Consider the following 57064-nt stretch of genomic DNA (forward strand, 5'->3'; position numbering starts at 1 on the left):
TACGACTTCGAGCCGATCGATACGACTTCGAGCCGATCGACAGCCAATATATTGAAGTTGCCAACGACCTGCGGGTGCGCACGCCTTACTCGAGGACGGTGATCCGTGAACTGCGTCAGGTGCCGTGGGCCCATTGGGATGAAACACTGCGGCTATGGCGGGTGCCCTTTCGATCCTATGAAGATCTGCGCAAACGGTGGCCGACCATCGAGGCCGCCGCTCAGCGCAATGAGCCCGAAGCGCGCAGAATCCGCCGCCTGACCTTGCGCGGCTCCGACGAAGAGCGCAAAGCGCGAATGCTGGCCCGCGAACGCCGTCTTCGGCGCTATCCGGTTCCCAGCGTCTTCCCGCCGCCACTGGATCACCCCGTCTCGACTGAGACTTACGGCATCGTCATGTTTACAGACATCTCGGGTGAACTCGCCACCCCCGACTTTTCCTCTTTCTACCCGCACCTGACTAAGAGCCTAATGGACTTCATATGGGCGTCGTGGAGGCTTCCCTCCTTGAAGGAACTCGTCTCCACCTGGCCCGTGCGTAGCGAGCCCGACCGAAGGCTGGGATGGTGGCTGCCGACGCTTGCGGAGCTAAGATCGGCCAGGAAACTCGCCCGTTCACGTCAGCGCAGAAGAGCGACCTCCTCCCGATAACACCTGGCCGATCCGGTTGAGCCAGTCGTTTCTTCGTTGTCAGGGGCATCAGACAGGTCGGGGCATGGTCGCTGGACTTGTCGACCCCGGCCCTGGCCAGCCTTGCAGCGAGTTGCGGACTGAGCAAGAAGTGAGTGGAGGCCTCGCCCGGAATCGAACCGGGGTGCAAGGATTTGCAGTCCTCTGCGTAACCACTCCGCCACGAGGCCGTCCGTTTGCTTAAAAGCGAGTGGTGGGCGGCGTTTAGAACGAATTCGATAAGGAAGCAAGGGGGCTCATTCCGAAATTGTGCCTTGCCGATTGAGAAACGCTGTTTCCCACAGCCCGTCCATCGGCTCCCCAACGCCAGGGCGGTGGGGGCGCCCCTCCCCGCCCTAAGCTGCTGGCATACCACGGCGAATTTCGCATCATTGCACCGCAGACAGCGAAGGCTGCACCGGGCCAGACGGGACGGCTCCGCTCCTCGAGGGTTCTCGCGCGGCGCCGGCTTTCATTCGCGCGGCAGCACCGTCCGCACCCTTATGATGAAGGCATGGAATTCGGCCATGTAGTTGCGCAGGAAGTCCGTGGTCGAATCCACCGTGACTTCACCGTCGTCGGTTATCAGTCCCGGCGTGAACTGGATGTAGGCTTCCGGCGCATTCATTTGCGGCGCATTGCAGAAGCTCAGGACGCTGCGAAGGCTTTGCTGAGCGACCGCCGTACCGATCGAGCCAGGCGACGTGCCGATGACCGCCGAGGCCTTTCGAGCAAAGGCGTTGGTGCCATATGGCCGGCTTGCCCAGTCAATCGCGTTCTTCAAGGCACCGGGGATCGACCGGTTGTACTCTGGCGTGACGAAAAGAATCGCATCCTTGCTGGTTATCGCGTCCTTGTATGCACGGGCAACCGGCGGATAGTTCGCATCGTAATCCGGGCTATACAGCGGCAGATCGCGGAACGAAATTTCTTCCAGTTCCAACTCCTTCGGTGCAAGCCGCACCAACGCCTTTGCGAGCTTGCGGTTGATCGACGTGCTGGAAAGACTCCCGACGAAATATCCGACATGGTAGGTGGTCATCGACTTGCTCCTTGGGCAGCCCCGACCAATCTACATATAGCCGAAGGGCGCAAAATCGAGGGCGCCGGCACCTGAATAGCAATCGTCCTTGCCAACTCCGCCGGCAGACTGGTCATCTGCGACCTATTGCAAGGTTCAAGTCCAGGGAGAAGCCGGCCGACCTACTCGCCGCGGCGCATCTTCCGCGTCGCCCACCAGACGGCAAGCTTGCGCCGCTGCCGGCGGATGAGGGGCGAATCGTGCGACAGAACGAGAAGCCCCAGCGGAATCATCCAGAAGCCTAGCACCGGCAGGAAGCCGAGCAGGCCGAGGAAGATCAGCAAGAACCCGACCAGCGTGCGCAGCATGCGCGACTGCGGCAGCCGCTGGCGGAACGGTCCGATGACGATCTCATGGGTTCGGTGATCGATGCCGAAGCGGGTCTTGGTCGTCTCTTTCGATTTCATCCGTGCAGGTCACAATTCCGTAATGCTGGATTTCCAGGGGGTTCAGCCTGTCATCTGGGCCTTTCTCCACAATCAATCAAGGAACTTGCGCTTTTTTCTCAAAAAGCGCTTGGCAAATCGGTCCAGCATTTGTATTACCCGCTCACTCCGCAGCGAGCGGATGATCCCTGGTAGCTCAGCGGTAGAGCATTCGACTGTTAATCGACAGGTCGCCGGTTCGAATCCGGCCCGGGGAGCCAGTTTCAGAGGGGCTGCGCGACAATCGCGCGGCCCCTTTATCGTTTCAGGCAGGTTTCCCAAGGCTTCGCCCGGCTCGCGCCGACCGGTTCGCGCGTGCGACCAGTGCCGCCATTGCGGCCACGGTCAAAATACCGATAATCCAGGCTTCGTTTCTTCCGCAACGCCAATGTCGCGAGGCCGTTATGATCACCCCTGCCCAATGCCGTGCCGGCCGAGCCCTGATCGACTGGACGAAGGATAAGCTTGCGGAAGCGGCGAACGTTTCGGCACGCACCATCTCGGATTTCGAGCGTGGCAAGAGGATCGCAAGCGAAGCCTCCCGCGAAGCGATCGAGAGGGCGTTCTTTGAGGGCGGCGTTTTGCTGGTCGGCGAAGACGAGGCCGGCGTTGGTGTGCGGCTGAAGTTCACGCGTCGGGAGGTCAAGGCCATCGACGTCCTGGAGAACGAGGGCGGACCGACCGGGGAAGACGATCAGCTGCCGCGATGATGTCGATGCCGCATCGTGCGCCTGTCATCGTCTGGTTCCGAAGGGATCTGCGATTGGCCGACAATCACGCTCTCGCTGCGGCGGTCTCGAGCGGCCACCCGGTGATTCCGCTGTTCATCCTTGAACAGGGGAACGACGGCGCCCTGCCCTACGGAGCGGCGCAGGCCTGGTGGTTGCATCACTCTCTTTCAGCGCTCGGCGGCAGCCTGGCGACGGCGGGCAGCCGGCTGGTGCTGCGCCGCGGCGCGGCGCTGGAGGTTCTGCAAGCGATCATGGCGGAGACCGGCGCATCTGCACTCTACTGGAACCGCCGGCACGACCCCGACGGCGTAAGGGTCGACAGTGCCGTCAAGGCGTGGGCCCGTGCGACCGGAGCGCAGGCCAGCAGCTTTGCCGGTCAGTTGCTGCACGACCCCTTGCGGCTGAGAACCGGCGGCGGCAGCCCTTATAAGGTGTTCACGCCGTTCTGGCGGGCGATGTCCACCGGCGGCGAGCCGGATACGCCGGTCGACGCACCATCGCATATCCCCGGCCCGGAGCAATTCCCGCAGAGCGAAAGGCTGGACGACTGGCGGCTGCTTCCGCAGAAGCCGGACTGGGCCAGCCGCTTCGGCGAGACCTGGACGCCGGGCGAGGCATCCGCACGGGAACACCTTGCAGCATTCGTTCGCGAACGACTTGGTCGATACGGTCAAGCGCGCGATTTTCCGGCGATCGACGGCACATCAAGGCTTTCGCCGCACCTCACCTTCGGCGAAATCTCGCCGGCGCAAGCCTGGCATGCGGCGCGGATCGCTTCGGACGGATCCGATGCCGAGGGTGTTGCCTCCTTCCGCAAGGAACTCGCGTGGCGCGATTTTTCCTATCACCTGCTGTTTCACAATCCGCAGCTTGCGAGCGACAATCTCGACCGTCGCTTCGACGCCTTCGATTGGCGCGACGACGCGCCGATGCTCGACGCCTGGACCCGCGGCCTGACCGGCTACCCGATCGTCGACGCCGGCATGCGCCAGCTCTGGACGCACGGCTACATGCACAACCGGGTGCGGATGATCGTGGCCTCCTTCCTCGTGAAAGACCTCATGATCGACTGGCGGAGCGGAATGTCCTGGTTCCGGGACACGCTGTTGGACGCCGATCCCGCCTCGAACGCGGCGAGTTGGCAGTGGGTGGCCGGGTGCGGGGCGGACGCCGCTCCGTTCTTTCGCATCTTCAACCCCACGCTCCAGGGCGAAAAGTTTGATCCCGAAGGCCTTTACATCAAGAGGCATGTTCCCGAACTTTCCCGCGTGCCGCCGAAATATATCCACTGCCCTTCCAAAGCACCCGCTTCGGTGCTGCAGGCGGCCGAGGTGCGGCTCGGCACCGACTACCCCGGCCCGATCGTCGATCATCGCCTGGCCCGAAGCCGGGCCTTGGATGCCTTCAACCGCATCAAGGCTTCCAGGACCTGAAGAAGTGACACGATCGGCTCGACTCGGCGCGAAAATATGCCTCTGGAACTCCGGGACAAGGAACGGATTTTCTTGCAAAGCATTGCTTGCGGTCCGAAAAGTCGCTGCCTAATCTAGATGCAAAATGCGAGGTTCGCAGGCCATGGCTATTCTCCCTTCGGTGTTGGACGCAATCGGCAATACGCCGCTGATCCGGCTGAAAGGCGCATCCGAAGCGACCGGTTGCACGATCCTCGGCAAGGCCGAATTCCTGAACCCGGGCCAGTCGGTCAAGGACCGCGCGGCGCTGTGGATCATCCGCGCGGCGGAGAAGGCCGGCCAACTGCGGCCGGGCGGAGTGATCGTCGAGGGCACCGCCGGAAACACCGGCATCGGTCTTGCGATGGTCGCCCAGGCGCTGGGCTACCGCACCGTGATCGTCATCCCGGAAACCCAGAGCCAGGAAAAGAAGGACGCGCTGAAACTGCTTGGCGCCGAACTCATCGAAGTGCCCGCCGTCCCTTACAAGAATCCGAACAACTACGTGAAGCTTTCCGGCCGGCTGGCGGAGGAACTTGCGAAGACGGAACCCAATGGGGCGATCTGGGCGAACCAGTTCGACAACGTCGCCAATCGCGAAGCGCACATCGAAACGACCGCTCCGGAGATCTGGCGCGACACCGACGGCAAGGTCGACGGTTTCATCTGTGCCGTCGGCTCCGGCGGCACGCTCGCCGGCGTGGCAGCCGGCCTGCGTGCGATGAACCCGAACATCAAAATCGGACTTGCCGATCCCGAGGGTGCAGCTCTCTATAACTACTATGCGCACGGCGAACTGAAGGCATCCGGCAGTTCCATCACCGAGGGGATCGGACAGGGCCGGATCACCGCCAACCTGGAGGGTTTCACCCCGGATTACTCCTACCAGATCCCCGATTCCGAAGCGGTCCCGCTCGTCTTCGACCTGATCGAGCACGAGGGCCTGTGCGTGGGCGGCTCGTCGGGCATCAACATCGCCGGTGCAATCCGGCTGGCGAAGGACCTCGGACCCGGGCACACGGTCGTGACGATCCTCTGCGACTATGGTAACCGGTACCAGTCCAAACTGTTCAATCCGGACTTCCTCGATTCGAAGGGCCTGCCCGCCCCGGCCTGGCTTAAGACGACATCGGCGATCAAAGTCCCCTATCAGGCCGTTGAATGATCCATGACCCAGCCCGTTGCCCCGCTCTTTCGTGACGATTTCTACCTTTCGACGACTGAGGCGGTGGTGACGGCGGTTCACGAAGACGGCGGCATCGAGCTCGACCAGACCTGCTTCTACGCAACGTCCGGCGGCCAGCCGGGGGATACCGGGTTCTTCGAGCGCGCCGACGGCAGCCGGATCGCGCTCGGCCCGACCGTCCACGGGGCGACGAAGGACATTATCATCCATCGGCCGCTGGAGGGCGCGCCGCTGCCGATCGTCGGCGAAAAGCTGGTGCTCCATATCGACTGGCCCCGCCGCTACCGGCTGATGCGCATGCACACCGCCTGCCACCTGCTTTCCGTCGTCTGCCCGTTCCCGATCACGGGTGCCGCGGTCGGCGAGGAGGAAAGCCGGGTCGATTTCGACATGACCGAAACGATAGACAGGGATGACGTCACGGCAAAGCTCATGGAACTGGTGGCTGCCAACCATCCGGTCTACGTGCAGTGGATCACCGACGCGGAGCTTGCCGCCAACCCGGGCATCGTGAAATCGAAGAACGTCCGCCCGCCGATGGGCATGGGGCGCGTCAGCCTCGTGTGCATCGGCGAAAACTCGGCGGTCGACAGCCAGCCCTGCGGCGGAACGCACGTCTCCGAAACGCAGGAAGTCGGCGCCATCCACATTTCGAAGATCGAGAAGAAGGGCAAGGAAAACCGGCGATTCCGAATCCAGTTCGGTTCGCCCACGTCCGCGGCCTGAGGAGGACCATCCGTGACCGCCGCCAGAAGCAAATACGTCGTCACCGCCGATTGGGTGCAAAAGCAGCTCGGCGCGCCGGAATTCAGGATCATCGACGCATCCTGGTATCTTCCGGCTCAGAACCGCAACGGTGCCGCCGAATATGCGGCCGGGCACATTCCCGGCGCCGTCTTCTACGACCAGGACGCCATCGCCGATCTCTCGACCGGGCTGCCGCACAGCATCCCCTCGCCCGAGGAATTCGCGATCGCCGTGGAGAAGCTCGGAATTTCCGATACCGACACCATCGTCGTCTACGACGGTCCCGGCATCTTCACCGCACCACGCGTATGGTGGCTGTTGCGGACCATGGGCGCGAAGAACGTTTACGTCATGGACGGCGGCCTCGACGGCTGGAAGAAGGAAGGTCGGCCGCTCGAGACCGATCTTCCGGAGCCGGCGCCAGGGCATTTTCGCCCCCACTTCAACCCCGCGGCAGTGACGTCTTTCGACGAGATGCACGACATCGTGTCGTCGGGCTCGCGCCAGATCGCCGACGCCCGCGGAACCGGACGCTTCACCGGGGAGGAAGCCGAACCGCGCGCGGGCATGCGCTCCGGACACATGCCGGGCGCACGCAGCATGCCATCGGGCATTTTCTCGGTCGACGGAAGGCTTAAGGACCTGGGTGCGCTCAAGACCACGTTCGACAGCGCCGGAATCGACTTGGACGCACCGGTCGTGACCACCTGCGGCTCGGGGATCACCGCAGCCATCATCACGCTCGCACTTCATTCCCTCGGCCATGAGAACAATACGCTCTATGACGGTTCTTGGTCGGAATGGGGCGGTCGGGCCGATACGCCGGTGGTGACCGGACGAGACTGACGCTATGGCATCCCGCAACCAGCCGGCACCGATCCCGGTCCACATCACCGAACTGCGCATGAGCGCCCCGCCGAAGCAAAGCCTGCCGGTGCCGGTCAATATCCAGACCGCCATCATGCGCGTGCCCGGAATCCCGACGGCGTTCTATCGCTTCCTCTACACCCAGGTCGGCCGCCGCTGGCACTGGGTGGAGCGGCTGAGGATGGACGACGAAGTCCTTGCTGAAATTCTCAACGACCGCCGCACCAATGTGACGGTGCTCTATGTCGACGGCGCGCCGGCCGGCTTCTTCGAGCTGTTCCAGCGCAACGCCGAGAGGACGGAGCTCGTGCATTTCGGTCTGTTCGAGCACGCACTCGGGCTCGGGCTCGGCAAGTGGTTCCTGCTCCAGACACTCTATGCGGCCTGGTCGACTGATCCGACGTCGCTCAGCGTTACCACGAACAACCTCGATCATCCCCGCGCGCTGCAGCTCTACCAGATGTTCGGCTTTTCCCCCGTCAGCACGCGCGAGGCGACAATCCTGCCGCTGTCCGATGCCGAACTGCTGGAGCTTGCCCGCGGCAGCTGATCACACGCGATCGCGAGTCCCCCCCGCGAAGTCCCGGGTCGATCAAACGCCCGCACCTTGCTTCATACTGCCGCGCCGCGAACGAAAGGCGGGATGCGGCCTTGCCGCGACTGGAAACGGCTGCGCGTTTAGGTCATATACGAACCCGACCACAGGCTCCGGGTAAGGCACCCCCGCACTGGAGCGCACGACATCAGGACGCATCGCTTCAGCATGATCAACCGCCATCCCAGCATAAGCGAATTGCTCGCCGGGCAAGCCGACGTCCTGCATTCGAAATGGCGTTTCAACATGCAGAAGCGCATTGTCGAGCTGAACCAGCAGCAATATGTCCTCTACCGGTTCCGCACGAAGCGGACGATGGAGCATTTCGAGCAGACGATCCAAAGACTAGATAGCGCCGGAATCGCCGTTCAATCCATCTGCGCGCGGACATCGTCTTTCGGAGAATATCTGCGCCACGGCCATTGGATCGCTCTTTCCTATCTGCCGGGACGCCACCTGTCCGGCAAGGCGAATCGCGACGGCCTCGTCTCTCTGGGGCAAACGATGGCGAAGCTGAATTCGCTCGAGGGACCGCCCCGGCGCGCGCTCTTTGAGCGAAAGCGACCGAAGCTGCCGCATGAGGCCTATCTCGCCGGCGAAACGCAACTGACTGACAAGCAAAAAACCTGGATCAGGGAGAGCATGAGCCGGCTGAGCGGACTGCCTGCCACGCAACTGACCCACGGCGACCTCTTCGGCAAGAACATCATCCAGAACGACGACCAATCCGTTGGCCTCATCGACTACGAACTGCTCGCCTATGACGTTTCCGGCATCGAGCTCGCCGCGACCTTGTTGCGCCCCTTCTGCCGGCGGGTGCAGAAGCGGCGTATCCTGATGCGAGCCTACCTGCGCTCCTGTTCGCCGCAACTCCGCCAAACCTGGAACCAGTACGGCCGTGACCTCGTTTTTGCCGCCGCGGCGCGCCTCGCCCTTGCCCGGCAGGATCGGGTGCGCCACGTCACGCGCAAAAACCGCCTGTTGAGGATCGGGCAATTGCTGCCGAACCGCTCGGTGCGGGAGGCGGCAACGCGGCAACTGGAGGCCAATATCGCCATCATTCACACGGCACGGCGGAACGAAGCCTACTATCTGAACATAACCCGGACGATCATCGACCTCGCCCTTGCCGATCCCGACGCCGGTCCGATCAACCTGCTCCGGCAATGCGACCTTCTGTTCGTCAAACCGGCCTGATGCCGCGGCGCGCGTAGCGGAAGCGGCAAGAAACGGGTGTCGCCGGCCATGAACTAGGACCATGGTGATCCGATCGACAGCCGGAGAACACCTATGGCCATCCGTTTTCATCCCATCCCGACCGACACCGCCGCAGCACTTTGGAATGGCGGCACCGACTCCTATGGCATGCGCCCGGAGCGCCGGATCTCAGACGGGGACGGTGTGCCCTGCCGCCATTGCCTCGAAGGGGTGCGCGCCGGAGAGCCCTATCTCGTTCTTGCCCACAGGCCCTTCCCGGAGTTGCAGCCCTATGCGGAAACCGGGCCGATCTTCCTCCATGCCGAACCTTGCTCGGCGTTCTCGGGCGTCGGGGTGCCATCGATGCTTGACAGCCGGGACTACATCGTCCGCGGCTACGATGGGCACGACCGGATCGTCTACGGCACCGGCGCGGTGACGCCGACGGAGGAAATTCCGGCCTACGCGGAGACGCTGCTGGCCCGGTCGGACATCGCCTATGTTCATGTCCGCTCTGCCCGCAACAACTGCTACCAATGCAGGATCGAGCCGGCGTAGGGGCGGCGCCGTTCGGGCCTGGATTGCTCCAGGCCCCTCGTGGATCCACAACCGCAAGACTATGCCACGTTCAGAATCGCCTCCGGAGAGACCATCTCGTAGCCGAGCGCTTCGGCCACCGCCCCGTTGGCAATGCGGCCGCGGTGAACATTGAGGCCTGCGCGCAAATGCCGGTCCTCGGCGATCGCCTTCAAACCCTTGTCGGCCAGTTGCAGGCCATAGTGGAGGGTCGCGTTGTTGAGCGCCTGCGCCGAGGTGATCGGCACCGCGCCGGGCATGTTGGCCACGCAATAATGGATGACACCGTCGACCTCGAAGGTCGGATCGGAGTGGGTCGTGGCATGAGAGGTCTCGAAGCAGCCGCCCTGGTCGATGGCCACGTCGACAATCACCGAGCCCTTCTTCATCGCCGACAGCATTTCGCGGGTGACGAGCTTGGGCGCCGCCGCACCGGGTATCAGCACCGCGCCGATTACGAGATCGGCGGCGAAGACCTCTTCCTCGAGCGCATCGATCGTCGAATAGCGCGTATGGACGCGGCCGTTGAAGATATCGTCGAGATGGCGCAGACGCGGGATCGACCGGTCGAGAATGGTGACATCCGCCCCAAGACCCGCCGCCATCCTGGCCGCATGCAAGCCGACGACACCGCCACCGATCACAGTAACCTGTGCCGGCTCGACACCGGGCACACCGCCAAGAAGAATTCCCCGCCCGCCATTTGCCTTCTGCAGGGCTGTTGCGCCGGCCTGTATCGATAGCCGTCCCGCCACCTCGGACATCGGTGCCAGCAGCGGCAGACCGCCGCGATCGTCCGTCACGGTCTCATAGGCGACCGCCGTGACACCGGACTTGAGCAACCCCGCGGCCTGTTCCGGATCGGGCGCGAGATGGAGATAGGTATATAGGATCTGGCCTTCGCGGAGTTGGGCCCATTCGCCGGGCTGCGGCTCCTTCACCTTGACGACCATGTCGGCCTTTTCGAAGATCTCCTTCGCTGTCGTCACGATCCGGGCGCCGGCGGCACGGTAGGCGTCGTCATCGGCACCAATCCCGGCGCCGGCTTTGGTTTCGACCAACACCTCGTGTCCGTGTGCCACATATTCGCGCACCGCACCGGGCGTCAGGCCGACGCGATATTCATGGTTCTTGATTTCCTTCGGGCATCCGACACGCATTCTTGCGTTCCTCTCTCCATTCGTGTGCCAATCTTGATATTCCGCCACTCCCTGCGGATCTGAAGATTGGATCAGAACTCCCGCGCAATGTCCTTGCGAAGAAACTTGGAATGGATCGGCATTTTCGAATATGCTTGTGCCCGCTCAGTCTTCTCTCGAAGGAAATGGCGTTGAGTGCACTCGACACAATAGATACTGCGATGTTGCGGATACTCCAGCACTACGGGCGCATCTCGAATGCCGAGCTAGCCGACCGTGTCGGGCTCTCGCCGTCCGCCTGCTCGCGCCGTCTCGACATCCTGGAGAAATCCGGCGTCATCAGCGGCTATCACGCCCATCTGTCGCAGAAGGCGCTCGACTACACGATGATCGCCATCGTGCATATTTCGCTCTCCGGACAATTCGCCAAGACGCTTGCCGAGTTCGAGGCGGCCGTAAAACTCTGCCCGAACGTCCTCGTCTGCTATCTCATGTCCGGGGAATACGACTATATCCTGCGGGTCGCGGCAAAAGATCTGGCCGATTACGAGCGGATACATCGCGACTGGCTTTCCGCCTTGCCGCATGTGGTCAAGATCAATTCGAGCTTCGCACTCCGCGAGATCATCGACCGCCCGAACGTCGGCATTTGAACACCGCTCGCGGCGCCAGAAGCGCGGCCGTCCGGATGGCGATCTGCTTCAGGCTAGAATCGGTCGGCTTGTAGAATTGTCATCGCAACCTGCCGGAGACGGCGCCAGCCTCAGACCGAGCGCGACTGCGCCCCATCGGCGAAAAGCGACGTGCCATTCTGGTCGGCGATCTGGCGGGCCTTGCGGAAGGCCGCGGCAACCGTGTCGTCACGGCTGGTAAACATGTCGGCGCGAATAAAGGTACGAACGAGGAGGACGTCGCCATCCTGCTTTTCAATCCGGCCCGCTAGTCGGAACTGCGAGCCCTCCGCCATTGGCGTCGCGACGAGGACAAGATCCTTGTAGATCTCTTTTTCCTCCGGCGTTACCGTGGGAGTGTCGGTCTTGCCGGACCGGCCGAAAAGCTTTGATAGAAACGATGCCATGGCCGAGTGGTAACACAGCGTGCCCCGCTGTCAACGACCATGTACCGATCAGATGATCAGGTTCGCCAGAATCTCGTTCTCCGTAATATCCTGATATCGCAGGCCTGCGCGATCGAACGCCTCCTTGAGAACCGCAAAATTGTCGGGCGACTTCGTCTCGATGCCGATCAGGATCGAGCCGAAATTTCGCGCCGACTTCTTCAGATATTCGAAGCGGGAGATATCGTCCTCAGGGCCGAGCAGATTGAGAAAATCCCGCAACGCGCCGGGACGCTGCGCCATGCGCAGGATGAAGTACTTCTTCAGGCCGCGATGCCGCATCGCCCGTTCCTTGACGTCCGGCAACCGCTCGAAATCGAAATTGCCGCCGGAAACGACGGCGACAACCGTCTTGCCCTGCAGTCTCTCCCGGCCAAGCGCTTCCAGCGCCGTGATCGAGAGCGCGCCGGCCGGCTCGAGCACCACGCCTTCCACGTTGAGCATGTCGCTGATCGTCACACAGATCGCGTTCTCCGACAGCAACATCGCCTGTTCCGGCTTGAATTTCTTGAGCGCAGCGAAATTCAGATCGCCGATTCGCCCGACGGCGGCGCCATCGACGAAATTGTCGACCTGATCGAGCGTGACCACCCCGCCCGCTTCTAGGCTTCGGCGCAGGCTCGGCGCTCCTTCCGGCTCACAGAAAAGGAAGCCCTCCGGGGCGAGGCGATCACCCATATACCCGGTAACGCCCGCCGCAAGTCCGCCGCCACCGACGGGCAGGACCACGAGATCCGGACGGATGTCATCGCCCAGTTGCGCCACGATCTCGGCGGCGACGGTCGCCTGCCCCTCGATGATGTCAGGATGATCGAAGGGCGGCACCATCACCGCGCCGCTATCGCGCGCATGCTCCTGCGCGGCCTGATAGCACTGATCGAAAATGTCGCCGACGAGGCGGATCTGCACGAAGTCGCCACCGAATATCCGCGTCTTGTCGATCTTCTGCTGCGGCGTGGTCACCGGCATGAAGACGACACCCTGCACGCCGAAATGCCGGCATACGAAGGCAAAACCCTGGGCATGGTTGCCGGCCGAAGCGCAGACGAACGACGCCGCCTTCTTTCCGTCTGCAAGGATCTTGCGGAAGAAATTGAAGGCGCCGCGGATCTTGTAGGACCTGACCGGGGTCAGATCTTCGCGCTTCAGAAAGATGCGGGCGTCGTAACGGACACTCAAATGCTCGTTCAACTGAAGCGGCGTTTCGGGAAAAAGTGTGCGCACGGCTGGGGTTGCGCGATCCACATCCTGTTTCATGGCCTTGCTGCCGTTCTTGAGTTTGCCTATTGCTCTCGCTATTGCATATCGCAGCCGCGGAGGCCACCGCCCTTTCACAGCGGATCGTGCCAGCTACAACGAGACGCCCCTTGAACGCCACGATCTACCGCTCCGCCATCAACATCGCTGCCACCTGCGGGCTCTATCTGTCGCTTGCGATGCTCGTGCCGCTGGTGGTCGACCTTTACTACGGTCATCCCGACTGGAAGGTCTTCGCAATCTGCGGCTTCGCAATGGGCGGCCTCTGCCTCATCACGGTTGCCGCAACGCGGGCCGGCCCGCCACCGTTCAGCAAGAAGATGAGCTTTCTCGTCGTCAACCTGCTTTGGCTCGTCTGCTGCCTGATCGGCGCAATGCCGTTTTGGATGTCGTCGCTCAAGATGGACTTTGCCGCGGCGTTCTACGAATCGGTCTCCGCCGTGACGACCACGGGCTCGACCGTGATCGTCGGTCTCGACAACGCTCCACCCGGCATATTGATGTGGCGCTCGCTGCTGCACTGGCTCGGCGGTATCGGAATCCTCGCGCTCGGGCTCTTCATCATGCCCTACCTGCGGGTCGGCGGTCTTTCCTTCTTCAAGCTGGAATCGACGGATACCGGCGACAAGCCCTTTGCCCGCATGGCAAGCTACATCCGCGCCTTCCTGCTGATCTACGTGTTTCTGACGTTCGTCTGCGCGATCACCTACAATGTGCTGGGCATGAACCGTTTCGACGCGATCAACCATGCAATGTCGACTGTGGCAACCGGCGGCCTTTCCACCCGCGATGCTTCCTTCGCCTACTACAACAGCCTGCCGATCCTCTGGGCGGCGTCGTTCTACATGACGCTCTGCAGCCTTCCCTTCTCCATCCTGATCCTGTTCATCGTGCGCGGAAGACTGCACACGCTGAAGGATCCGCAGATCGTCGTCTTTCTCGGCTACGTGCTGTTCTTTGCCATCGCTGCCAGCCTTTACCAGCGGCTGCAAAACGGCGTGCCGTTCCACGAAGCCATGGCGCATTCCTTCTTCACCGTGACCTCCATTCTCTCGACCACCGGCTTTGTCAGCGACGACTATACGGCCTGGGGGAGCTTCATCGTCGTGCTGGCCTTCGTGGCGACGTTCATGGGCGGTTGCTCCGGTTCGACCGCGGGCGGCATCAAGGCCTACCGCATCATCATCCTCTTCAACTTTGTTCGCTCCGGCCTCAACCGGCTGATCTACCCGAACGGCATTCACGCCGTGCGTTACGGTCCGATGACGGTGGATGCGGACGTCCAGCGCAACGTGTTCCTCTTCTTCATCAGCTACATCATGCTCTGCGCGGCCGGCAGCATCGTCATGGGACTGCTCGGCTATGACGCGCTGACCGCGATCTCAGCGGCCGCCACCGCCATTTCCAACGTCGGCCCCGGGGTCACTCCTGCGATCGGGCCGGCGGGCAACTTCGCCAACATGAACGATCCGGCCCTCTACACGCTCTCGTTCCTCATGCTGCTCGGCCGCCTCGAAGTGCTGACCGTGCTCGTCATCCTGACGCCCTTGTTCTGGAAGAGCTAAAGCACCTCCTTGACTGCCCGCCGGCACCTGCGCATCCTTCGCGGACAACGATCCGGGGGAGCCGCATGCCAGCCAAACCTTGTGTGTTGATATCGCTTGCCGTCGCGGCCGGATTGTGGGGGTCGGCGTCCCAGGCCGGCCCTCTGGTCGAGGCGGCGACGAAGGCGGAGCAACTGGCAACCTCTGGGAATCCGGTCGGGGCCTACGGCGCGATGCGCGACGCATTCGGTATCTTTGCCGCCACGCTTCCCTTCACGATCGGCAAGGCCGCGTTCGTGGCCGAGCCGCCGGAGGGATACGGCATGTATACGCCGCGGCCGACCTCGACCTACAAACCCGGCGAGCCACTGATTTCCTATGTCGAGCCGGTCGGCCTCAGTTGGCGGCCGATCGAGGGTGGCCGGATGGAGGCGCAGTTCACGGTCGACCTCGAGCTTTTGAACAACAAGGGCGACACGCTGGCCGAGCAAAAGGCCTTCGGCTCCTTCACCTTCCGCGGGTTCGTGCGCAACCAGGAGGTCTTCGCCAAGCTGACGCTGAACGTCGAGGGCCCGCCCGCCGGCGACTACGTGCTGCGCTACCGCTTTCGCGACGCCCTCAGTGGCGCCGTTGCCCTGTCCGACCAGAAGTTCTCGATCGCGCCGTGAGACAAGCCGCGCCGGACAACATCACAGCCGTTTCTACAGTTTGATCTTGGTGCGGACGACGGGGGTCGAACCCGTACGGATCACTCCGAGGGATTTTAAGTCCCTTGCGTCTACCAGTTTCGCCACGTCCGCCTGGATCCGTCGGTAGCCGAGGTCTCCGGCCGGATCAAGAGGCTCGCCGGCTTATTCGACGCTCGAGCCTGGCAGATACTGCCGTCAGACCACCTCCACATCGATGACCCCCGGTGCGGAGCGCAGGGCGGCGGCGATTTCGGGCGAGATGCGATAGCGCTCGCTCAGTTCCACCTCGATCTCCCGCTGGCCGTCGTCCTTGATGACGATGAAGGACACCAGGCCGTCACCCTTGGCGTTGAGATGGGCGGCGATCGAGCGCAACGGCCCCGAATCGCGGACATAGACCCGCAGCGCCTTCTGTTGCTGCAGCGCCTCCTCCTCGAGCGAGCGCAGCGTCTGGATCCGCAGGCCGATGCCCTCGGGACGCTCCTCCGCCTGCACCGTCATCACCAGCGACTTGCCCGGCTCGAGCAGGTCGCGATACTGGTGCAACATTTCGGAAAACAGCACCGCCTCGAATTGGCCGGACGCGTCCGAGAACGCGACGATGCCCATCTTGTTGCCGGTGCGGGTCTTGCGCTCCTGCTTCGAAGTCACGGTGCCCGCCAGCCGGCCCGCGGTCGCGCCCTGTTTCACCGCGACGGCGAAATCGGCGAAGTTCTGCACCCGCATCTTCGACAGCATCGCATTGTAGGTGTCGAGCGGGTGGGCGGAGAGGTAGAAGCCGAGCACCTGGAACTCGCGGTGCAGCTTCTCCGAGGCCAGCCACGGCGCGTAGGAGGGAAACGAGATCACCTCCGGCCCGGTCGCGGCACCCGCCCCGAACATGTCGCTCTGCCCGCTCGTCTTGTTCTCCTGGGCGCGCTGGGCATAGCCGAGCAGCCGGTCGAGGCCGGCGATCATTGCGGCGCGGTCATGGCCGAAGCAGTCAAAGGCGCCGGCGCAGATCAGGCTCTCAAAAACCCGGCGATTGACCTGCTTCGGGTCAATCCGCAGGCAGAAATCCTCGAGACTCTCGAAGGGCCGATCGCCGCGCACCTCGACGATGTGCTGCACCGCCCCCTCGCCGACGCCCTTGATGGCGGCGAGCGCATAGTAGATGCGATTCTCGCCGGTCTCGAAATGGGCGTAGGAGGTCTGGATCGACGGCGGCACGACCGTGATGCCGAGGCGGCCGGCATCCTGGCGGAAATCGTTCAGCTTGTCCGAGTTCGCCATGTCGTAGGTCATCGATGCGGCGAGGAATTCGACCGGATAGTGAGCCTTCAGATAGGCGGTCTGGTAGGACACGATCGCGTAGGCGGCGGCGTGCGACTTGTTGAAGCCGTAGTTGGCGAATTTGGCGAGCAGGTCGAAGATCAGGTCGGATTGCGGCTTTGACACGCCGTTCTTCACCGCGCCGTCGACGAAACGGGCGCGCTGCTTGTCCATCTCCTCCTTGATCTTCTTGCCCATGGCGCGGCGCAGAAGGTCGGCCTCGCCGAGCGAGTAGCCGGACAGGACCTGGGCGATCTGCATCACCTGTTCCTGATAGACGATGACGCCCTGGGTCTCCTTCAGGAGATGGTCGATCATCGGATGGATCGACTCGATCTCCTCTTCGCCGTGCTTGCGGGCGTTGTAGACCGGAATGTTCTCCATCGGCCCCGGCCGGTAGAGCGCGACGAGCGCGATGATATCCTCGATGCAGTCGGGCCGCATGCCGATCAGCGCCTTGCGCATGCCGGCACTTTCCACCTGGAACACGCCGACCGTTTCACCGCGCGAGAGCATTTCGTAGGTCAACTCGTCGTCCAACGGCAGGCTTTCGAGCTCGATCTCGATACTGCGCTTGCGGGCGAAGTCGACGGCCGTCTTCAGCACCGTCAGCGTTTTCAATCCGAGAAAGTCGAACTTCACCAGCCCCGCCTGCTCGACCCACTTCATGTTGAACTGGGTGACGGGCATGTCGGAACGCGGATCGCGGTACATCGGCACCAGTTGCGACAGCGGCCGGTCGCCGATGACGATGCCAGCGGCATGCGTCGAGGCGTGGCGGTAGAGCCCCTCGATCTTCTGGGCGATGTCGAGCAGGCGGGCGACAACCGGCTCGTTGTCAGCCTCCTCCTGCAGCTTCGGCTCCTCTTCGATCGCCTTCGACAGCGGCGTCGGGTTGGCCGGGTTGTTCGGCACGAGCTTGCAGATCTTGTCGACCTGGCCATAGGGCATCTCGAGCACGCGGCCGACGTCGCGCAATGCGGCGCGCGCCTGCAGCGACCCGAAGGTGATGATCTGCGCCACCTGCTCGCGGCCGTACTTGCGCTGGACGTAGCGGATCACCTCTTCGCGCCGGTCCTGGCAGAAGTCGATGTCGAAGTCCGGCATCGAGACGCGTTCCGGATTGAGGAAGCGCTCGAACAGCAGCGAGAAGCGCAACGGATCGACGTCGGTGATCGTCAGCGCATAGGCCACCAGCGAGCCGGCGCCGGAACCACGTCCCGGACCAACCGGAATGTTCTGATCCTTGGCCCACTTGATAAAGTCGGCAACGATCAGGAAGTAGCCGGGGAACTTCATGCGTTCGATGACGCCGAGTTCGAAATCCAGCCGCTCGCGGTAGTCCTGCTCACTGAAACCGGCCGATAGGCCGAGCGAGGCGATGCGCCGCTCCAGCCCCTCCACCGCCTGGCGGCGCAGTTCCGCGGCTTCCGCCCTCTCCGCCTCCTCCGGATCGGCCGTGGCGCCGGTGAAGCGCGGCAGGATGGGCGCGCGCGTGTTGAGCACGAACGAGCAGCGACGGGCAATCTCGACCGTGTTGTCGAGCGCCTCAGGCAGATCAGCGAACAACTCCGCCATCGCAGACCGGCTCTTCAGATAATGGTCCGGCGACAGCCGGAAGCGATTGTCGTCCGACACCATGGCGTTGTGTGCCACCGCCATCAGCGCGTCATGCGCCTCATAGTCGTCTGGCGACGGGAAGAAGGGCTCGTTCGTCGCAACGAGAGGCAGATCATGGGCATAGGCCAATTCGATCATCCGCCGCTCGTGCCGCCGGTCATAGCCGGCGTGGCGCTGCAGTTCCACGTAGAGCCGGTTGCCGAACCGATGCTTGAGTTCCCTTAGCCGGTCCTCGGCCATCGCGGGCTGCCCGGCAGCAAATGCCATGTCGACCGGTCCGGTGGACGCCCCGGTCAAGGCAATCAGCCCCTCCGTGCCCTCGTCGAGCCACGACCGCCGAATATGGATCGCCTGGCCGCCCTCGCCCTCCAGATAGGCGCGGCTGACAAGCTCCATCAACCGCGCGTAGCCGGCATCGGTGGCGACCAGAATGACGAGGGACGGCAGCTTGGCAAGCGTCTGCGCCGGGCTGCGCCGCTCCCCCTCGCCCTCGTCTTCCATGTCGATTGCAAGCTGGCATCCGATCAGCGGCTGGATGCCGTCCGCCACCGCCTTCTGCGAGAATTCGAGGGCGGCGAACAGGTTGTTCGTGTCGGTGATTGCGATCGCCGGCTGGCCGTCGCTGACGGCCTTGCCGAGGATCTTCTTGATCGGCAGTGCGCCTTCGAGCAGCGAGTAGGCCGAATGCACGCGCAGATGCACGAACTGCACGTCTCCGCGTCCTGCTTCCGTCGCCGCCATCTCCGCCATGCTCACCACCTCGATTCAACAAGCCGGAAGGATAAGCGGATTCCTGCAGCGAATGTCCAGCGGGACGCCGAACGGGAGGCATTTATCCCCTGCTGGCACCGGGACTGGACAGGGGACGCTGCCGCCGTATGCCCTACAAGCCCAGCGCCAGCACCGTGAGGCTCGCTACAAACATTGTAATGGAGGCAAAAGCTGCGACATCACGCATGAATTCGGTCATCGTATGGCTCCTTTTCTCAACATGTAGCTATTTTGTTCTTGTTTTGTTCCCGCGTCAAGTCCTCGTTTGTTCGGCGAAGGCGATTCTGTATCCTGGGGTCGCAGCTGGACCGCATCGGCACAATTTTCTATGCTGATTGCCCGATCGACGCGGGGTGACCTGATGAAGTTCTTGCTACCACTCATGATTGCCATGCTGGCCCCATGCGCCGCCGCGGCCGAGGGCTTTCCCGCGGACCGGATCGTCGCGGCGGCAACCGGTGATTGGAACAGGGACGGCAATACCGACCTGGCGCTGATCGCCCGCCCGGCCGAGAAAAGCGACGAGGACAACGGCGTCTTTATCTACCTCGCCAATCCGGGCGAATCGCGGCTGGAACTGAAGGTTTCGGCCCCGAACAAAATTTGGGGCAACCTGCCGATATTCGGCCAGGAGCCTGGCGTTTCTGCGCTTGCGAACGGTTCGATCAAGCTCACCTCACAGAACAGTTCGGTCGGGCGGGATCGCTGGAGCCAGAGCCTGACGCTCGCCTATCGCGGCGGCCGGTTCATCGTCGCCGGCTACACCTATTCGTCCTACGACACCCTCGATAACGACAACACGAGGGAATGCGACCTCAATGTCCTGACGGGCAAGGGCACCGCGAACGGAAAGCCGATCACCACGGCGGGTGCGCAGATCACGTTGGAGGATTGGAACGACGAGACCGGCCAGAGGGCTTGCGGCTTCGCATCACAATAGACGGATTCGATCTCCGAAAATGGGCCAGCCATTGCGGGGCCCGCCCCGATCTTTACCGAGAGCCGGATCCCGTCAGGTCAGTTCGCGGACCTTGCCATCCTCGATCGTCACGCGGCGATCCATCAGCGATGCGAGTTGGTGGTTGTGGGTGGCAATCAGCGCGGCCAGGCCCGATTGACGAACAAGCGCTTCCAGCGCCTCGAAGACATAGCCAGCGGTTTCCGGGTCAAGGTTGCCGGTCGGCTCGTCGGCGAGCAGCACCAGCGGGGCATTGGCCACAGCGCGGGCGATCGCCACGCGCTGCTGCTCGCCGCCCGACAGTTCCGACGGCCGATGCTCGGCGCGATGGCCGATCCGCATGTAGTCGAGCAGTTGGCGCGCCCGCTCCCGTGCTTCCGCCTTGGAAAGGCCCGCGATCAACTGCGGCATCATGATGTTCTCCAGCGCGGAGAATTCCGGCAGGAGATGATGGAACTGGTAGACGAAGCCGATATCGTTGCGGCGGATGGCGGTGCGCTGCTCGTCGTTCAAACCCGCGCAGGCGCGGCCGTTGATAACGACATCCCCGGCATCCGGTTTTTCCAGCAGGCCCGCAACGTGCAAAAGCGTCGACTTGCCGGTACCTGACGGCGCGACCATGGCGACGGTCTCGCCGCTGCGCAGCTCGAAATCCGCGCCCTTGAGAATGCTCAGGAGCGTTTCGCCCTGCCCGTAATGGCGCTCCACGCCGGAAAGCTGCAATGCGACGCGCGCGTTCATCGTGGTTTCCTATTCGTACCGCAGGGCCTGGACCGGATCGAGCTTCGACGCGCGCCAGGCCGGGAAGATGGTCGCCAGGAACGACAGCGCCAGCGCCATCACGACGATCGAGAGCGTCTCGCCCAGGTTCATGTCGGCCGGCAACTGGCTGAGGAAATAGAGTTCCGGGTCGAACAGCGTCTGACCGGACAGCCAGGAGAAGAACTGCCGGATCGATTCGACGTTGAGGCAGACTAACACGCCGAGGATGACACCGGCGATCGTGCCGACGGTTCCGATCGCGGCCCCCGTCATGAAGAAGATGCGCATGATGGCGCCCGAGGTCGCGCCCATCGTTCGCAGAATGGCGATATCGCTCCCCTTGTCCTTCACCAGCATGATCAGCCCGGAAATGATGTTGAGCGCAGCGACCAGGACGATCAGCGTCAGGATCATGAACATGACATTGCGCTCAACTTCGAGCGCGGAAAAGAACGTCCGGTTGCGCTGCCGCCAGTCGGTCACATAGATCTGGCGCTCGGCGGCCGCCTCGATCGGCTGGCGCAGCGCGTCGACGTCGTCAGGATTGTCGACAAACAACTCGATCGACTGCACCAAACCGTCGGCGTTGAAATAGAGCTGCGCCTCCTCGAGCGGCATGTAGATGATCGAGGCATCATATTCCGACATGCCGATCTCGAAGATCGCCGAGACCGGATAGGTCTTGACACGGGGATTGACACCCAGCGGGGTCACGTCGCCTTCGGGTGCGACCAGCGTGATCGTGTCGCCGGCGACGATGCCCAGTTGTTCGGCCATGCGGGCCCCGATCGCAAGTCCGGTTCCGGCCGCAAAGCCGACGAGGTCACCCGACTTGATATGGTCGGAAACGGCCTTCATCTTCGCCAGGTCGTCGGCGCGGACGCCACGCACGAGCGCACCGGTTCCAGCACCTCCCTTGCCAGAGGCCAGCGTCTGTCCTTCGACGAGCGGTATTGCCAGCTTGATGCCGGGCACCTTGGAAAACCGTGCAGCCAGATCCGCGTAATTGTCGAAGGGCCCGTCGATCGGCTGGACGATCATGTGGCCGTTGATGCCAAGGATGCGGGAAATGAGTTCGGTGCGGAAACCGTTCATCACCGCCATGACGATGATCAGCGTCGCGACCCCGAGCATGATGCCGATGAAGGAGAACCCGGCGATGACCGAGATGAATGCCTCCTTGCGCCGCGAGCGCAGATAGCGCCAGGCAACCATGCGCTCGAAACCGGAAAACGGCCGGATCGCAGGCGTTTTTTCCGCCGGTCCCACGGTGCCCTCGCCCATCGCTTCCGCCATGATGCCTCCGGATCAGTCTCTATTTGCGCTGCGCGTCCGGCCGGACGCGCGAGGAATCTGTGTCAGCTGCAATCGGCGCGCTCCTTGCGGAATGTTCGGCTCCGATTTTCAGATCAAACGCCGGTCGTCAGTCGGGCGATTGCCGCATCGATGGTGAGCGTTTCGCGCGCTCCGGTCTTGCGGTCCTTCAGTTCGACCTCGCCAGCGGCGACCGAACGCGGACCAACGATGACCTGGAACGGCGCGCCGATCAGGTCGGCGGTGGCGAACTTCGTGCCGGCCCGCTCGTCCTTGTCGTCCAGGAGCACGTCCACGCCGGCCTTCAACAGCGCGCCATACAGCGTTTCGCAGGCCGCATCGCAGGCGGCATCACCGGCCTTCATGTTGATAACGACGACTTCGAAGGGCGCCACGGACTTCGGCCAGATGATGCCGTTTTCGTCATGCGAAGCCTCGATGATCGCCGGCACCAGGCGCGTCGGCCCGATGCCGTAGGAGCCCATATGCACGATGTGCTCCTTGCCGTCCGGCCCCTGCACCTTGGCGCCCATGGCTTCGGAGTACTTCGTGCCGAAGTAGAAGATGTGTCCGACCTCGATACCGCGGGCGGAAACGCGCTCGCCTTCCGGAATCGCATCGAACTCGGCCGCGTCGTGCATCTCCGAAGTCGCTGCGTAGCGGGAGGTCCACTTGTCGAAGATCGCCTTGAGACCGGCGACGTCGTCGAAGTTCGTGTCCACGCCTGGAATGTCGAAGCCGAGGAAGTCCTTGTGGCAGAACACTTCGGATTCGCCGGTGTCGGCCAGGATGATGAACTCATGGCTGAGATTGCCGCCGATCGGGCCGGTATCGGCGCGCATCGGAATGGCGCGCAGTCCCACGCGCGTGAAGGTGCGCAGGTAGGCCGCGAACATGCGGTTATAGGCGTGCTCGGCGCCTTCGCGGGTCAAGTCAAAGGAATAGGCGTCCTTCATCAGGAACTCGCGCGAACGCATGGTGCCGAAGCGCGGACGGATCTCGTCGCGGAACTTCAACTGGATGTGGTAGAGGTTCAACGGCAGGTCCTTGTAGGACTTGACGTAGGAGCGGAACACGTCCGTGATCATCTCCTCGTTGGTCGGACCGTAGAGCATCGGCCGGTCCTGCCGGTCCTTGATGCGCAGCATCTCCTTGCCATAGGCGTCGTAGCGCCCGCTTTCCTGCCAGAGCTCGGCCGACTGCAGGGTCGGCATCAGCAGTTCAATGGCGCCGGAACGGTTCTGCTCCTCGCGGATGATCGCGTTGACCTTGTCGAGAACGCGCTTTCCCAACGGCAGCCAGGTGTAGATGCCTGCGGATTGCTGCTTGATCATCCCCGCGCGCAGCATCAGCCGGTGCGAGACGATTTCCGCCTCCTTGGGGTTTTCCTTGAGGATGGGCATGAAGAAGCGGGAAAGGCGCATGACGGGTTCCAAAAAGACAGGTTTCGCCTAGCTGGGGAATCGGGCGAAAAGACGTTGGTTTGATGCGTACATAAACGCTTCGCTGGCGGAAGGAAACCCGCACGGCTGCGACGAAAGCATCGCCAAACCCGACGCGCCCTTTCCTCAGGCGCGTTCGTGCTCGCGTTCCCGCCGCAACTGCCGGACTTCCTGGCGGAGCGCCCGGATTTCGTCGAGCAGGAGGCTCGCCTCGGAATGCATCGAGGCGCGATCCGCCTCGACCACGGTTTCATGCTGATCCTGCATCGCCGAAACGATCACGCCGATGAACAGGTTGAGCACGGTTAAGGCCGTGCAGGCAATGAACGGGACGAAAAAGGTCCACGAGTAGGGGTAGACCTCCATGATCGGGCGCACGATATCCATCGACCAGCTTTCCAGCGTCATGATCTGGAACAGCGTGTAGTACGAAGCGCCGATGGTCCCGAACCACTCCGGGAAGGCCGCACCATAAAGATTGGTGGCCATGACCGCAAAAATATAAAAGACGAGCATCAGCAAGACGAAGATCGAGGCTAGTCCCGGCAGAGAGACGATCAATCCGCCAACGACCTTGCGCGGCGAAGGAATGACGGAGATGAGCCGGAGCACCCGCAGGATGCGCAAGGACCGGAGAACCGAGAATGCACCGGACGTCGGGAAAATCGCGATTGCCACAATGGCAAAATCGAAGAGACTCCACGCATCCCGGAAGAAGGACGATCGGAACGCGAAGAGCCGGAGGCCGATCTCCAGGACAAAAAAGCCGAGGATCACATGGTCGACGAGATGGAGAAGCCTCCCATAGTCGGCCATCATGGCTGCGGACGTCTCCCAGCGTGATTGCGTTTGCGAGAATGACTGCAATGACAAATTGCTCCCAGCGATGGGGGACGAGAAGCGCTGAAAGTCAGTCGCGCATTGCACAACTGTCCGTTTGATTCCGATGGGCGAGAAAAATCGAAACAAAATCAACAAGTCAAGAATTTCATTGCAGCGGAGGCGCCCCGCCAACCGCTCTCGCCGGACGCTCCGCAGGGTTGCAACCACCAGCGACGAAAATCCGCCTGCCCGGAACGACGCCTCACACCCAAAAAGGCCGGAAAGGAACAGGAACCATCACAATCCTGTCAACGGAAAGAATTTTTGTCGCGGTGTGTCAAATATGCAAAAAACCAGATGACAACGCCTAACCTTTGGGCTAGCTTCAGCCCACAAAAGAGGCAGGGAGCGCAAATCCTTGCCATTTCGCGGTCAAGTCTTGGGAGGATCAGATCTTTGGCGCGCGCAGACGCTGCCACCGGCAACGGATAAAGATCACGCGACACTTTAAGAACAAGGCTTTTAGCCTTGTTTTTTTTTGCTCTCTTACGGCGCTATGCGCCACTCCAAACACGTTCCGGTCTTAGACCCGCTTTAGAAGGCTTCCATGACGCTGGGATGACTGTCTCTGGGGGCTTCGGCCATGGGCGGCTTTTCGGCTGAGGACTGTGTCCCCTACTTCCCCCGCACGTCGGCGGCCAGATTCGGCCTACAGCCGCCGTTCCCTAAAGAGCGTCGCGATCTTTCAGATTCGCTTGTCGCTCTTTTGGACCTTGTTCTTTCGCATGCCTGCCGAAACCGGTTCCACTTTCGGCAGACGGCTACAGCGATCAATCGAAACGCGGGTAGAACTGCGGAATCGCGTCGATGCCATAGCCCAGCTCGACTGACAGCACCCACCAAGCCGCATAAATCACGGCAGCCACGATCGTCGTGGTGAGCACAAGCTTGCCGCCGCGGAACTTTGCGGGTGCGCTTTCCGTCGTCCCCAGCACCACGTCGTTCTCCTCCGCCTGCGTACGCATCCCGAAGGGCAGGACGAGGAACAACGTCAGCCACCATATGATGAAATAGACGGCCAGGATCGAAAACAACTGCATGGCTATACCCGTTGCGCCGCGCCCTCGGGCAAACGGCAGTGGCGTTCAATGGTGGCTGTGCGGCGCGCCGCCAGGTTGGCGGAGCACGTGATGCTGCGAAGACGAACAGCTCCGCTCTGACCGGCGACCCTCATTCGCGAAGATACCGCGGCGCCGGACAACTCGTCCCTTCTACCCCCACGGTTGACGTAATTCAAATCCGTGTCGAGCGGCGCACTGTCACACTTCTTCCAGCTCGATCAACGTGCCGAAGAAGTCCTTGGGGTGCAGGAAAAGGACCGGCTTGCCGTGCGCGCCGATCTTCGGGCTGCCGTCGCCGAGAACTCGCGCACCGCCGGCAATGAGCCTGTCGCGGGCGGCGATGATGTCGCTTACCTCGTAACAAATGTGATGCATGCCGCCGGCGGGCGATTTCTGGAGGAAAGCGGCAATCGGCGATGCCTCGCCGAGCGGTTCCAGCAGTTCCACCTTGGTGTTGGGCAACTCGACGAACACCACGGTGACGCCGTGCTCAGGCAACGCCTGTGGCGCGGTCACGCGTGCACCCAGCACGTCGCGATAGGAAGCAACTGCGGACGCCAGATCGGGGACTGCAATGGCTATGTGATTAACGCGTCCAAGCACCTGTCACTCCTTCCTCTGCCGCACCGCGTCTCGATAGGCGGCTCGGAGCCAGCGAACTCCGTTCCGCACCTTCGGGCTGCGGGGGCATCGTTCACCCCAACTAAACCCTTGTCACGAAGACGGTCACGACCGGCTTCTTGCCCCAGACCTCGTTGGCCGTGGCGCGGACGGCGCGGCGAACGGCCTCGCGGACGGTCTCCAGATCCTTGCGCCGCGTCCGCGGGATGCTTTCGACCGCGCCGAGAACGGCGTCATAGAGGGTGTCGCCCATGTCCTCGCCCTCGTCGTCGAACTGTGGCAGCCCGTAAGGCTCGACCTCGGGGTCGCCAAGGAAATCGTGACGCGAATCGAGCACGATGTTGACGGCGACATGGCCGACGAAGGACAGCTTGCGGCGGTTGCCGATCCCCATTTCGTCATAGTCGCCGACGAGGTTGCCGTCCTTGAAGATGCGGCCGTATTGCACGTCGTCGATCACCTCCGGCAGCCCCGGCGCAAGCCGCAGCATGCGCCCGTCGCGCACGCGGGGAACGTTGGCGATGCCGGATTGCTCTGCGAGTTCGGCGTGGGCGACGAGGTGAGCGGCCTCCCCATGCACCGGTACCAGGATCTGCGGCCGCGTCCAGGCATACATCTGCTGCAGTTCGGTGCGGCGGGGATGGCCGGAAACATGCACCAGCGCCTCGCTGTCGGTCACGACATGAATGCCCTGGTCGATCAGCCCGTTCTTGATGTCGTTGATCGCCTTCTCGTTGCCGGGAATGGCGCGCGAGGAAAAGATGATCGTGTCGCCGGCGACAAACGCGACATTGCGCATCTCGTCGCGTGCGATCTTCGCCAGCGCGGCACGCGGCTCACCCTGGCTGCCGGTGAGGATGACGACCATCTTGTCACGCGGGACGTAGCTGAATTCGTCTTCGTCGATGAACGGCTTGATGCCCTCCATCAGGCCGATGTCGCGCGCGACATTCATCACCCGCTTCATCGAACTGCCAAGCAGCAGCACTTCCCGCCCGGCAGCTTCGGCGGCCTTTGCCACCGAACGAATACGGCCGACGTTGGAGGAAAAGGTCGTGATCCCGACGCGCCCCTCCGCGCTTTCGATGATCTTCGTCAGGCTCTCGGAAACCTCCAGCTCGGACGGCGATACACCATCGCGCAGCGCGTTGGTGCTGTCGCAGATAAGCGCCAGAACGCCCTCGTCGCCGAGCTGGCGGAGGCGGTTCTCGTCCGTCAGGGGACCGAGCGAGGGTTCCAGGTCGATCTTCCAATCGCCGGTGTGGATCACCGTGCCGAGCGGCGTCTTGATCGCCAGCGACATCGGCTCGGGGATGGAGTGGTTCATGCCGATCGCCTCGATCTCGAACGGTCCGACATTGATCCGATCCCCCTGCTTGAAGATCGTCACCGGGATCTCGGTACGGCTACGCTCGTAGTCGCGCTTTGCCTCCAGCATGCCGGCGGTAAAGGGCGAAGCGTAGACCGGCACGTTCAGCCCCGGCCAGAGATCGTTCAGTGCACCATAGTGATCCTCGTGCGCATGGGTGATGATGATGCCCTTGAGGTTCTTGCGCTCCTCGGCGAGGAAGCGGATGTCGGGGAGCACCAGATCGACGCCCGGCAGTTCGGGACCGGGAAAGGTCACGCCGCAGTCCACCATGATCCATTTTCGATTGCCCGGTGTGCCATAGCCGTAGAGCGCGAGATTCATGCCGATCTCGCCAACGCCGCCGAGCGGCAGGAACACCAGGTCTTCTTGATTTGCCATTGTGCGTAAAGGTCCGATTACTCAAAAAAAACATCGCCGGCCGCGATCAGCCGCATGCCGCCGTCATCGGTCTGCAGCTTCAGCAGACCCGTATCGTCAATTCCGACGAAGCGCCCAGAAATCGACTGGTTCGGTAGATTGACCGTTATGGTTTCCCCAATGCCACCGGCAACCGCGCGCCACCTGGCGACGATCTCTCCGATACCGTTGGCGCTGTCCCACAAGCGGAGAATATCGGCCATCTCCCGAAAGAGATGAGCGAAGAGATCAGCCGGCGAGACCGTGCAACCATAATCCGAAAGCCTGGCGATAGGATAGAGGCCCGCTTCCGGCGCTACCGCGACATTGACGCCGCAGCCGATCACGATCGCCTGCCGTCCATCGGCAAGCGTCTCGCTCTCCACTAGAATGCCCGAGACCTTCTTGCGCTCGACCAGGATGTCGTTCGGCCATTTGATGCGCACCGGCGGCGAGCCGGGCGGCATGATAGAAGCAATGGCCGCCTGCACGGCGACGGCAACCGCAAGCGGAAGCGAACCGAGCCGATCGATTGGCGCTGGGTCGATCAGCAGCAGCGACGCATAAAGATTGCCGGCATCCGACGTCCATGGGCGACCGCGCCGTCCCCTGCCCCCGGTCTGGCGCGCCGCCGTGACCCAGAGACCGGAAAGCGCGCCCTTGCGGGCGCGCTCGAAACATTCCGTGTTCGTGGAACTGGCTTCGACCAAGGCTTCGTGCCGGAAATCATCCAGCGTCAGCCGGCCGGTTCCCGCCCCGCGCGTCAAAAGAAGGTCCGCGCGGCGGCTTCGGCTGCGTCGCCGATCGGACCGCCGATCAGCACGTAGCCCAGGACGAACAGCCCGGCGAGGCCGAAGACCAGCTTCAACTCGCCCGGGGTGCGGGCGAACTCGTCGGTCGCAGCGTCGAACCACATCACCTTGACGATACGAAGGTAATAGTAGGCGCCGACCACCGAGGAAAGCACGCCGATGATGGCAAGCGCGTAGAGGTGTGCCTCGATCGCCGCCATGAACACGAAGTACTTGGCAAAGAAGCCTGCCATCGGCGGAATGCCGGCCAGCGAGAACATCATGACCGTCAGCACCGATGCCATGAACGGGTTCGTCGTCGACAGGCCGGCGAGATCGTCAATGCCCTCGACATTGCCGCCCTGGCGACGCTGCATCGCAAGGATGCACGCAAACGTGCCGAGCGTCATGACCATGTAGATCAGCATGTAAAGCGCCACGCCGCGCACTCCGGCCATCGAGCCGGCAGCAAGGCCGACCAGCGCATAGCCCATATGGCCGATCGACGAATAGGCCATCAGGCGCTTGATGTTGCGCTGACCGATCGCGGCGAAGGAGCCGAGCAGCATCGACGCAATCGAAATGAACACGATGATCTGCTGCCAGTCGGCGACGATCGGCTCGAACGCCTCGATGACGATGCGCACGATCATGGCCATGGCCGCCACCTTCGGCGCTGCGGCGAAGAAGGCCGTCACCGGCGTCGGCGCACCTTCGTAGACGTCCGGCGTCCACATGTGGAACGGCACCGCCGAGATCTTGAACGCCAGACCGGCGAGAATGAACACCAGGCCGAAGACGAGGCCAAGCGAACGCCCCTCGGCGGAAAGCGCTGCCGCGATCTGCTCGAAACCGATGTGGCCGGTGAAGCCATAGACGAGCGACATGCCGTAGAGCAGCATGCCCGAAGACAGCGCGCCGAGCACGAAGTACTTCAGGCCGGCCTCGGTCGAACGGACGCTGTCGCGGTTGATTGCCGCAACGACGTAGAGCGCCAGCGACTGCAGCTCCAGCGCCAGGTAGAGCGACAACAGGCTGTTGGCCGATATCATCAGCATCATGCCGAGCGTCGCGAGCACGATCAGAACCGGGAACTCGAAACGATCCATCTGTTCCGAGCGCGCGTGGCCGACGGTCATGACCATCGCCGTGATCGAACCGATCAGCGTCAGCACCTTCATGAAGCGTGCGAACGGATCGGATACGAAGGCGCCGCCATAAGCCAGGCCGTCCCCGCCGCGCATCACCAGCCACAAGCCGGCGAAAATCAGGAGCGCAACCGCAAGCCCGGTCACGGTCGTTGCCGACCGTTCTCCGGAAAAGACGCCGATCATCAGCAAGGCCAGCGCGCCGGCGGCTAGTATGACCTCGGGCGTCGAGAGCTGAAGGCTGGCAAGAATAAGTTCAGCAGTCATTTCGAAAGATCCCGTCGTCAGTTCGCCGAGAGCGCAACGGATTGCGCTGCTTCGAGGGCCGCAGTGTAGTTGTTCAGCAGCGCATCAACAGACGCTGCAGTCACGTCGAATACCGGTATCGGGTAGACGCCGAAGAGAATCGTCAGCGCGACCAGCGGGTAGAGGATTGCCTTCTCGCGCGCCGACAGGTCGAGCAGCGCCTTCAGGCTTTCCTTCTCAAGCGCACCGAAGATCACCCGGCGGTAGAGCCACAGGGCATAGGACGCCGACAGGATGACGCCGGTCGCCGCGAACAAGGCAACCCAGGTGTTGACGCGGAAGACGCCGACCAGTGTCATCAGTTCGCCGACGAAGCCGGAGGTGCCGGGCAGGCCGACATTGGCCATCGTGAAGATCATGAAAGCAACCGCATATTTCGGCATGTTGCTGACCAGGCCGCCATAGGCGGAGATCTCGCGGGTGTGCAGCCGGTCGTAGACCACGCCGACGCAGAGGAAGAGCGCGCCGGAGACGATGCCGTGCGACAGCATCTGGAACAGCGCACCCTGAACACCCTGCACGTTCGCCGCGAAGATGCCCATGGTGACGTAGCCCATGTGGGCGACCGACGAATAGGCGATCAGTTTCTTGATGTCCTCCTGCACCAGCGCGACCAGCGAGGTGTAGATGATCGCCACGACCGACAGCGTGAAGACGAACGGTGCGAAGAAATCAGACGCAAGCGGGAACATCGGCAGCGAGAAGCGCAGGAAACCGTAGCCGCCGAGCTTCAGGAGGATGGCGGCCAGGATGACCGAGCCCGCCGTCGGCGCCTGGACGTGCGCGTCCGGCAACCACGTGTGAACCGGCCACATCGGCATCTTCACCGCAAACGAGGCGAAGAAGGCCAGCCACAGCCAGGTCTGCATCTGGCGCGGGAAGTCGTAGGCCAGCAGTTCCGGGATGCTGGTCGTGCCGGCCTGCCAGTACATCGCCATGATGGCGAGCAGCATCAGCACCGAGCCGAGCAGCGTATAGAGGAAGAACTTGTAACTCGCATAGACGCGGTCCTTGCCGCCCCAGACGCCGATGATGAGGAACATCGGGATCAGGCCGGCCTCGAAGAACACGTAGAAGAGGACGATGTCGAGCGAGACGAACACGCCCACCATGAACACTTCCAGGATCAGGAAGGCGATCATGTATTCCTTCAGACGCTTCTCGATCGATGTCCAGCTAGCCAGGATGCAGAAGGGCATCAGGAAAGTCGTCAGGATGACGAAGAGCATGGAGATGCCGTCTACGCCCAGATGATAGGCGATGCCGGTGCCAAGCCACTCATGCTTCTCGACCATCTGGAAGCCGGGGTTCGAATAGTCGAACCCAACCCAGATGAAGAGCGAGAGAACGAAGGTGAATACCGTCGTCAGCAGCGAGACGTTGAGAATGTTCCGCCGCCCATAGGGGCTATCCTCACGCGTCAGCAGCAGCAGCGCCACGCCGACCAGCGGAAGGAAGGTGACCGCGGAAAGAATAGGCCAATCGGTCATCAGAGGGAACTCCCGAGCATCATCCAGGTAACGAGTGCCGCAATCCCAAGCAGCATCGCAAAGGCATAGTGATAAAGGTAACCGGTCTGCAGGCGAACCACGCGGTTCGTCACGTCGAGAACGCGGGCCGCGACACCGTTCGGCCCCAGGCCGTCGATGACCGCTCCGTCGCCGCCCTTCCACAGCAGCCGGCCGAGCCAGAGCGCAGGACGGACAAACAGGAAGTCGTAGAGTTCATCGAAGTACCACTTGTTCAAAAGGAACTGGTAGAGGCCGCGATGCTGGTCTGCCAGGTACTTCGGCAGGTCCGGACGCCGGATGTACATGTACCAGGCGGTGAACAGGCCGAGCGCCATCGCGACGAACGGGCTCCACTTCACCCACAGCGGCACATGGTGGAATTCCTCCAGCAGCTTGTTCTCCGGGCCGGTGAACAGCGCGCCCTGCCAGAACTCGGCATAGTGGTGACCGTAGAAGTACTCGACGGCAATGAAGCCCGAGAAGATCGCACCGACCGCCAGCAGATAGAGCGGCACCAGCATCACCGCCGGCGATTCATGCACGTGGTGCATGACGTCAGAGGAAGCGCGCGGCTTGCCGAAGAACGTCATGAAGGCCAAGCGCCAAGAATAGAAGCTGGTGAACAGCGCCGCAACGACAAGCATGGTGAAGGCGAAGCCTGCAACCGAGCTGTGCGAGGCAAACGTGGATTCGATGATCGCGTCCTTCGAGAAGAAACCGGCGAAACCGATCATCGTGCCCGGGATGCCGACGCCAGTCAGCGCCAGCGTGCCGATCGTCATCATCCAGAAGGTGATCGGGATATGCGTGCGAAGGCCGCCCATGTAGCGCATGTCCTGTTCGCCATCGACGGCGTGGATCACCGAGCCGGCGCCAAGGAACAGCAGTGCCTTGAAGAAGGCGTGGGTGAACAGGTGGAAGATCGCAGCGCCGTAGGCACCGATGCCGAGCGCGACGAACATGTAGCCGAGCTGCGAGCAGGTCGAATAGGCGATGACGCGCTTGATGTCGTTCTGCACGAGGCCGACCGTTGCGGCGAAGAAGGCCGTGATCGCACCAACAATGGTGATGACGGTCAGCGCGTCGGGCGATAGTTCGAACAGCGGCGACATGCGGGCGACGAGGAAGACGCCGGCGGTGACCATGGTTGCGGCATGGATGAGGGCCGAAACGGGTGTCGGGCCTTCCATTGCGTCCGGAAGCCAGGTGTGCAGCAGGAACTGCGCCGACTTGCCCATCGCACCCATGAAGAGCAGCAGGCAGGCGCCCGTCAGTGCATCGGCCTTGTCGAGTTGCATGCCGAATAGCGTGATGACGGGATTCGTTGCGTCAGCGGCGCCCTCGGCCGGAAGATAGGTGGCCGCCGTGGCGAAGATCGTCTCGAGGTTGACCGAGCCGAACAGCACGAAGACGGCGGCGAGGCCGAGCAGGAAACCGAAGTCTCCGACGCGGTTGACGATGAACGCCTTCATCGCGGCCGCATTCGCCGAAGCCTTCTTGTACCAGAAGCCGATCAGCAGGTACGAGGCGAGGCCCACGCCTTCCCAGCCGAAGAAGATCTGCAGGAGGTTGTCGCCCGTGACCAGCATCAGCATCGCGAAGGTGAACAGCGACAGATAGGCGAAGAAGCGCGGGCGATGCGGGTCGTGGTGCATGTAGCCGACCGAATAGACATGCACGAGCATCGACACGGTGTTGACGACGACGAACATCACCGCCGTCAGCGTGTCGACGCGGAACGCCCATTCGACGTCGAAGCTGCCGGACTGGATCCAGCGCAGCACCGAGACCTTGATCAGTTCCTCTTCGCCGAGCCCCACCTGGAAGAAAACCAGCCAGGACAGCGCGCAGGCGATGACCATGAAGGCGCAGGTGACGAACTCGGACGCCTTCGCGCCGATCGTGTTGCCGCCGAGACCCGCGATCAAAAAGCCGATCAGCGGAAGGAAGACGATTGCCTTGATGATGGTATCCATTACCCGATCAACCCTTCATCACGTTGACGTCTTCCACGGCGATGGAGCCGCGGTTGCGATAGAAGACGACGAGAATTGCAAGACCGATCGCCGCTTCCGCAGCCGCGACCGTCAGAATGAACAGCGCGAAGACCTGGCCGACGATGTCATTCAGGAAGGCCGAGAAGGCGACCATGTTGATGTTGACGGAAAGCAGGATCAGTTCGATCGACATCAGGATGACGATGACGTTCTTCCGGTTGAGGAAGATGCCGAAGACGCCGAGCGTGAACAGGATGGCGCTGACCGTGAGATAGTGGGAAATACCGATTTCCATGATGCGAATTCCTTAAGTCCGGCGCCTCAGATACCCTGGCCCGGCTTGACCTTGACCACCTCGACGGCGGTTTCCGGCGAGCGGGCGACCTGCCTGGATACATCCTGGCGCTTGACATTGTCGCGATGACGCAGCGTCAGCACGATCGCGCCGATCATCGCGACCAGAAGCACAAGGCCGGCGATCTGGAAGAAATAGACGTAGTTCGTGTAGAGCACGTCGCCGAGCGCCGCCGTGTTGGTGCGTTCCGTCACCGGCGGGATCGGCATGGCCGAATTGCTCGCGATCTCCGGCGAAAGCGTCGATCCGCCGACGACGACGATCAGTTCAACCGCCAGCACCAAACCGACCAGCGCGCCGACCGGGGCGTGCTCGATCACGCCCGAGCGGAGTGCGGCGAAATCGACATCCAGCATCATGACGACGAAGAGGAAAAGGACCGCGACCGCACCGACGTAGACCACAAGCAGGATCATCGCCAGGAACTCGGCACCGGTCAGCAGGAAGAGCCCGGCGGCGTTGAAGAACGTCAGGATCAGAAAGAGCACGGAGTAAACCGGGTTCCTCGCCGCGATCACCATGAACGCGGACGCCACCGCCACAAAGGCGAAGAGATAGAAAAAGAGAGCCTGCAGACCCATGTTGGTGCCTTTTCGTCTTCCCCGGAAAGGATCGGCCTCGTTGCCGCCTCTCCTTCGAAGCTTGGCGGCCCTGCGCCACCAAGCACGTAACTCAACTCAATCGTCCGTCGCCCCAAGAGCGATCGAACCTGCCCCGCGACTTAACGGTAGGGCGAATCCATTGCAATGTTGCGGGCGATTTCCCGCTCCCAGCGGTCACCGTTATCGAGCAACTTCTCCTTGTTGTAGTAGAGCTCTTCACGGGTCTCGGTGGCGAACTCGAAGTTCGGCCCCTCGACGATGGCATCGACCGGGCAGGCTTCCTGACAGAAACCGCAATAGATGCACTTCACCATGTCGATATCGTAGCGCACCGTGCGGCGGGTGCCGTCGTTGCGGCGCGGACCGGCCTCGATGGTGATAGCCTGCGCCGGACAGATCGCTTCGCACAGCTTGCAGGCGATGCAGCGTTCCTCGCCGTTCGGGTAGCGGCGCAGCGCATGCTCTCCGCGGAAGCGCGGCGATACCGGCCCCTTCTCGAAGGGATAGTTCAGCGTCGCCTTGGGCCGGAAGAAATAGCGCATCGACAGCATGAACGCGCCGACGAACTCCTTCAGGAACAGCGAATTAACCGCTTGCGAGAGACTAGCCATTAGCGAACTCCAATGCTGCTGAAACCTGGGGCGCCCGTCATGCGGACCACCCGGTGAGCTTCAGCACGAATGCAACGATGACAACCATGGCGATCGACAGCGGAAGGAAGACCTTCCAGCCGAGACGCATCAGCTGGTCGTAGCGGTAGCGTGGCACGAAGGCCTTTACCATCGCAAACATGAAGAAGACGAGCGAGGCCTTGAGGACGAACCAGACGATGCCCGGCACCCAGTTGAAGAGCCAGAAATCGACCGGAGGCAGCCAGCCGCCGAGGAACAGGATCGTCGTCAGCGCGCACATCAGGCAGATGGCGGCGTACTCGCCGAGCATGAACATCATGTAAGGCGTCGAGCCGTACTCGACCATGAAGCCTGCGACGAGTTCGGATTCAGCTTCCGGCAAGTCGAAGGGCGGGCGGTTCGTCTCAGCAAGCGCCGAAATGAAGAACACGATGAACATCGGGAACAGCGACAGCCAGTGCCAGTCCAGGAACGACGCCGGCAGGCCGAGCATCGTGCCGACGCCGGTGCTCTGCGCGTTGACGATATCGGTCAGGTTCAGCGAGCCAACGCACAAAAGCACGGTGACGATGACGAAGCCGATCGAGACCTCGTAGGAGATCATCTGCGCTGCGGAGCGCAGAGCTCCGAGGAAGGCATACTTCGAGTTCGAGGCCCAACCGCCCATGACGATGCCATAGACCTCGAGCGAGGAGATGGCGAAGACGTAGAGGATGCCGACGTTGATGTTGGCGATCACCCAGTTCTCGTTGAGCGGAATCACGGCCCAGGTGGCCAGCGCCAGCACCACCGAGACGAGCGGCGCCAGCAGGAAGATCGCCTTGTTGGCGGAGGCCGGGATCACCGGCTCCTTGAAGACGAACTTCAAAAGGTCGGCGAACGACTGGAACAGTCCCCACGGGCCCACCACGTTCGGACCGCGGCGCATCTGCACGGCGGCCCAGATCTTGCGGTCGGCCAACAGGATGTAGGCGATGAAGAGAAGCAGTGCGACCAGCAACAGCAGCGACTGGGCGATCATGATGACCGCGGGCCACACATAGCTCGAAATGAAAGCGTCCATAGTGCCTATTCCCTGCGCTTATTCCGCCGCGGCTTTGAAGTTGTTGCGGGCGAGTGCCGAGCATTCGGCCATGACCGCAGAGGCGCGCGCTATCGGGTTCGTCAAATAGAAGTCTTTGACCGGAGAAGCAAATCCGGATTTGGTCATCTTCCCGCCTTTTTTCGCAAGTGCCGCAAGATCTGCGCCGTTGCCCGCAGCGATCTCGTTGATCTCGGCGAAATGCGGATGGGCCGCATAGAGCTTCGCGCGCAGCTGCGCCAACGAATCGAACGGCAGTTTCTTGCCGAGTACGTCGGAAAGCGCACGCAGGATCGCCCAATCCTCGCGAGCCTCGCCCGGGGCGAAGCCGGCGCGATTGCCCATCTGGGACCGGCCCTCCGTATTCACCCAGGTGCCCGATTTTTCCGTATAGGTCGCACCCGGCAGGATGACGTCGGCGGCATGCGCAGCGTTGTCGCCGTGCGAGCCGATGTAGACGGTGAAGGCGGTCTTCTTCGAGAAGTCCATTTCATCCGCACCGAGCAGGAACAGAACGTCGGTCTCGGTCAGCATCTCGGAAGCGGTCTTGCCCCCCTCGCCCGGCACCAGGCCGAGGTCGAGGCCACCAACGCGGGAGGCTGCCGTGTGGAGAACCGCCAGCCCGTTCCATTCGCCGGAAATCGCACCGACACTTTCGGCGAGCTTCACAACATTGCCCAGCACCGCCAGTCCGTCGGCGCGCGAAAGGGCGCCCTGGCCGACGATGATCATCGGATGCTTCGCGTTCTTCAGGGTCGCGGCGAACTTGTTCGTCCCGTCCAGCAGTTCGGACAGCGTTTCCGGCCCGGCACCCAGATATTCGTAGCCATAGCGCAGTTCGGTCTGCTCGCCGATCACGCCGATCGGGAAGCCATCCATGCGCCAGCGCTTGCGGATACGGGCGTTCAGCACCGCCGCCTCGAAGCGCGGATTGGCACCGACGATCAGCAGCGCATCGGCCTGCTCGATGCCGGCGATCGTCGGGTTGAAAATGTAGCTGCCGCGGCCGAAGGCCGGGTGCAGCACGGTGCCGTCCTGGCGGCAATCGATATTGGCCGAGCCGAGCGAAGCCACCAGTTCGCGCAGCGCGTACATTTCCTCGACCGAAGCCAGATCACCGGCGATCGCACCGATCCGCTCACCCGGCTTGCCTGCTACGGCTGCCTTGATGGCGCCAAAAGCTTCCGCCCAGGTCGCCGGCTGAAGTCGGCCATCCTTGCGGACATAGGGGCGGTCGAGACGCTGGGTCCTGAGGCCGTCCCAGATATAGCGGGTCTTGTCGGAGATCCACTCCTCGTTGACGTCCTCGTTGATCCGCGGCAGCACGCGCATGACCTCGCGGCCGCGCGTATCGACGCGGATTGCCGAGCCGACAGCGTCCATCACGTCGATCGACTCGGTCTTGTTCAACTCCCAGGGACGCGCGGTAAAGGCGAACGGCTTGGAGGTCAGCGCACCGACCGGGCAGAGGTCGACGATGTTGCCCTGCAACTCCGAGGTCATCGCCTGTTCGAGATAGGTGGTGATTTCCGCGTCTTCGCCACGGCCGATCAGGCCGAGTTCACTGATGCCGGCGACTTCCGTGCTGAAACGGACGCAGCGCGTGCAGTGGATGCAGCGGTTCATGATCGTCTTGACGAGCGGCCCGATGTACTTGTCCTCGACGGCGCGCTTGTTTTCCTGGTAGCGCGAACTGTCGATCCCGAAGGCCATCGCCTGGTCCTGCAGGTCGCATTCACCGCCCTGGTCGCAGATCGGGCAATCGAGCGGATGGTTGATCAGCAGGAACTCCATCACCCCTTCGCGGGCCTTCTTGACCATCGGCGTCGTGGTGAAGACTTCCGGTGCCTCGCCGTTCGGGCCGGGGCGCAGGTCGCGCACGCTCATCGCGCAGGAAGCGGCCGGCTTCGGCGGACCACCCTTCACCTCGACCAGACACATGCGGCAGTTGCCGGCCACCGACAGCCGCTCGTGGAAACAGAAGCGCGGAACTTCGGCACCGGCCTCCTCGCACGCCTGCAACAGCGTGAAATGATCCGGAACCTCGATCTCTTTTCCGTCGACTTTCAGTATTGCCATATCCGTCTTCCCGCTTTCCACGCGAGGCTTGCAAACTTGCAAGCGCCATATCCTTTGCGGCCGATACGGGTTTTCACCCGCCCCGACCGCGTCAGTTCGTTCCGTTGCCGTCGCAGGCGAGCCTCAGCTCCATGCCTTCGCCAGCTTGCCCGCTCCACCCAGCATCGCAGGCAACCCGCCCGTTGATGCCGAATTCGGCCAGATCCTTTTCCCATCCGAAGCGGTCCAGCGCGCGAAATCGGCCAAGCGGGAACTCCCCTTGCCGTACGGCACCTGTTCCAGCTTCTGGCCGATCCCTGACATCATCGTCAGGTCGTCAGCCACACCGGCATCAGATCCGCCGGCCGGCCTGGATCGCTGCTGCTTCCAGTCCGCCGGCTTCGTCATCACCCTATTCCGCAGCCTCGAGCACAGCCCCGTGCGCCATGGCCCTGTGGGTGTACTGATCGATTCGCTTTTCGATTTCCGGGCGGAAGTTGCGGATCAGGCCCTGAACCGGCCAGGCCGCAGCGTCGCCGAGCGCGCAAATCGTGTGACCCTCGATCTGCTTGGAAACGTCGAACAGCATGTCGATCTCGCGCTTCTGGGCATGGCCCTTGGCCATCCGCTCGAGCACGCGCCACATCCAGCCGGTGCCTTCACGGCACGGCGTGCACTGGCCGCAGCTCTCGTGCTTGAAGAAGGCCGAGATGCGGGCGATCGCCTTGATGATGTCGGTGGACTTATCCATCACGATCGCTGCCGCGGTACCGAAGGACGACTTCACCTCACGCAGGCCGTCGAAATCCAACGGGCAGTCGATGATGTCCTCGGCCTTGACGACCGGACAGGACGCACCGCCGGGGATCACGGCGAGCAGGTTGTCCCAGCCGCCGCAGATGCCGCCGGCATGCTTGTCGACCAGTTCGCGGAAGGTGATGCCCATCGCCTCTTCAACCGTGCAGGGACGGTTGACGTGGCCGGAGAGCATGAACAGCTTCGTGCCGACGTTGTTCGGGCGGCCGATCGACGAGAACCACGTCGCGCCGCGCCGCAGGATAGTCGGGGCAACGGCGATCGATTCGACGTTGTTGACCGTCGTCGGGCAGCCGTAGAGGCCCATATTGGCCGGGAACGGCGGCTTCAGGCGCGGCTGGCCCTTCTTGCCCTCGAGGCTTTCCAGCAGCGCGGTTTCCTCGCCGCAGATGTAGGCGCCGGCGCCGTGATGGAGGAAGACGTCGATGTCCCAGCCGTTTTTGTTGTTCTTGCCGAGCAGGCCGGCGTCATAGCACTCGTCGATCGCTGCCTGCAGCGCCTCGCGCTCGCGCATGTATTCGCCGCGGATGTAGATGTAGGCGGTATGAGCGCCCATGGCGAAGCTGGCGATCACGCAGCCTTCGATCAGCGTATGCGGATCGTTGCGCATGATGTCGCGGTCCTTGCAGGTGCCGGGCTCGGACTCGTCGGCGTTGACGACGAGATAGTGCGGTCGGCCGTCGCTCTCCTTCGGCATGAAGGACCACTTCAGGCCGGTCGGGAAGCCGGCGCCGCCACGGCCGCGAAGCCCGGAGGCCTTCATCTCGTTGATGATCCAGTCCCGGCCCTTTTCGAGAATCTGCTTGGTGCCGTCCCAATGGCCGCGCGCCATTGCGCCCTTCAAGGACTTGTCCTTCAGGCCATAGAGATTGGTGAAGATGCGATCTTGATCCTTAAGCATGATTCACCTTTCAGCGCGGCTTCTTGGGCGTCTTGAGCGCCGGGTTCGTCTCGGCCGCGTCCGTCTTGACGCGCGCAGCCTTCGACGGAGGAACGCTCACGGCCTCCTCGGCGCTCTTTTTAGAGCGCGGTGCGGACTTTGCGGCCGAGGGCTCGTCTCCGTTCAACGTGGTCGGGCCGCCCTCGGGCGCCGAGAGAACGCGATCGACCTGCGGACCAGGCTTGACCTCTGCACCGCGACCGGCCTCGAACTGATTGATGATCTCTTCAAGCCGCGCAGGCGTCAGGTCCTCGTAGGCGTCCTTGAAGATCATGACCATCGGCGCATTCACGCAGGCACCCTGGCACTCGACCTCTTCCCACGACAGCGTGCCTCCGGCATTGGTCTCGAGCGGCTCCGGATGGATCTTGTGCTTGCAGATATTGATCAGGTCCTCGGCGCCACGCAGCATGCACGGCGTCGTGCCGCAGACCTGAACGTGCGCGCGTGTCCCGACCGGCTTCAGCTGAAACTGGGTGTAGAAGGTCGCCACTTCCAGGACGCGGATATAGGGCATCCCGAGCATGTCGGCGATCGCCTCGATCGCCACCTTGGTGACCCAGCCGTCCTGCTCCTGCGCCCGCATCAGAAGCGGAATCACGGCCGACTGTTCGCGGCCCTTCGGATATTTCTTGATCGTTTCCTTCGCCCAGGCCGCATTCTCCTCGGAGAAGGCGAAGCTTGCGGGCTGGACGGCCTCATCGGCCAATCGACGAACAGACATTCTTTCGCGCCTTATTCAGTTGATCAGCCCGCAGCGCGTCGTCGTCACGGTGACGAACTGACAGGCATAGGCCGACTTCTCTTTCTGCATGAACACAATGTAACGGCTGCTGGCTTGAGCAGTGCCCTTGATCTCGTAACCATCGGCGAGGAGCTGCGCCATCGTGGTATTCTGCGCCTGCGAGCCGCCCTGCCCGGTCACGGCATCGAGACCGGTTCCGGCGTCCTGGGCGCTGGCCGCGTATGACGAGGCGATCAATGCTGCGAGGGCAACGCTCAAGCGACGCATCAGCGGTCCACCTCACCGAAAACGATATCGAGAGACCCGAGGATGGCGGAGACGTCCGCAAGCATGTGCCCCCGGCAGATGAAATCCATCGCCTGCAGATGCGCATAACCCGGAGCGCGGATCTTGCAGCGATATGGCTTGTTGGAGCCGTCGGCGACGAGATAGACGCCGAACTCGCCCTTCGGCGCCTCGACCGCGGCATAGACCTCGCCCTCGGGCACGTGATAGCCCTCGGTGTAGAGCTTGAAGTGGTGGATCAGCGCTTCCATCGACCGCTTCATCTGTCCGCGCTTCGGCGGCACGATCTTGCCGTCGAGCGAAGAGACCGGGCCGATCCTGGCATCGCCCAGCAGGCGGTCGACGCACTGGCGCATGATCTTCGCCGACTGGCGCATCTCGATCATCCGGATGACGTATCGATCGTAACAGTCGCCGTTCTTGCCGATCGGAATGTCGAAATCGAGTTCGGAATAGCACTCGTAGGGCTGCGAGCGACGCAGGTCCCAGGCAGCCCCGGAACCGCGCACCATCACACCGGAAAAGCCCCAGGCCCAGGCCTCCTCGAGCGTGACCACGCCGATATCGACGTTGCGCTGCTTGAAGATGCGGTTGCCGGTCAACAGTTCGTCGATGTCATCGACCGTCTTCAGGAACGGATCGATCCAGTTGCCGATGTCCTCGACGAGCTGGTCCGGAATATCCTGATGAATGCCGCCGGGACGGAAATAGGCCGAGTGCATCCGCGCGCCACTGGCGCGCTCGTAAAACACCATCAGCTTTTCGCGTTCCTCGAAGCCCCAAAGCGGCGGCGTCAGCGCGCCGACGTCCATGGCCTGCGTGGTGACGTTGAGAAGATGCGACAGGATACGGCCGATCTCCGAGTAGAGCACGCGGATCAACTGGCCACGGATCGGCACCTCGACGCCAAGCAGCCGCTCGACTGCGAGCGCGAAAGCATGCTCCTGGTTCATCGGCGCCACGTAGTCGAGGCGGTCGAAATAGGGAACGGCCTGCAGATAGGTCTTCGTCTCGATCAGCTTCTCGGTGCCGCGATGGAGAAGGCCAATATGCGGATCGACGCGCTCGACGACCTCGCCGTCCAGCTCAAGCACGAGGCGAAGAACGCCATGCGCCGCAGGATGTTGCGGACCGAAGTTAATGTTAAAGTTGCGGACGTTGTGTTCCGTCATACCGCTGCTCCAATGGGCGCCGCATCAACCGATGCGCGCCACAGAAATCAATTCGTCTTCGCCTTCTCATCGCCTGGCAGCACGTAGTCCGTGCCTTCCCAGGGCGACAGGAAGTCGAAGTTGCGGAATTCCTGCCGAAGGTGCACCGGTTCATAGACAACACGCTTGACCGCGTCGTCATAGCGAACCTCGACGAATCCCGTGGTCGGGAAATCCTTGCGAAGCGGATAGCCCTCGAAACCGTAATCCGTCAGGATCCTGCGCAGGTCGGGATGGCCGGTGAACAGGATGCCGTACATATCGTAGGCTTCACGCTCGAACCAGTCGGCACCCGGATAGACATCGCATGCGGAGGGAACCGGCTCGTCCTCGCCGGTCGCGACCTTTACCCGCACACGGATGTTCTGCCGCGGGGAAAGCAGGTGGTAGACAACGTCGAATCGTTCTTCGCGCGCCGGCCAATCGACGCCACAGACATCGATGAGGTTGACGAAACCGCACTGCACGTCGTCGCGCAGGAACGTCAAAAGCGCGATGACATTTTCCCGGGTCGTCGTCAGCGTCAGTTCGCCATAGGCAAGCTTGGTGGCAGAAATCAGTTTTCCGCGCACCTCGCCGAGATAGGAAGCAAGTTCCTGGAGAGCTTCGCTCATTGTGTCTGTCCCCTGCCCTTAGCGCTCGATCGTGCCGGTGCGGCGGATCTTCTTCTGCAGCAGGAGCACGCCGTAGAGCAGCGCTTCCGCCGTCGGAGGACAGCCAGGCACATAGATGTCGACCGGCACGACACGGTCACAGCCGCGCACCACCGAATAGGAGTAGTGGTAATAGCCACCGCCGTTCGCGCACGAACCCATCGAGATCACGTAGCGCGGCTCGGGCATCTGGTCATAGACCTTGCGCAGCGCCGGGGCCATCTTGTTGGTCAGCGTGCCGGCGACGATCATGACGTCCGACTGGCGCGGCGAGGCGCGCGGCGCAAAACCGAAGCGCTCGACGTCATAGCGCGGCATCGACATCTGCATCATCTCGACCGCACAGCACGCAAGGCCGAAGGTCATCCACATCAGCGAGCCGGTCCGCGCCCAGTTGATCAGTTCGTCCGTGGACGTGACCAAAAAGCCCTTGTCGGCCAGTTCGTTGTTGATCTCGCCGAAGAACGCATCGTCGCTGCCAACCGGCTTGCCGGTCGCGGGATCGATGATCCCCTTGGCCCGCGGGGCCACGAGCGTGGTGCCGGAGGTCAATTCCATTCCAGCGCTCCCTTCTTCCATTCGTAGATGAAGCCGATGGTGAGCACCAGGAGGAAGACCATCATCGACCAGAAGCCGAACCAGCCCAGATCATGGAACGAGACCGCCCAGGGAAAGAGAAACGCGACCTCGAGATCGAAGATGATGAAGAGAATCGACACCAGATAAAAGCGGACGTCGAATTTCATGCGCGCATCATCGAAGGCGTTGAAGCCGCACTCATAGGCCGAAAGCTTTTCCGAATCGGGGGCCTTGTATGCGACGGCAAAGGGCGCAATGAGCAGCGCGATGCCGATCACGAGGGCGATACCGATAAAGATGGCGATCGGGATGTAGGATCCGAGAAGTTCAGTCATTGTCGTCCGTCCTGCTTGCGTCGGGCGCGGGATGAGCGCCGCCGGGCCTGATGACCGCAAGCCGAGAAAGTATGTTGCAACGGCACGTCGTTAGCGCAGTGAGCGCCCCCGCGCAAGGCTTTGGTCCGGCATTACCCCGATCATTGCGCACAATTCGCCGGCCCCGCGCCTCGGCGAGAAATGGAACCTGACAAACATCATGGGCAAGGGCCGAAAGCACCGAGCATCGCCTGTCGCCGCGGCGAGCCACAAAGATGTGCGCCGCCTCCCCAGAACGCGCACCACGTTCCGCTCGACTCAGCCAGGAGCCCGAAGCTGCGGACGCCAAAAAGGACAGCGCCCGTCGCGCTGCCTCACCGCTTCCGACAGAGATGAGATCGACTATAGGAAAAGACGATGGCGCGAGTGACGGGGCTCGAACCCGCGACCTCCGGCGTGACAGGCCGGCACTCTAACCGACTGAGCTACACCCGCGCATGTTGGCCGTTGCGGCCATGATACCCCTTCAGGCGATCAGGACAAGTGAAATGGCGCGAGTGACGGGGCTCGAACCCGCGACCTCCGGCGTGACAGGCCGGCACTCTAACCGACTGAGCTACACCCGCATTTCTTTCAAACGTCCGATGCCGAGGCACCTCCCGAAGCGGCCGAAGCCGTTCGATGAGCGGCTAACTAAGGGGTTCGCTTTGGGGTGTCAAGCGGGTTTGAAAACAAAACGATGACACGGCACGAATTGTTGAAAACCTCGCACGGATATCCCTAGCGCACCCGTGCGTGAGGCGCCGATAATTGCCAGCGAGAATACGAAGCCGCTGAACGTCGCGGCCGCTGGATAGGCAAGTGGACACTTATCCACATCTCGCCTCGGACCCCGGCGCCTTGCCCCGGGCTCCCTGCCCCAGGGCGGCGAAGTCCGCTCGATCAACCGGATGCCGGCGATTTTGAGCGGGGATCGACCTACAGAATTGCCAACGCCATTATCCCGTCCGCTCAGCCGGCCGCAAAAAAATCCTCAAAAAACATCATCAGGGCTCTTGCGGTTTCATCCGGTTCCGCATAGATCACGGCCACCAACGCGGCGGGCGATTAGCTCAGTTGGTAGAGCGCCTCGTTTACACCGAGGATGTCGGGAGTTCGAGTCTCTCATCGCCCACCACTTCTTCTTCCTATAAGCTGACTGTGTGCAGACCCGCCAAACCCCGGCGGGGAACAGGTTTTTCGCGCGCTGTGAAGATGCGCGCGTGGCCGTAGCGGCGGCACGCCCCGCACATCGTCCAGGAGAATCCAATGACAACCGAAACGACCTTTCATAACGCCAGGCAGACTGACGGACGCCTGGTGGACATTCGTGTCTCCAACGGCACGATTCGGGCGATCGAAAGCACGGGAGTGCCGGCCGTCGGGGAAACATCGGTGGACCTGCGCGGTCGCCTCGTGATCCCCGGCCTCGTCGAGGGGCATATCCATCTGGACACCAGCTTCTATGGCGACGAATGGAAGCCGCACCGTCCCTGCACCAACGGATTCGACGTCCGCGAGCGGGTCGCGTTCCAGGCGGACAACATGGCGAAGGCGGCGCCGATGGCGGCGAGAGCCCGCAACCAGCTCGATCTGTGCATTGCCAACGGCGCCATGCACATGCGCAGCCATGTTATGGTCGACGGCTCGGTCGGCCTGAAGTCGCTGGAGACGATTCTCGCCGTGCGTGACGAATATCGAGACCGAATCGATATTCAGCTCGTCGCCTTTCCGCAAAGCGGCATCCTCTCCAGTCCGGGCACGCCGGAATTACTGGACGAAGCGATTGGAATGGGAGCAGACCTCGTCGGCGGGCTCGATCCGGCGAGCTTCGACCGGGATGTCGAGCGGCACCTCGACGTCGTGTTCGGTGTTGCCGAGAGGCGCGGTGTCGGTGTCGACATCCATCTACACGACATGGGAACGCTCGGCATTTTCGAGATCGAACAGATTTGCGCACGGACACAGGCGCTCGGCATGAACGGCAAGGTGGTGATCAGCCACGCCTACGGCCTTGGCGACGTAGCTGAGGATCTTGCGAAGCGCACCGGCGCCCTGCTCGCCCGCTCCGGCGTCGCGATCATGACCAATGCGCCGGGCGACCACGCCTTTCCACCGGTGGCCCTTCTTCGACGCGAGGGCGTCACCGTTTTCTCCGGCAGCGACAACATCCGCGATTCGTGGTGGCCGTTCGGCGACGGCGACATGCTCAGCCGGGCCTCGATCATCGCCTATCGCTCCGGCTTCTATACCGATGACCTGCTGTCCGCCGCGTTTGACGTCGTGACCGCGGCCGGGGCAAAGGCGCTCGGCATCGAGAATTACGGGATCCGTCCCGGCGCACGAGCCGATTTCGTCGTGCTCGACGCACCGCACATCCCGCAGGCCGTAGTCGAGGTACCGAAGGCGCGGGACGTCTACAAGGGCGGGCGGCTCGTGGCATCCAATGGGAAGATCGTGTCGGGCTGACGTCGCGATCACCCGCCTGTGCGGTTGCCTATCTGCTTCCCATACGAAGAAGGGCGCGCTCGGCCGAGCGCGCCCTTCTTCTTTTCTCGGTATAGAGTGTGAACTCAGCCGGCGAGCTTCGCAGCGAGCTTTGCGACGTGTGCACCCTGGAAACGGGCGGCGTCGAGTTCGACAGTCGAAGGCTGGCGCGAGCCGTCGCCGTCGGTGATCGTCGAAGCACCGTAGGGCGAGCCGCCCTTGACTTCATCGACGCCCATCTGGCCCTGGAAGGCGTAAGGCAGGCCGGCAACGACCATGCCGTGGTGCAAGAACGTGGGGATGAAGCTCAGAAGGGTCGACTCCTGGCCGCCGTGCTGGGTCGCGGACGAGGTGAACGCAGACCCGACCTTGCCTACGAGCTTGCCGTTGAACCACAGGCCGCCGGTCTGATCCCAGAAATTGCGCATCTGCGAAGCCACGGTGCCGAAGCGAGTGCCGGCGCCGACGATGATGGCGTCGTATTCTTCCAGCTCGTCGATCGTGGCGATGGGAGCGGCCTGATCGAGCTTGAAATGCGAAGCCTTGGCGACCTCCTCCGGAACCAGCTCCGGTACACGCCGGATCGCGACGTCGGCGCCTGCGGATTTCGCGCCCTCAGCCACGGCATTCGCCATGGTTTCGATGTGCCCGTAGGCGGAGTAGTAAAGAACCAGTACTTTTGCCATTCTTCTTCTCTCATTGCGTAGAGGTAGCGGTCATTCCGCTGATTGCTGCAGCTGCGAACATGGAGCACATGCCGGGACAAAGCCAGCGCCCGCCGGCGAAACAGACTGTTCGCGCAGAATTGACAATCACTTCGCCGCGTTGAACGAATCAACGACAATAAGGAATATTCCCAATGACTTCCGCCAAGATCATCACCGCCGCGATGCTCGCCATCGGCGACGAACTGCTGTCCGGGCGCACCAAGGACCGCAACATCGGCCATCTGGCCGACATGCTCTTTCTCGCCGGAATCGACCTCAAGGAAGTGCGCATCGTCGGCGACGAGGAGGAGATGATCGTCGACGCGTTGAACGCCTTGCGCGGCCGCTATGACTATGTCTTCACCTCCGGCGGCATCGGCCCTACCCATGACGACATCACCGCCGACGCGGTCGCCGCGGCGTTCGGCGTGCCCTGCACGCACGATTCGGCCGCAATGGAACTGATGGCGGCGATGTATGCCCGTCGCGGCATGGAATTCAACGAGGCGCGCCAGCGGATGGCGCGGATGCCGGTCGGCGCGAAGCATATCCCAAACAGCGTCTCCACCGCCCCCGGCTTCAGCATCGGCAACGTGCATGTGATGGCTGGGGTACCGCAGGTCTTCGTCGCGATGCTTGAATCCCTCCTGCCGACGCTTAAGACCGGCACGCCGGTGCTTTCCCGCAGCATCGCCTCCCCGTTTGGCGAGGGCGACATCGGCACCCAGCTGACGGCCATTCAGAAGGCCCATCCTGAAACCTCGATCGGCTCCTATCCGCGGTTCGACGGAACACGCTTTTCGACCGAGATCGTCATCCGCAGCCGCGAAGACGCCACGGCGACGGCGGCAGAGAGGGACATCCTGGCGATGATCGCCGAGATCGCGGCGGCCAAGGCCGCCACTTGACCGACATCAAGGCCGGATTGCAACCGGCGGCGCAGATTGCATCGGCCTGACCGCGTCAGCATCGCAGATTGCGTCGGCGACAGGAGACCAAATTCCGCATGCCTCTTGAATCGAAGGCGATTTGGGAGAAGGATCATGCAGAAATTCAACGCGTTACCGACCCGCTGCCGGAGGGTTGTTCCGTTCGGCGCGGCGCACCCCGACCGCAATGGAGACCGCAATGACATACAAGACCATCACCGCCGTGCTCAGTGTTGCGGAAGACGCTGAAAAGGTGACCCAGCACGCGCTCGCGCTTGCCGAGCGGCACGGCGCGCATCTGATTGGCGTGCACGCAGAGACACCGATCGTCGTCACGATCGCTGCACCGATGGAGTTCCCCGATCCGAACGCGATCATGGAACAGCAGGCGCAGGCGCAGGCGGTTTCGCGGACGATCCAGAAGACCTTCCGGACCCTGGCCCAACGCGCCGGCGTCCCCCACGAATGGCGGCTTTTCACCGGCAGCGCCGGCTATAGTGCCAGCGGCGTCATCGACAGCGCGCGCGCGAGCGATCTGGTGGTGGCAGCGCAGTTGGACGCCAACGGCGACGGCCCTTCCCGCGCCGACATCGAGGACCTGCTCTACGAAAGCGGTCGGCCGCTCTGCCTCGTCTCCGATGCCGTCGCCGGTCCCGAGACGCCTGAACGCGTGCTGGTCGCCTGGAACGGCACGCGCGAATCGGCCCGTGCCGTCTTCGACGCACTGCCGCTGCTCAAGGAGGCGAGGGAGATCGAGATCTTCACGGTCGACGCCCACGACAGCGCTTCGGAGCATGCCGCCTTCTCCGGCGCCGAGATCGCCTCCGCTCTCACGCGCCATGGTCTGACGGTGTCCATCAATTCCGTAAGTTCCGGCGGGGACACGGTCGCCCACGTCATCAACCGCCGCGTCAGCCAGACCGGCGCCAATCTGCTCGTCATGGGTGCCTTCAGCCATTCCTGGCTGCGGCACCGCCTGTTCGGGGGCGTCACCAGCGCAATGATGAAGGACCTGCGCGTGCCGGCAATCATGTCGCGCTAATCCGATTTTGAGAACGGCGCCGCCCGATGTCCCTCCGACGCGGCCGCGATTCCGTCTCTTCGCTGTGGATCACCGGGCGACGGCGCAACTGCGCCGTTTCCCTTCGCGATGCAACTGCTCTAGAAAAGGCCGATCATCCGCATTTCCGCCGGACGCCCGGCGATAGGAGCCCGCCATGTCGCTTCCCGACAAAGCCTTTCCCGTTTCCTGGGACCAGTTTCACCGCGACGCCCGCGCGCTTGCCTGGCGGCTGTCCGACAACGACCGCGAGTGGAGGGCGATCGTCTGCATCACGCGCGGCGGCCTCGTGCCTGCGGCGATCATCTCGCGCGAGCTCAACATCCGCCTGATCGAGACCGTCTGCGTCGCCTCCTATCACGACTACGTGTCGCAGGGCGAAATGCACGTGCTGAAGGGCGTCGCGCCGGAACTCCTGCAGAACGAAGGCGAAGGCATCCTGATCATCGACGACCTGACGGATACCGGCAAGACCGCCGCGCAGGTGCGCGCGATGTTGCCGAAGGCACATTTTGCCGCCGTCTATGCCAAGCCGAAGGGCCGGCCGATGGTCGACACCTTCGTCACCGAGGTCAGCCAGGACACCTGGATCTATTTCCCCTGGGACATGGGCTTCAGCTACCAGGAACCGATTGCCAAGGGCACCCGCGGCTGACCGCCTGCCAACACCCTGCCCTTCTACACTTCAGCCCTGCAATGCCGCCGTGGCAATGGCGGCATTGCCGTCTATTGGCTGCTGTACACATCGAATCGAACACTGTCTGGCGGCGTTCTTCTTGCGACGGATGCGAGCGGCCGCCAGGCTGGCGGGCACGCGGCCATGGACAAGAGGAAACCGCCGGTTCGCTCGTCCATTTTGACGCGCGACTGGCCCTGCTCAGCCATCGGCCTAGTGAAACAGCGCGGGGAATGCACATCGCTGATCCCTTGCCAATTCCCCCCATGTGCGTTGCGCGGCTTTACCCTTAGTTTTGCCCCATTATTTCTTGGGCTATCCACACTTGTCTCGCACCCGCCGTGATCATCCGCTCGGAAACGCCTGATTTTGCAGCATTTGAACGATCTCCCCATTTTCCACAGGCAGCGCACACAACATGTAGCGTCCACAAATCCGTCACAAACCACCCCTTGACGGAATCGGGTGCCATGGCGTTAATGGTTCTTAAGTTGCAACGGCGGCTGGGCCGGAGAGTTTAAAGTCCGGTTCATAAAATCAGGAAATCGCGATTGGTGACCATGCGTCAAGGTGGATGACCCGCCGCCGCAGGGGATGTTTTGCGCACGTTTTCTTGATCGCCGAAGCGGCCCATGAGGCTGGCATAAAGAAGCTGTTTACACTACATTTAGTGTTTGCAGCTAAACTCAGCACAAGATACAGGGTCTCGATAGATCGGGTTTCCCGCACACATTGAAGAGAGTTGGGGCAGGCTGCGAGACATTGCGGCCGCGCGGAACAATTGCGCCTGCGCACACGTACGCAGGAACGCTGACAGAAGGACAACGGACCATGCGCATAGAACGTCGCTTCACCAAGCAGGGCCAGTCGGCCTATGCCGAGATCGAATTCCGCAAGGCCACCAGCGAGATCAAGAACCCGGACGGCTCGATCGTCTTCCGGCTCGCCGACATCGACGTTCCCGCCCAGTTCAGCCAGGTCGCAGCCGACATCCTGGCCCAGAAGTATTTCCGCAAGGCCGGCGTGCCGGCGCGCCTGAAGAAGGTCGAGGAGAACGACGTCCCCTCCTTCCTGTGGCGCTCCGTTCCCGACACCGACGCGCTGAAGGACCTGCCGAAGGAAGCCCAGTACGGCTCGGAGACCGACGCCCGCCAGGTGTTCGACCGTCTCGCCGGCACCTGGACCTACTGGGGCTGGAAGGGCGGCTACTTCGCCTCCGAGGAAGACGCTTCCGCCTTCAAGGACGAGCTCGCCTACATGCTCGCTACCCAGCGCGTTGCCCCGAACTCGCCGCAGTGGTTCAACACCGGCCTGCATTGGGCCTATGGTATCGACGGCCCCGGTCAGGGCCACTTCTATGTCGACCCCTTCACCGGCAAGCTGACGAAGTCCAAGTCGGCCTACGAGCATCCGCAGCCGCACGCCTGCTTCATCCAGTCGGTCGAGGACGACCTCGTCAACGAGAACGGCATCATGGACCTGTGGGTGCGTGAGGCGCGCCTCTTCAAGTACGGCTCCGGCACGGGCTCGAACTTCTCGCATCTGCGCGGCGAAGGCGAAAAGCTGTCCGGCGGCGGCCGCTCCTCCGGCCTGATGAGCTTCCTGAAGATCGGCGACCGCGCCGCCGGCGCAATCAAGTCGGGCGGCACGACGCGCCGCGCCGCCAAGATGGTCGTGGTCGACATCGACCATCCGGACATCGAGGAATACATCAACTGGAAGGTTAAGGAAGAGCAGAAGGTCGCAGCCCTCGTCACCGGCTCGAAGATCGTCGCTTCCCACCTCAAGGCGATCATGAAGGCCTGCATCAACTGCTCGGCCGACAACGACGCCTGCTTCGACCCGAACGAGAACCCGGCGCTGAAGCGCGAGATCCGCGCCGCCAAGAAGAACCAGGTTTCGGAAAACTACATCAAGCGCGTCATCCAGTTCGCCAAGCAGGGCTACAAGGACATCGAGTTCAAGACCTACGACACGGACTGGGATTCGGAGGCCTACCTCACCGTTTCCGGCCAGAACTCGAACAACTCCGTCTCGATCAAGGACGACTTCCTGCGCGCCGTCGAGACTGACGGCGACTGGAACCTGACCGCCCGCAAGGACGGTCGCGTCATGAAGACGCTGAAGGCGCGCGACCTCTGGGAATCGATTTCCTACGCCGCCTGGGCGTCGGCCGATCCCGGCCTGCACTTCAACACGACGATGAACGACTGGCACACCTGCCCGGCTGCCGGCCCGATCCGCGCATCCAACCCGTGCTCGGAATACATGTTCCTCGACGACACGGCCTGCAACCTCGCCTCGCTGAACTTGCTTCAGTTCAAGGACGCGGCCACGAAGAACATCAACATCGCCGACTACGAGCACGCCGTCCGCCTGTGGACGATCGTCCTGGAAATCTCGGTGATGATGGCGCAGTTCCCGTCCCGTCAGATCGCCGAACTCTCCTACGAGTACCGCACGCTTGGCCTCGGCTATGCCAATATCGGCGGCCTTTTGATGTCGTCCGGCATTCCCTACGATTCGGCCGAGGGCCGCGCCATCTGCGGCGCGCTGACCGCGATCATGACCGGCGTTTGCTACGCGACGTCCGCCGAGATGGCCGGCGAGCTCGGCACCTTCCCAGGCTTTGCACCGAACCGCGACAACATGCTGCGCGTCATGCGCAACCATCGCCGCGCCGCCTATGGCGAGACGACCGGCTACGAAAATCTCTCGGTCGACCCGGTCGCCCTCCTCCATGACGACTGCCCGGACCAGGACCTGATCGTCCACGCCATGAGCGCCTGGGACAAGGCGGTCGAGCTCGGCGAAAAGCACGGCTATCGCAACGCGCAGGTCTCGGTGATCGCCCCGACCGGTACGATCGGCCTCGTGATGGACTGCGACACCACCGGCATCGAGCCCGACTTCGCCCTGGTGAAGTTCAAGAAGCTCGCCGGCGGCGGCTACTTCAAGATCATCAACCGCGCCGTTCCCGATGCGCTGCGCACGCTCGGCTACTCGGAAGCCCAGATTGCCGAGATCGAGGCCTATGCGGTCGGCCACGGCAACCTCAACCAGGCGCCCGGCGTCAACCCGGGCTCGCTGAAGGCCAAGGGTTTTTCGGACGAGAAGATCTCCGCCGTCAACGGCGCGCTGAAGAGCGCCTTCGACATCAAGTTTGTCTTCAACCAGTGGACGCTCGGCGCCGACTTCCTCAAGGACACCCTGAAGGTGTCCGACGAGCAACTCGCCGACATGAGCTTCAACCTGCTCGAGCACATCGGCTTTACGAAGAAGGACATCGAGGCCGCGAACATCCACGTCTGCGGCGCGATGACGCTCGAAGGCGCACCGTTCCTGAAGAACGAGCACCTGCCGGTGTTCGACTGCGCCAACCCCTGCGGCAAGATCGGCAAGCGCTACCTCTCGGTCGAAAGCCACATCCGCATGATGGCGGCCGCCCAGCCGTTCATCTCGGGCGCGATATCCAAGACGATCAACATGCCGAACGAGGCGACCGTCGAGGATTGCGGCTCTGCCTACATGCTCTCGTGGAAGCTGGCGTTGAAGGCCAACGCCCTCTACCGTGACGGCTCGAAACTGTCCCAACCGCTGAACGCCTCGCTGATCGAGGACGAGGCGGACCAGGATGCGGTCGAGGAACTGCTGCAGGCGCCGGCAGCTGCCCAGGCGGTTGCCGTCACTGAGAAGATCATCGAGCGCGTGATCGAGAAGGTCACCCGCGAGCGCGAGAAGCTGCCGAACCGTCGCCAGGGCTACACCCAGAAGGCCGTCATCGGCGGGCACAAGGTCTACCTGCGCACCGGCGAATTCGGCGACGGCCGGCTTGGCGAGATCTTCATCGACATGCACAAGGAAGGTGCCGCCTTCCGCGCGATGATGAACAATTTCGCCATCGCCATCTCGCTCGGCCTGCAATACGGCGTGCCGCTCGAGGAATATGTCGAGGCCTTCACCTTCACCAAGTTCGAGCCGGCCGGCATCGTCATCGGCAACGATGCGATCAAGAACGCCACCTCGATCCTCGACTATGTGTTCCGCGAGCTCGCCGTGTCCTATCTCGGCCGCAACGACCTCGCCCATGTAGATACGTCGGACTTCTCCAACACCGCACTCGGCAAGGGCATCCAGGAAGGCAAGACCAACCTGCTGGCGACCGGCTGGACGCGCGGCTACAAGCCGACCCTCGTCCTCGGCAGCGGCGGCGAGCGCCCGCTTTCCGAGCCGAAGGGGGCTTCGACCGCCGCCCCCGCCAAGGCCACTTCTGCCGGCAACGTCACGTCCTTTGCCGGGAGCGCTGCGCGCAAGCTCGAGCCGACCGTTGCGATCTCCACCTCCGAAATCGTCGCCTTCAAGCGCGACTACGAGGAAAAGGCCGCGGAACTGGCCGAACAGGTCGCCGAAGAGGCCGCGAGCGATGCCGAACCGAGCGTGACCGCGCTCTTCTCCGACAAGGCCCAGGCCGACGCGGCCGCGGCCAAGGCGGATGCGAAGAAGCTGGAGAACGAACGCCGCATGCGCTCGATCGCCCAGGGCTACACCGGCAGCATGTGCTCGGAGTGCCAGAATTTTACGATGGTGCGCAACGGCACGTGTGAGAAGTGCGACACGTGTGGCGCGACGAGCGGGTGCAGCTGAAAAATGCAGGGATAAGTCGAGCATCCGCTTTATTGCAACTTAACTCTGGATAGGATGGACCCGCGGTGGCTAGTTTCACCGCGGGTTTTTCTCGGACAATCAGAATGCAGCCACCATTTTCCCTGAATATCAAACAATACCGCTCGATCAATGAAGGTTGCATTGTCCCATTCAGCCACAAAACTACATTTGTAGTGGGGCCAAATAATTCCGGAAAATCAAATATCCTCCGGGCATTGTCGGCAGTATTTAATAAACAATTCTCAATTGGTGATAATAATCACGAGTACGATCTCATCGTAAGTAATAGCAATTTCATGAAATTCGCTGACAACTATCAAAACCTTAAACGGTCCCTTCCTGATTTCAAAGACGACTTTGTTATAACAATAAAAGGCGGAACCTTAGTACAGAGAGACGCTCCGCCGGAAATTTTGCAGTACGCAGAAAGCAATAGGTTTCTTAATGATTTCGGTAACAGCAGTAGCGCGAATGCAAACTGCTATACACTCATGCAGCGTCTATTTCAGCAAATAGAACCAAACTTGGTTGGTACAGTTTACGTTCCCAATACTCGATACATTACAACTCCAGGGCGGGAGCCAGACAATTTTACCAAACTGGAAGTCGCTGGGACAGTGCTTCAATACGGAAATATCGTAGAAGAACTTTCCGCCCTTAACCGTCCTCGAACAGAAAACAGAACTCAGAGCAGAGAGAAATTCAAAAAAATTGAAGACTTCTTAGCGTACTGCCTGGACAAACGAGACGTACATATAGAGGTCCCATTTGACAAATCCACTATTCACATCGACATAGACGGTTCCGAATTCGCCCTACAGGACCTCGGCACTGGGATAGAGCAACTTTTAATTATCGGACTCGCCTCATTTGGCTTCACCGGGAAGCTAACGCTTGTGGACGAGCCAGAACTCCACTTCCATCCTACTGCCCAAAAGAGGATGGTGAAATATCTAAATGACACATTAGATTCATCTTTCGTATTCGCTACTCATTCTGCAGCAATATTGGACTCCGTCGATGCCGACGTACTTCAAGTGAGAAACGATGGTACGCGCTCCATCATCAGCACGGTCGTAAGCAATAAGGAGCGATATCAAGCGGTTCGCGACTTGGGGCATTCGCCCAGTGATCTCTTGCTCACACGATTTGCCATTTGGGTCGAAGGACCGTCAGACCGTGTTTATCTTAACCACTGGATCGGAAGAATTGACCCAACGCTCATCGAAGGCGTCGACTTTACTGTTTTATTTTACGGTGGCAAGATTTTAAGTCATCATAGTTTTATCGAAGAAGACTCTGAGCTTGTTAAGGCAGTTTCTCTCGCTCGGGCTTTTGCTGTATTAATGGATAGCGATCGCAAGCCAGACAAACCAAACATAAATTCAACCAAGTCCCGTGTCCGCGAAGAAATTGAGAGACAGGGCGGGATCTGCTGGATTACTGAAGGGCGGGAAGTTGAAAATTACCTCCCAGCAGAGGTTATATGTAAACTCGCCGCCGCTTTTCCCGGAACATCGATTCCGGCAACCAAACTCGACCAAATCCTTGATCCTGAGAAAGTCAAAAAGAACGATTTTGCCCGCTCTGCAATTGCCATTGAAAGTGATGATTGGCCACTTGACTTGAAAAAGCGCGTAACCGAGCTCGTTGAAGCAATCCAAGGATCGCGTTAAATTCGTCTCACGGCTGTGGCTTCGACTGCAGGCCCCGCCCCTCCTCATCAACGCCTTCAAGGAGAGAGCGGAACGCAACTGGGAGCATGTCATGTGCCGAAACATAAAGCCCCTGTTCAATTTCGATCCTCCGGCGACGGAGCAGGAAATCCACGATGCCGCATTGCAGTTCGTACGCAAGCTGGCCGGAACGACCAGGCCATCGAAGCGGAATGAAGCGGCATTCGATCGCGCGGTGCGGGCAATCGCGGACTGCGCCGGCGAACTGCTCGATTCCATGGAGACCTCGCAACGGCCACGCAACCGTGAGGAAGAGGCCGCGAAGATGCGCGCGAGAAGCGCAGCCCGGTTCGCTTGAGCGGCTGGCGGCCTACGGAAGGTCGATCTCGCCGTCGACCACGTGGGTGAGACCGGTGCCCTCCGCCGTCAGCGTCATGCGTAGCTTCAGCTTCTTGCCGCCGACCTGCCCTCCGCGCACCATCTCCTCGATCTTGCGCTGCGAGGTGACGCCGACTTCCTTCAGGAACTTGCGGATCGACATGTTGAACGCGTCTTCGCTCATCGGGAAACTCCTCGGTGCCGATGAGGGATTGTAGGCGAAGGACGTGATCAAGGAAACTGGAGCGCGGCAGCACAGGAGCCACGCTTAAGCGCGTCGCGATCTTTCTTCGGCGCACAGCCCCTGCCCTTCCGGCCGGTCACCGAGCGTGACGGTGCCGCCGTGGCTTTCGACGATGGCGGCCACGAGTGCGGATACGGTCAGTTGTCCTGCGGATATTCATTGCATCCTCCTGGGTCGACGGCAGCACTTCGGTCCAGTTTATGAGCCGCATCAGTTGATCCAGCCGACGCAGAACCGGGAATTGCGCTTGGCGCCAGAGGTCCGAAAGAGACAACTTTACCGGTTTCCTTGAACCCGCCCTTAACCGACCCGTGCTATTGCGGGGTCCCAACCCGCTGCGGATGGGCATGCGCGCCATGAGGGCGAGCAGCATTATCGCGTATACGTTTCGTGGAACTC

51 protein-coding genes, 6 tRNA genes and 1 pseudogene are annotated in these 57064 nt (G+C 62.0%); 22 read left to right on the forward strand and 36 right to left on the reverse strand.

Translation table 11 applies throughout. The annotated features are described in order from the left end of the window. Window positions 1-650, forward strand: a pseudogene (locus AC1DDS_RS20720) (hypothetical protein); the annotation flags it as partial. Window positions 651-785: 135 nt separating this feature from the next. Here AC1DDS_RS20720 and AC1DDS_RS20725 read toward each other — a convergent pair. The 3 genes from AC1DDS_RS20725 to AC1DDS_RS20735 form a co-directional block, all read right to left on the reverse strand. Continuing rightward, a tRNA-Cys gene (locus AC1DDS_RS20725) sits at window positions 786-859 on the reverse strand. Between the two features lie 281 nt (window positions 860-1140). After that, the gene (locus tag AC1DDS_RS20730; RefSeq protein WP_477480578.1) at window positions 1141-1710 is read right to left on the reverse strand and encodes an NADPH-dependent FMN reductase; all 570 of its coding nucleotides are present in this window, start codon (window positions 1708-1710) and stop codon (window positions 1141-1143) included. Window positions 1711-1871: 161 nt separating this feature from the next. Further along, complete coding sequence (locus tag AC1DDS_RS20735; RefSeq protein WP_477480579.1) at window positions 1872-2156, reverse strand: hypothetical protein; 285 nt, start codon at window positions 2154-2156, stop codon at window positions 1872-1874. A 164-nt stretch (window positions 2157-2320) separates the two neighbouring features. On the opposite strand from AC1DDS_RS20735, the gene AC1DDS_RS20740 reads away from it, so the two are divergent. The 9 genes from AC1DDS_RS20740 to AC1DDS_RS20780 all read left to right on the forward strand — a co-directional run bounded on the left by AC1DDS_RS20740 (window position 2321) and on the right by AC1DDS_RS20780 (window position 9506). Then, a tRNA-Asn gene (locus tag AC1DDS_RS20740) sits at window positions 2321-2395 on the forward strand. Between the two features lie 183 nt (window positions 2396-2578). Further along, window positions 2579-2884: a helix-turn-helix domain-containing protein gene (locus AC1DDS_RS20745; RefSeq protein WP_310422025.1), complete on the forward strand. Its 306-nt coding sequence runs from the start codon at window positions 2579-2581 to the stop codon at window positions 2882-2884. Then, entirely contained in the window at window positions 2884-4338 is a 1455-nt protein-coding gene (locus tag AC1DDS_RS20750; protein ID WP_477480580.1) for a cryptochrome/photolyase family protein, read from the forward strand. Before AC1DDS_RS20745 ends, AC1DDS_RS20750 begins: the two co-directional genes overlap by 1 nt. A 142-nt stretch (window positions 4339-4480) precedes the next feature. Beyond that, entirely contained in the window at window positions 4481-5521 is a 1041-nt protein-coding gene (locus AC1DDS_RS20755; RefSeq protein WP_477480581.1) for a cysteine synthase A, read from the forward strand. 3 nt (window positions 5522-5524) lie between these two features. Next, on the forward strand, window positions 5525-6268 hold the full coding sequence (locus AC1DDS_RS20760) for an alanyl-tRNA editing protein (protein WP_310422034.1): 744 nt from the start codon (window positions 5525-5527) through the stop codon (window positions 6266-6268). Between the two features lie 12 nt (window positions 6269-6280). Continuing rightward, window positions 6281-7135, forward strand: coding sequence for a 3-mercaptopyruvate sulfurtransferase (sseA, locus tag AC1DDS_RS20765; protein ID WP_477480582.1), 855 nt, complete (start codon window positions 6281-6283; stop codon window positions 7133-7135). A gap of 4 nt (window positions 7136-7139) precedes the next feature. Beyond that, window positions 7140-7706, forward strand: coding sequence for a GNAT family N-acetyltransferase (locus tag AC1DDS_RS20770; RefSeq protein WP_477480583.1), 567 nt, complete (start codon window positions 7140-7142; stop codon window positions 7704-7706). Between the two features lie 291 nt (window positions 7707-7997). Beyond that, window positions 7998-8948, forward strand: a complete 951-nt coding sequence (locus AC1DDS_RS20775; protein ID WP_477480584.1) for a phosphotransferase — start codon at window positions 7998-8000, stop codon at window positions 8946-8948. A 93-nt stretch (window positions 8949-9041) separates the two neighbouring features. Further along, window positions 9042-9506 (forward strand): DUF1203 domain-containing protein, encoded by a 465-nt coding sequence (locus AC1DDS_RS20780; protein WP_477480585.1) that lies wholly within the window; start codon window positions 9042-9044, stop codon window positions 9504-9506. 59 nt (window positions 9507-9565) lie between these two features. Here AC1DDS_RS20780 and ald read toward each other — a convergent pair whose 3' ends face one another. Further along, on the reverse strand, window positions 9566-10684 hold the full coding sequence (ald, locus tag AC1DDS_RS20785) for an alanine dehydrogenase (RefSeq protein WP_477480586.1): 1119 nt from the start codon (window positions 10682-10684) through the stop codon (window positions 9566-9568). A 170-nt stretch (window positions 10685-10854) separates the two neighbouring features. On the opposite strand from ald, the gene AC1DDS_RS20790 reads away from it, so the two are divergent. Further along, window positions 10855-11316 (forward strand): Lrp/AsnC family transcriptional regulator, encoded by a 462-nt coding sequence (locus AC1DDS_RS20790; protein WP_477480587.1) that lies wholly within the window; start codon window positions 10855-10857, stop codon window positions 11314-11316. Window positions 11317-11426: 110 nt separating this feature from the next. Here AC1DDS_RS20790 and AC1DDS_RS20795 read toward each other — a convergent pair whose 3' ends face one another. Beyond that, on the reverse strand, window positions 11427-11741 hold the full coding sequence (locus AC1DDS_RS20795; RefSeq protein WP_477480588.1) for an HlyU family transcriptional regulator: 315 nt from the start codon (window positions 11739-11741) through the stop codon (window positions 11427-11429). A gap of 48 nt (window positions 11742-11789) precedes the next feature. After that, window positions 11790-13037, reverse strand: a complete 1248-nt coding sequence (gene ilvA / locus AC1DDS_RS20800; RefSeq protein WP_477480589.1) for a threonine ammonia-lyase — start codon at window positions 13035-13037, stop codon at window positions 11790-11792. 110 nt (window positions 13038-13147) lie between these two features. Between ilvA and AC1DDS_RS20805 the strand changes: the two genes are divergently transcribed. Further along, on the forward strand, window positions 13148-14602 hold the full coding sequence (locus AC1DDS_RS20805) for a TrkH family potassium uptake protein (protein ID WP_477480590.1): 1455 nt from the start codon (window positions 13148-13150) through the stop codon (window positions 14600-14602). A 65-nt stretch (window positions 14603-14667) separates the two neighbouring features. Next, complete coding sequence (locus AC1DDS_RS20810) at window positions 14668-15249, forward strand: hypothetical protein (RefSeq protein WP_477480591.1); 582 nt, start codon at window positions 14668-14670, stop codon at window positions 15247-15249. A 47-nt stretch (window positions 15250-15296) separates the two neighbouring features. Here AC1DDS_RS20810 and AC1DDS_RS20815 read toward each other — a convergent pair. After that, window positions 15297-15381, reverse strand: a tRNA-Leu gene (locus tag AC1DDS_RS20815). A gap of 84 nt (window positions 15382-15465) precedes the next feature. Then, window positions 15466-18951 (reverse strand): DNA polymerase III subunit alpha, encoded by a 3486-nt coding sequence (gene dnaE / locus AC1DDS_RS20820; protein WP_477480592.1) that lies wholly within the window; start codon window positions 18949-18951, stop codon window positions 15466-15468. Between the two features lie 382 nt (window positions 18952-19333). Here dnaE and AC1DDS_RS20825 point away from each other — a divergent pair, with 382 nt between their 5' ends. Then, the gene (locus AC1DDS_RS20825) at window positions 19334-19912 is read left to right on the forward strand and encodes a hypothetical protein (RefSeq protein ID WP_477480593.1); all 579 of its coding nucleotides are present in this window, start codon (window positions 19334-19336) and stop codon (window positions 19910-19912) included. Window positions 19913-19984: 72 nt separating this feature from the next. On the opposite strand, the gene AC1DDS_RS20830 is transcribed toward AC1DDS_RS20825, so the two are convergent. The 26 genes from AC1DDS_RS20830 to AC1DDS_RS20955 all read right to left on the reverse strand — a co-directional run bounded on the left by AC1DDS_RS20830 (window position 19985) and on the right by AC1DDS_RS20955 (window position 44430). After that, a complete protein-coding gene (locus tag AC1DDS_RS20830; RefSeq protein WP_477480594.1) occupies window positions 19985-20671 on the reverse strand; it encodes an ABC transporter ATP-binding protein in 687 nt (228 codons plus the stop codon). Window positions 20672-20680: 9 nt separating this feature from the next. Next, the gene (locus tag AC1DDS_RS20835; protein WP_477480595.1) at window positions 20681-21988 is read right to left on the reverse strand and encodes a lipoprotein-releasing ABC transporter permease subunit; all 1308 of its coding nucleotides are present in this window, start codon (window positions 21986-21988) and stop codon (window positions 20681-20683) included. A gap of 113 nt (window positions 21989-22101) precedes the next feature. After that, window positions 22102-23430, reverse strand: coding sequence for a proline--tRNA ligase (proS, locus tag AC1DDS_RS20840; protein WP_477480596.1), 1329 nt, complete (start codon window positions 23428-23430; stop codon window positions 22102-22104). 144 nt (window positions 23431-23574) lie between these two features. After that, a complete protein-coding gene (locus AC1DDS_RS20845; protein WP_477480597.1) occupies window positions 23575-24498 on the reverse strand; it encodes an ion transporter in 924 nt (307 codons plus the stop codon). A 602-nt stretch (window positions 24499-25100) separates the two neighbouring features. Beyond that, complete coding sequence (locus tag AC1DDS_RS20850) at window positions 25101-25370, reverse strand: DUF1467 family protein (protein ID WP_477480598.1); 270 nt, start codon at window positions 25368-25370, stop codon at window positions 25101-25103. 219 nt (window positions 25371-25589) lie between these two features. After that, entirely contained in the window at window positions 25590-25994 is a 405-nt protein-coding gene (gene mce / locus AC1DDS_RS20855; RefSeq protein ID WP_477480599.1) for a methylmalonyl-CoA epimerase, read from the reverse strand. Between the two features lie 100 nt (window positions 25995-26094). Next, window positions 26095-27762: a ribonuclease J gene (locus tag AC1DDS_RS20860; protein WP_477480600.1), complete on the reverse strand. Its 1668-nt coding sequence runs from the start codon at window positions 27760-27762 to the stop codon at window positions 26095-26097. Between the two features lie 17 nt (window positions 27763-27779). Then, on the reverse strand, window positions 27780-28547 hold the full coding sequence (locus tag AC1DDS_RS20865) for a biotin--[acetyl-CoA-carboxylase] ligase (protein ID WP_477480601.1): 768 nt from the start codon (window positions 28545-28547) through the stop codon (window positions 27780-27782). After that, on the reverse strand, window positions 28544-29986 hold the full coding sequence (nuoN, locus tag AC1DDS_RS20870; RefSeq protein WP_477480602.1) for an NADH-quinone oxidoreductase subunit NuoN: 1443 nt from the start codon (window positions 29984-29986) through the stop codon (window positions 28544-28546). Before nuoN ends, AC1DDS_RS20865 begins: the two co-directional genes overlap by 4 nt. 17 nt (window positions 29987-30003) lie before the next feature. Continuing rightward, window positions 30004-31515, reverse strand: coding sequence for an NADH-quinone oxidoreductase subunit M (locus AC1DDS_RS20875; RefSeq protein WP_477480603.1), 1512 nt, complete (start codon window positions 31513-31515; stop codon window positions 30004-30006). Next, window positions 31515-33512, reverse strand: a complete 1998-nt coding sequence (gene nuoL, locus AC1DDS_RS20880) for an NADH-quinone oxidoreductase subunit L (RefSeq protein WP_477480604.1) — start codon at window positions 33510-33512, stop codon at window positions 31515-31517. The genes AC1DDS_RS20875 and nuoL overlap by 1 nt, the downstream gene beginning before the upstream one ends. Window positions 33513-33519: 7 nt before the next feature. Continuing rightward, entirely contained in the window at window positions 33520-33828 is a 309-nt protein-coding gene (gene nuoK, locus AC1DDS_RS20885; RefSeq protein WP_310422100.1) for an NADH-quinone oxidoreductase subunit NuoK, read from the reverse strand. A 26-nt stretch (window positions 33829-33854) separates the two neighbouring features. Continuing rightward, window positions 33855-34469, reverse strand: coding sequence for an NADH-quinone oxidoreductase subunit J (locus AC1DDS_RS20890; protein WP_477480605.1), 615 nt, complete (start codon window positions 34467-34469; stop codon window positions 33855-33857). A 140-nt stretch (window positions 34470-34609) separates the two neighbouring features. Beyond that, window positions 34610-35101, reverse strand: a complete 492-nt coding sequence (gene nuoI, locus AC1DDS_RS20895) for an NADH-quinone oxidoreductase subunit NuoI (protein ID WP_310422106.1) — start codon at window positions 35099-35101, stop codon at window positions 34610-34612. 37 nt (window positions 35102-35138) lie between these two features. Continuing rightward, on the reverse strand, window positions 35139-36185 hold the full coding sequence (gene nuoH / locus AC1DDS_RS20900; protein ID WP_477480606.1) for an NADH-quinone oxidoreductase subunit NuoH: 1047 nt from the start codon (window positions 36183-36185) through the stop codon (window positions 35139-35141). Between the two features lie 18 nt (window positions 36186-36203). Continuing rightward, window positions 36204-38282: an NADH-quinone oxidoreductase subunit NuoG gene (nuoG, locus tag AC1DDS_RS20905; protein WP_477480607.1), complete on the reverse strand. Its 2079-nt coding sequence runs from the start codon at window positions 38280-38282 to the stop codon at window positions 36204-36206. A 123-nt stretch (window positions 38283-38405) separates the two neighbouring features. Then, the gene (locus tag AC1DDS_RS20910) at window positions 38406-38669 is read right to left on the reverse strand and encodes a hypothetical protein (RefSeq protein ID WP_477480608.1); all 264 of its coding nucleotides are present in this window, start codon (window positions 38667-38669) and stop codon (window positions 38406-38408) included. A 4-nt stretch (window positions 38670-38673) separates the two neighbouring features. Further along, complete coding sequence (gene nuoF / locus AC1DDS_RS20915; protein WP_477480609.1) at window positions 38674-39978, reverse strand: NADH-quinone oxidoreductase subunit NuoF; 1305 nt, start codon at window positions 39976-39978, stop codon at window positions 38674-38676. A gap of 10 nt (window positions 39979-39988) precedes the next feature. After that, the gene (gene nuoE / locus AC1DDS_RS20920; protein ID WP_477480610.1) at window positions 39989-40741 is read right to left on the reverse strand and encodes an NADH-quinone oxidoreductase subunit NuoE; all 753 of its coding nucleotides are present in this window, start codon (window positions 40739-40741) and stop codon (window positions 39989-39991) included. 15 nt (window positions 40742-40756) lie between these two features. Beyond that, complete coding sequence (locus AC1DDS_RS20925; protein WP_477480611.1) at window positions 40757-41020, reverse strand: hypothetical protein; 264 nt, start codon at window positions 41018-41020, stop codon at window positions 40757-40759. Window positions 41021-41028: 8 nt separating this feature from the next. Then, the gene (locus AC1DDS_RS20930) at window positions 41029-42219 is read right to left on the reverse strand and encodes an NADH-quinone oxidoreductase subunit D (RefSeq protein ID WP_477480612.1); all 1191 of its coding nucleotides are present in this window, start codon (window positions 42217-42219) and stop codon (window positions 41029-41031) included. 47 nt (window positions 42220-42266) lie between these two features. Beyond that, window positions 42267-42872 (reverse strand): NADH-quinone oxidoreductase subunit C, encoded by a 606-nt coding sequence (locus AC1DDS_RS20935; RefSeq protein ID WP_477480613.1) that lies wholly within the window; start codon window positions 42870-42872, stop codon window positions 42267-42269. An 18-nt stretch (window positions 42873-42890) separates the two neighbouring features. Next, on the reverse strand, window positions 42891-43469 hold the full coding sequence (locus AC1DDS_RS20940) for a NuoB/complex I 20 kDa subunit family protein (RefSeq protein WP_108004645.1): 579 nt from the start codon (window positions 43467-43469) through the stop codon (window positions 42891-42893). Further along, window positions 43460-43825: an NADH-quinone oxidoreductase subunit A gene (locus AC1DDS_RS20945; protein WP_310422127.1), complete on the reverse strand. Its 366-nt coding sequence runs from the start codon at window positions 43823-43825 to the stop codon at window positions 43460-43462. The genes AC1DDS_RS20940 and AC1DDS_RS20945 overlap by 10 nt, the downstream gene beginning before the upstream one ends. 397 nt (window positions 43826-44222) lie before the next feature. Continuing rightward, window positions 44223-44299 (reverse strand) — tRNA-Asp (locus AC1DDS_RS20950). Window positions 44300-44353: 54 nt separating this feature from the next. Then, window positions 44354-44430, reverse strand: a tRNA-Asp gene (locus AC1DDS_RS20955). Between the two features lie 475 nt (window positions 44431-44905). Here AC1DDS_RS20955 and AC1DDS_RS20960 point away from each other — a divergent pair. Both AC1DDS_RS20960 and AC1DDS_RS20965 read left to right on the forward strand, forming a co-directional pair. Next, window positions 44906-44981 (forward strand) — tRNA-Val (locus AC1DDS_RS20960). A 131-nt stretch (window positions 44982-45112) separates the two neighbouring features. Continuing rightward, the gene (locus AC1DDS_RS20965; protein ID WP_477480614.1) at window positions 45113-46312 is read left to right on the forward strand and encodes an amidohydrolase family protein; all 1200 of its coding nucleotides are present in this window, start codon (window positions 45113-45115) and stop codon (window positions 46310-46312) included. Between the two features lie 104 nt (window positions 46313-46416). On the opposite strand, the gene wrbA is transcribed toward AC1DDS_RS20965, so the two are convergent. Beyond that, window positions 46417-47016: an NAD(P)H:quinone oxidoreductase type IV gene (gene wrbA, locus AC1DDS_RS20970; protein WP_477480615.1), complete on the reverse strand. Its 600-nt coding sequence runs from the start codon at window positions 47014-47016 to the stop codon at window positions 46417-46419. A gap of 173 nt (window positions 47017-47189) precedes the next feature. Between wrbA and AC1DDS_RS20975 the strand changes: the two genes are divergently transcribed. From AC1DDS_RS20975 to AC1DDS_RS21000, 6 genes are all read left to right on the forward strand, one after another. Next, on the forward strand, window positions 47190-47945 hold the full coding sequence (locus tag AC1DDS_RS20975) for a competence/damage-inducible protein A (RefSeq protein WP_477480616.1): 756 nt from the start codon (window positions 47190-47192) through the stop codon (window positions 47943-47945). A 220-nt stretch (window positions 47946-48165) separates the two neighbouring features. Continuing rightward, window positions 48166-49008 (forward strand): universal stress protein, encoded by an 843-nt coding sequence (locus AC1DDS_RS20980; RefSeq protein ID WP_477480617.1) that lies wholly within the window; start codon window positions 48166-48168, stop codon window positions 49006-49008. Between the two features lie 175 nt (window positions 49009-49183). After that, window positions 49184-49681 carry a xanthine phosphoribosyltransferase gene (gpt, locus tag AC1DDS_RS20985; protein ID WP_310422143.1) on the forward strand — a complete coding sequence of 166 codons (498 nt, stop codon included), beginning with the start codon at window positions 49184-49186 and terminating at the stop codon, window positions 49679-49681. A gap of 852 nt (window positions 49682-50533) precedes the next feature. Further along, window positions 50534-54346 (forward strand): vitamin B12-dependent ribonucleotide reductase, encoded by a 3813-nt coding sequence (locus AC1DDS_RS20990; protein WP_477480618.1) that lies wholly within the window; start codon window positions 50534-50536, stop codon window positions 54344-54346. A gap of 65 nt (window positions 54347-54411) precedes the next feature. Then, window positions 54412-56043, forward strand: coding sequence for an ATP-dependent nuclease (locus AC1DDS_RS20995; protein WP_477480619.1), 1632 nt, complete (start codon window positions 54412-54414; stop codon window positions 56041-56043). Between the two features lie 91 nt (window positions 56044-56134). Continuing rightward, a complete protein-coding gene (locus AC1DDS_RS21000) occupies window positions 56135-56401 on the forward strand; it encodes a DUF2277 domain-containing protein (RefSeq protein WP_477480620.1) in 267 nt (88 codons plus the stop codon). Between the two features lie 12 nt (window positions 56402-56413). Here the strand turns inward: AC1DDS_RS21000 and AC1DDS_RS21005 are convergent, their stop codons facing one another. Continuing rightward, the gene (locus AC1DDS_RS21005) at window positions 56414-56605 is read right to left on the reverse strand and encodes a DUF6494 family protein (protein ID WP_477480621.1); all 192 of its coding nucleotides are present in this window, start codon (window positions 56603-56605) and stop codon (window positions 56414-56416) included. Window positions 56606-57064: the final 459 nt, after the last annotated feature.

This window comes from Mycoplana sp. 10N416 (genome assembly GCF_056394765.1).

What these genes read in the sequence shown, in the direction of transcription:
- nuoF (WP_477480609.1), bottom strand. Translation starts at nt 39,978, where the DNA reads ATGCTTAAGGATCAAGATCGCATCTTCACCAATCTCTATGGCCTGAAG.
- nuoH (WP_477480606.1), bottom strand. Translation starts at nt 36,185, where the DNA reads ATGGACGCTTTCATTTCGAGCTATGTGTGGCCCGCGGTCATCATGATC.
- AC1DDS_RS20975 (WP_477480616.1), top strand. Translation starts at nt 47,190, where the DNA reads ATGACTTCCGCCAAGATCATCACCGCCGCGATGCTCGCCATCGGCGAC.
- AC1DDS_RS20990 (WP_477480618.1), top strand. Translation starts at nt 50,534, where the DNA reads ATGCGCATAGAACGTCGCTTCACCAAGCAGGGCCAGTCGGCCTATGCC.
- AC1DDS_RS20795 (WP_477480588.1), bottom strand. Translation starts at nt 11,741, where the DNA reads ATGGCATCGTTTCTATCAAAGCTTTTCGGCCGGTCCGGCAAGACCGAC.
- AC1DDS_RS20760 (WP_310422034.1), top strand. Translation starts at nt 5,525, where the DNA reads ATGACCCAGCCCGTTGCCCCGCTCTTTCGTGACGATTTCTACCTTTCG.
- nuoI (WP_310422106.1), bottom strand. Translation starts at nt 35,101, where the DNA reads ATGGCTAGTCTCTCGCAAGCGGTTAATTCGCTGTTCCTGAAGGAGTTC.
- wrbA (WP_477480615.1), bottom strand. Translation starts at nt 47,016, where the DNA reads ATGGCAAAAGTACTGGTTCTTTACTACTCCGCCTACGGGCACATCGAA.
- AC1DDS_RS20750 (WP_477480580.1), top strand. Translation starts at nt 2,884, where the DNA reads ATGTCGATGCCGCATCGTGCGCCTGTCATCGTCTGGTTCCGAAGGGAT.
- AC1DDS_RS21005 (WP_477480621.1), bottom strand. Translation starts at nt 56,605, where the DNA reads ATGAGCGAAGACGCGTTCAACATGTCGATCCGCAAGTTCCTGAAGGAA.
- AC1DDS_RS20945 (WP_310422127.1), bottom strand. Translation starts at nt 43,825, where the DNA reads ATGACTGAACTTCTCGGATCCTACATCCCGATCGCCATCTTTATCGGT.
- AC1DDS_RS20940 (WP_108004645.1), bottom strand. Translation starts at nt 43,469, where the DNA reads ATGGAATTGACCTCCGGCACCACGCTCGTGGCCCCGCGGGCCAAGGGG.
- AC1DDS_RS21000 (WP_477480620.1), top strand. Translation starts at nt 56,135, where the DNA reads ATGTGCCGAAACATAAAGCCCCTGTTCAATTTCGATCCTCCGGCGACG.
- AC1DDS_RS20730 (WP_477480578.1), bottom strand. Translation starts at nt 1,710, where the DNA reads ATGACCACCTACCATGTCGGATATTTCGTCGGGAGTCTTTCCAGCACG.
- nuoE (WP_477480610.1), bottom strand. Translation starts at nt 40,741, where the DNA reads ATGTCTGTTCGTCGATTGGCCGATGAGGCCGTCCAGCCCGCAAGCTTC.
- nuoN (WP_477480602.1), bottom strand. Translation starts at nt 29,986, where the DNA reads ATGACTGCTGAACTTATTCTTGCCAGCCTTCAGCTCTCGACGCCCGAG.
- AC1DDS_RS20755 (WP_477480581.1), top strand. Translation starts at nt 4,481, where the DNA reads ATGGCTATTCTCCCTTCGGTGTTGGACGCAATCGGCAATACGCCGCTG.
- AC1DDS_RS20810 (WP_477480591.1), top strand. Translation starts at nt 14,668, where the DNA reads ATGCCAGCCAAACCTTGTGTGTTGATATCGCTTGCCGTCGCGGCCGGA.
- nuoL (WP_477480604.1), bottom strand. Translation starts at nt 33,512, where the DNA reads ATGGATACCATCATCAAGGCAATCGTCTTCCTTCCGCTGATCGGCTTT.
- AC1DDS_RS20875 (WP_477480603.1), bottom strand. Translation starts at nt 31,515, where the DNA reads ATGACCGATTGGCCTATTCTTTCCGCGGTCACCTTCCTTCCGCTGGTC.
- AC1DDS_RS20735 (WP_477480579.1), bottom strand. Translation starts at nt 2,156, where the DNA reads ATGAAATCGAAAGAGACGACCAAGACCCGCTTCGGCATCGATCACCGA.
- AC1DDS_RS20835 (WP_477480595.1), bottom strand. Translation starts at nt 21,988, where the DNA reads ATGGCGGAAGCGATGGGCGAGGGCACCGTGGGACCGGCGGAAAAAACG.
- gpt (WP_310422143.1), top strand. Translation starts at nt 49,184, where the DNA reads ATGTCGCTTCCCGACAAAGCCTTTCCCGTTTCCTGGGACCAGTTTCAC.
- AC1DDS_RS20745 (WP_310422025.1), top strand. Translation starts at nt 2,579, where the DNA reads ATGATCACCCCTGCCCAATGCCGTGCCGGCCGAGCCCTGATCGACTGG.
- AC1DDS_RS20775 (WP_477480584.1), top strand. Translation starts at nt 7,998, where the DNA reads ATGCAGAAGCGCATTGTCGAGCTGAACCAGCAGCAATATGTCCTCTAC.
- AC1DDS_RS20830 (WP_477480594.1), bottom strand. Translation starts at nt 20,671, where the DNA reads ATGAACGCGCGCGTCGCATTGCAGCTTTCCGGCGTGGAGCGCCATTAC.
- nuoG (WP_477480607.1), bottom strand. Translation starts at nt 38,282, where the DNA reads ATGGCAATACTGAAAGTCGACGGAAAAGAGATCGAGGTTCCGGATCAT.
- nuoK (WP_310422100.1), bottom strand. Translation starts at nt 33,828, where the DNA reads ATGGAAATCGGTATTTCCCACTATCTCACGGTCAGCGCCATCCTGTTC.
- ald (WP_477480586.1), bottom strand. Translation starts at nt 10,684, where the DNA reads ATGCGTGTCGGATGCCCGAAGGAAATCAAGAACCATGAATATCGCGTC.
- AC1DDS_RS20930 (WP_477480612.1), bottom strand. Translation starts at nt 42,219, where the DNA reads ATGACGGAACACAACGTCCGCAACTTTAACATTAACTTCGGTCCGCAA.
- ilvA (WP_477480589.1), bottom strand. Translation starts at nt 13,037, where the DNA reads ATGAAACAGGATGTGGATCGCGCAACCCCAGCCGTGCGCACACTTTTT.
- proS (WP_477480596.1), bottom strand. Translation starts at nt 23,430, where the DNA reads ATGCGCCTTTCCCGCTTCTTCATGCCCATCCTCAAGGAAAACCCCAAG.
- AC1DDS_RS20860 (WP_477480600.1), bottom strand. Translation starts at nt 27,762, where the DNA reads ATGGCAAATCAAGAAGACCTGGTGTTCCTGCCGCTCGGCGGCGTTGGC.
- AC1DDS_RS20980 (WP_477480617.1), top strand. Translation starts at nt 48,166, where the DNA reads ATGACATACAAGACCATCACCGCCGTGCTCAGTGTTGCGGAAGACGCT.
- AC1DDS_RS20780 (WP_477480585.1), top strand. Translation starts at nt 9,042, where the DNA reads ATGGCCATCCGTTTTCATCCCATCCCGACCGACACCGCCGCAGCACTT.
- AC1DDS_RS20965 (WP_477480614.1), top strand. Translation starts at nt 45,113, where the DNA reads ATGACAACCGAAACGACCTTTCATAACGCCAGGCAGACTGACGGACGC.
- AC1DDS_RS20935 (WP_477480613.1), bottom strand. Translation starts at nt 42,872, where the DNA reads ATGAGCGAAGCTCTCCAGGAACTTGCTTCCTATCTCGGCGAGGTGCGC.
- AC1DDS_RS20770 (WP_477480583.1), top strand. Translation starts at nt 7,140, where the DNA reads ATGGCATCCCGCAACCAGCCGGCACCGATCCCGGTCCACATCACCGAA.
- AC1DDS_RS20910 (WP_477480608.1), bottom strand. Translation starts at nt 38,669, where the DNA reads ATGACGAAGCCGGCGGACTGGAAGCAGCAGCGATCCAGGCCGGCCGGC.
- AC1DDS_RS20825 (WP_477480593.1), top strand. Translation starts at nt 19,334, where the DNA reads ATGAAGTTCTTGCTACCACTCATGATTGCCATGCTGGCCCCATGCGCC.
- AC1DDS_RS20850 (WP_477480598.1), bottom strand. Translation starts at nt 25,370, where the DNA reads ATGCAGTTGTTTTCGATCCTGGCCGTCTATTTCATCATATGGTGGCTG.
- dnaE (WP_477480592.1), bottom strand. Translation starts at nt 18,951, where the DNA reads ATGGCGGAGATGGCGGCGACGGAAGCAGGACGCGGAGACGTGCAGTTC.
- AC1DDS_RS20890 (WP_477480605.1), bottom strand. Translation starts at nt 34,469, where the DNA reads ATGGGTCTGCAGGCTCTCTTTTTCTATCTCTTCGCCTTTGTGGCGGTG.